Genomic DNA, 57,671 nt, shown 5'->3' with positions numbered 1-57,671 from the left:
AGCACCATGTCCGAGGCCTCGATGCCCTTCCAGCCCGCGATCGAGGAGCCGTCGAACATCTTGCCTTCCTTGAAGGCATCCTCGTCGATCATGCTCGTCGGCATGGAGACGTGCTGCTCCTTGCCGCGGGTATCGGTGAAGCGCAGATCCACGAAGGTCACTTCGTTGTCTTTCATCATCTTCATGACATCAGTGGTCATTCGAACGTCTCCAATGCTGAGTGCTGTGTTCTAGATACGGATAAGGCGTTGTCGGCCGAGCAATGCACAAGGCTTGCGCTGGCGTATCAGCGCTCGCACCATCCGGCGCAGCAGCCTAACAGGTCATCGATCGTGCCGCACGACCTGCCGTCCGGGCCGGCAGGCGATGCAGAATTCTGGCTGACCCGGTTGATGTCCCGGGCTCGGGTCCACGACAAGGACCTCCATCGCGACCGTTCCGCCGGACGACGGGATGATCCACGCCGTCCGATGCCAATCAGTCATGCAACGAGCAAGCCAGAATCTTGCGCACCCCGCTGACGCCAGCCCCGCGCCCCGATCGCAACGAACACGCGATGAGACGATGAGACGTACAAACAAGACCTTGGCGATGAGAGGGTTGTGAAATCACGCACCATGGTGACGACAGCACCGCCATGGATGGGCGGACAGCGGGGGGCCGGCGCACCCAATCGCGGCGCGACACCGGGCGCGGACTGCACTAAAAAAGAACATCGAGCGACTTTATGCACCAAAAAGGTGCAAATCAGTCGCCAAAGAAGATTCGCACCCCACGGAACACCGGGTCATCGGCGAGCGCCTCGGCCAGGCGCGTCCGCAATCGCTCGGCATCGGCTCCCTGGCGCAGACAGGCGGCGAACGGGAAGTACACCTCGATGTCGATGGCCCCGTCGAGATAGTGCAGCAACACCCGCTGGCGCTCGTTGGCCTCGGGGATCGCCGACCAGGCCGAGGCCAGGCGCGCCAGTGCCTCGGCACGCAGCGGCAGCAGGTAGCAGGCGGAGAGGTGCTCGTCGTCCTCGGGGTCGATGTGCACGGTGACATCGGCGATCTCGTCGATCTCGCGCTTGAGCCGGCGCTCGACCAGGACGCTGATCATGTGACCTTCGGAGACACTGACGTAGGGATCGACCAGCACATGCACGTCGACCGACGCCTGCCCTCCGAGACGGCGGGTGCGCAGCATATGGATATCGCGCACCCCGCCGACCGAGTGGATGGTCTGCTTGACCGCCTCGAGCCGCTCGCCCTGCAGACCGGTATCGACCAGCTCGCTGGCCGCCTCCCAACCGAGTTCCCAGGCGATCTTGGCGATCATCAGCGCCACCATCACCGCGGCGATGGCGTCGAGATAGGGCAGCCCGGCCATGGTGCCGGCGATCCCCACCAGCACCACCACCGAGGAGACCGAATCGGAGCGATGGTGCCAGGCGTTGGCACGCAGCAGGTCGGAGCGCACCCGCTTGGCATGGGCCAGGGTCCACCAGTAGAGCCATTCCTTCACCAGGATCGAGGCCAGGGTGGCGCCGAGCGCGATGAGGTCGGGGCGCAGCAGCTCCTCGGGGCTGAACAGCCGCTCGACCGCGTCCCAGCCGATGCCGATGGCCACCGCCAGCAGCAGGAAACCGAGCGCGAGGGTGGCAACCGTCTCGTAGCGCGCATGCCCATAGGGATGCTCCTGGTCCGGTCCCTGATGGGCCTGGCGCCCGGCGATCAGCACCAGGACGTCGGAGAGCAGGTCGGAGAGCGAGTGCAGCCCGTCGGCGACCAGCGCCTGCGAATGACCGAGCCAACCAGCGACGATCTTGATCGCCGCCAGCACCAGATTGAGCACGGCCCCGACCACGGCGGTCCGGGTCACGGCCTCGCGACGGGCATCGGCGCTGTGTTGATCGAGGGTCACGACTAGGGGCTTCCGCAGGTTGCGCCGACCGGGTCCGGGCCGACGGCGCTCCAGTATAAGCGACAGCGGCAGGTCGCATCAGCTTCCAGCGGCCAGCTGACAGCCGCCAGCGGGAAGGGATGGCGTTCATGACTCAAGGTTGGCCGATCAGATCAGCGTCCAACCCACGGCCTTCAGCAGGGAGGACAGGTTCGAGTCACCGGGGAGGCCACGCTCTTGCCCCTAGCAGCTAACGGCTAGCCACCGATGGCTGGCGGCTGGCGGCTGATGGCTGATGGCTGGTCGCTGCCCCCGACCAACCCCATTGGCGCGCCAGCGACCCGAACCGATATAATTGCGCGCTTACGTCAACCGCCCCGATCCAAGGAGCCCGCCTTGACTCTCCAATCCGAGGACCTCTCGACCTTCCAGGGCCTGATCTTCGCGCTCGAACGCTACTGGGCCGATCTCGGGTGCGTCGTCGTCCAACCCTATGACATGGAAGTGGGCGCGGGCACCTTCCACCCCTCCACCTTCCTCCGCTCGATCGGTCCCGAGCCGTGGCGCAGCGCCTATGTGCAGCCCTCGCGTCGCCCCACCGACGGGCGCTATGGCGAGAACCCCAACCGGCTGCAGCACTACTACCAGTTCCAGGTCGCGCTCAAGCCCTCGCCGGAGAACATCCAGGAACTCTATCTCGACTCGCTGCGCCGACTCGGCATCGACCCGCTGGAGCACGACATCCGCTTCGTCGAGGACAACTGGGAATCGCCCACGCTCGGCGCCTGGGGACTCGGCTGGGAGGTCTGGCTCAACGGCATGGAGGTGACCCAGTTCACCTACTTCCAACAGGTCGGCGGACTCGACTGCCGCCCGGTCACCGGCGAGATCACCTACGGGCTCGAGCGCATCGCCATGTACCTGCAGGGCGTCGAGAGCGTCTACGACCTGGTGTGGAGCCGCACCCCGGCGGGCATCGTCACCTATGGCGACGTCTTCCACCAGAACGAGGTCGAGCAGTCGACCTACAACTTCGAGATCGCCGACACCGACGCGCTGTTCGCGCAGTTCGACACCTGCGAGCGGGTCAGCACCCAACTCATCGAGCGCGGACTGCCGCTGCCGGCCTACGAGCAGATGCTCAAGGCCTCGCACACCTTCAACCTGCTCGACGCCCGCGGGGCGATCTCGGTGACCGAGCGCCAGCGCTTCATCCTGCGGGTGCGCACGCTGTCGCGGGCGGTCGCCAAGACCTATTACGAGAGCCGGGAGGCGCTTGGCTTCCCGATGCTGGCACAGTGAGGGAGAGAACATTGGACGCATCCACTGATCTGCTGATCGAGATCGGCACCGAGGAACTCCCCCCGCTGGCGCTGCCGCGCCTGTCGCAGGCCTTCGTCGAGGGCGTGGCGCGCGAGCTGCGCGAGCGCAGCATCGACTTCACCACCATCGAACCCTTCGCCGCACCGCGCCGCCTGGCGATGCTGGTGCGCGGCATCGCCACCCGCCAGCCCGACCAGCAGCAGGTGCGCCGCGGCCCGGCGCTCCGGGCCGCCTTCGACGACAGCGGCGCGCCGACCAAGGCCGCACAGGGCTTCGCCCGCTCCTGCGGCGTCGAGGTCGAGGCGCTGGAGCGCGAGGAGACGCCCAAGGGCACCTGGCTGGTCTATCACTCGACCCTCGCCGGTCGTGCCACCGCCGAGCTGATCCCCGAGATCGTCGAGGCCGCGCTCGCCACCCTGCCGATCCCGCGGCGGATGCGCTGGGGTGCGGGCGAGGCCGAGTTCGTGCGCCCGGTGCACTGGGTCTGCCTGCTGCTCGGTGAGCAGCCGGTCGCCGGCCGGGTGCTCGGCATCGAGGCCGGCACCAGCACCCGCGGTCACCGCTTCCATCACCCCGAGCCGATCGCCCTCGCGCGCGCCGACGACTATGCCGAGCAGCTGCGCACCACCGGCCGGGTCGAGCCCGACTTCGCCCAGCGCCGCGAGCAGGTGCGCGCCGGCGTCACCGCCCTGGCCGAGGCCGAGGGGTTGCGCGCGCGCATCGATCCCGAGCTGCTCGACGAGGTCTGCGCCCTGGTCGAGTGGCCGCAGCCGGTGCTCGGTCGTTTCGAGGAGCGCTTCCTGGAGATCCCCCCGGAGGTGCTGATCGAGACCATGCAGAGCAACCAGAAGTACTTCCCGGTGGAAGACGCCGAGGGTCGTCTGCAGGCCTGCTTCATCACCGTCGCCAACGTCGTCAGCCGCACCCCCGAGAAGGTGCGTGCCGGTAACGAGCGGGTGATCCGGCCGCGCTTCGCCGACGCCGCCTTTTTCTGGGAGCAGGACCTCAAGCAGCCGCTCGAGGCCTTCGCCGGCAAGCTCGAACGGGTGGTGTTCCAGGACAAGCTCGGCACCCTGGCCGAGAAGAGCGCGCGCGTGGCGCGGCTCGGGCGCTCCCTGGCCGCGCCGCTCGGCGGCGACCCGGCACTGATCGAGCGTGCCGCGCGGTTGGCCAAGTGCGACCTGGTCACCAGCATGGTCTACGAGTTCACCAGCCTGCAGGGCACCATGGGCCGCTACTATGCCGAGCGCGCCGGCGAGGACCCCTGCGTCAGCGCCGCCATCGAGCAGCAGTACCTGCCGCGCTTCGCCGGCGACGCCCTGCCCGAAGGGCTGTGCGGCCGCGCCCTGGCGCTCGCCGACCGGCTCGACACCCTGGTCGGCATCTTCGGCATCGGGCTGCGCCCGACCGGCACCAAGGACCCCTACGCGCTGCGACGGGCCTCGATCGCGGTGCTGCGCATCCTCATCGAGACCCCGCTCGACCTCGATCTGGAGGCGCTGCTGGAGCAGGCCGCCGCCGGCTACCCCGAGGGGCTGCTCGGCGCCGAGGTGGTCGGCGAGGTCCGCGACTACATGCTCGAGCGGCTGCGCGGCTACTACGAGGAGCAGGGCGTCGGCGCCGACATCGTCGAGGCGGTGCTCGGCGCCGGCGGCGCCAACCCCTGGGAGCTCGACCGCCGCATCGCCGCGGTCGCGGCCTTCCGCGAACTGCCCCAGGCCGCCTCGCTGGCCGCGGCCAACAAGCGCATCCACAACATCCTGGCGAAGAACGCCGCGGCCGTCGGCGCGGCCGGGGCGGTCGACACCGGGTTGCTCGAGGATGCGGCCGAGCAGCGTCTCGCCGAGCGTGTCGCCGCGCTCGGCGAGACGGTCGCGCCACTGGTCGCCAGCCGCGACTATGGTCGCGTGCTCGCCACCCTGGCCGAACTCGGCGGCGACGTCGATGCCTTCTTCGATCAGGTGATGGTGATGGCCGAGGACCCGGCGGTGCGCGCCAACCGCATCCGTCTGCTGCAGTCGCTCGGCGCGCTGTTCATGCAGGTCGCCGACATCTCGCGGCTGCAGCACTGAGCGCCCGACCCGGCATGACCGAACGGCTGGTCATCCTCGACCGCGACGGGGTCGTCAACCACGACTCCGACGCCTATATCAAGTCGGTCGAGGAGTGGCGGCCGATCCCCGGCAGCCTCGAGGCGATGGCCCGGCTCCACCATGCCGGCTGGCGGCTGGCCATCGCCACCAACCAGTCCGGCATCGCCCGCGGGCTGTTCGACCCGAGTACCCTCGACGCCATCCACCAACGGTTGCGCGAGCAACTCGCCGATCATGGCGCCCGTGTCGAGATGATCGCCTTCTGCCCCCACGGCCCGGACCACGGCTGCGACTGTCGCAAACCGCTGCCCGGACTGCTCGAGCAGATCGCCCGACGTCTCGGCGCCGATCTCCGCGGGGTGCCGGTGATCGGCGACTCGCTGCGCGATCTGGAGGCCGCGCGCGCCGTCGGCGCCGCGCCCTGGCTGGTGCGCACCGGCAAGGGCGAGCGCACCCTGGCGGCCTGCGCCGACCATCCGGGGCCCGACCCTCTGGCCGGCGTCCCGATCTTCCCCGACCTCAGCGCGGCGACCGACGCCCTGCTCGCATCCGACACACGCCCATGACCCTGATCCGCTCGCTCCTCTATCAATCCTTCATGTACATCACCATCGTGCTGTACGCCTCGCTGATCCTCGTCACCCCCAGGCAGGTCGGGGCCTGGCTGGCGCGGGGTTGGGCACGGCTCAACCTGCGCGCGCTCGGCTGGATCTGCGGACTGCGCTATCGCATCCAGGGGCTCGAGCACCTGCCCAAGGAGGCGACCATCGTGCTCGCCAAGCATCAATCGACCTGGGAGACCATCGCGCTGCGCGCCATCCTGCCGCTGGAACAGACCTGGGTGCTCAAGCGTGAGCTGATGCGTATCCCCTTCTTCGGCTGGGCGCTCAAGCGCTTCCAGCCGATCGCCATCGACCGCTCGGCCGGACGCCGCGCGGTCGCACAGCTGCTGCGCGAGGGGCTGGCGCTGCTCAAGGCCGGGCGCTGGGTGGTGGTCTTCCCCGAGGGCACCCGAGTGGCCGCCGGCGCACGTCAGCCCTATGCCATCGGCGGTGCGCTGCTGGCCGAGCGCAGCGGTCGACCGGTGATCCCGGTGGCGCACAACGCCGGCGAGTTCTGGGGGCGACGCAGCCTGCACAAGCGCGCCGGCACCATCGACCTGGTGATCGGCCCGCTGATGGAGACCCAGGGACGCAAGGCCGCCGAGATCAATGCCGCGGTCGAGCAGTGGATCGAGGAGACCGTCGAGGCGCTGCCGCGCCCGGTCTCGGGCAAGGCCGGCACGCTGCAACAAGGGTAGGGCGCCGCCACCCGCGGGAGCGGGGGCGGCGAGCACCGGGCCGGGCAGGCCCGGCCCGGAGGCGCTCAGTCGAAGCCCGCGGGCGCGGCCTGGTGCCAGTGGGTGAGGTGCTGGTAGCGATGCGCGACATTGAGCAGCCGCGCCTCGTCGAAGTAGTTGCCGATGAGCTGCAGCCCGACCGGCATGCCCGCGACCGGCTCGACCGGGATCGACATCCCCGGCAGCCCGGCGAGGTTGGTGGCGATGGTGTAGATGTCGTTGAGATACATCGCCACCGGATCGTCCATCTTGTCGCCGAGGGCGAAGGCGGTGCTCGGGGTGGTCGGCCCCATGATCACATCGACCTCCTCGAAGGCGCGCTTGAAGTCGTCGGCGATCAGGTGACGAATCTTCTGCGCCTTGAGGTAGTAGGCGTCGTAGTAACCGGCCGAGAGCACATAGGTGCCGATCATCACCCGACGCTGCACCTCGGCGCCGAAGCCCTCGGCACGGCTGCGGGTGTAGAGATCCTCGAGGTCGGCGGGAGCGGCGCAGCGGTGTCCGTAACGCACCCCGTCGAAACGGGCGAGGTTCGACGAGCACTCCGCGGGCGCCACCACGTAGTAGACCGGTACCGACAGCGGGCTGTTGGGCAGGCTGATCTCGCGGATCTCGGCGCCGAGCTTCTCATATTCGCGGATCGCCGCCTCGACCGCGGCGCCGACACGCGGGTCGAGCCCCTCGCCGAAGAACTCCTTGGGCAGACCGATACGTAGACCGCTGATGTCGTTGTCGAGGGCATCGACATAGTCCGGCACCGGCACGTCGGCGCTGGTCGAGTCGCGCTCGTCGAAGCCGGCCATCTCGTCGAGCAGGAAGGCGGCGTCGGCGGCCGAGCGCGCCATCACCCCGGCCTGGTCGAGCGAGGAGGCGAAGGCGATCATCCCCCAGCGCGAGCAGCGCCCGTAGGTCGGCTTGATGCCGGTGATGCCGCACAGCGCCGCCGGCTGACGGATCGAGCCGCCGGTATCGGTGCCGGTGGCCGCCGCGCACAGACGCGCGGCCACCGCCGCGGCCGAGCCGCCGGAGGAGCCGCCCGGCACCCGCGAGGTGTCCCAGGGGTTGGCGACGGGGCCGTAGTAGCTGGTCTCGTTGCTCGAGCCCATGGCGAACTCGTCCATGTTGGTCTTGCCGAGCATCACCGCGCCGGCGCCACCCAGACGCTCGACCACGGTCGCGTCATAGGGAGCGACGAAGTTGTCGAGCATGCGCGAGGCGCAGCTGGTGCGTACCCCCTTGGTGCAGAAGATGTCCTTGTGCGCGATCGGGATGCCGGTGAGCGGGCCGGCCTGGTCACGGGCGAGCGCCTCGTCGGCGCGCGCGGCGGCGGCGAGCGCGGCCTCGGCATCGACGGTGATGAAGCTGTTGAGCTGGGGATCGAGCCGCGCGATGCGATCGAGATAGTGACGGGTCAGCTCGGTGCTGGAGTATTTGCGCAGCCGCAGATCGGCGGCCAGCTCTGCGATCGACTTGTTCTGCATTATTCGATGACCTTCGGAACCAGATAGAGCCCGCCCTCGCTCAGCGGCGCGCCGGCTTGGTACTCGGCGCGGCGGTCCGGCTCGGTGGCCTGATCGGGCCGCAGCCGTTGGGCCATGTGCAGCGGGTGCGCCATCGGCTCGACGTCGTCGGTGTTCACCGAGTCCATCTGGGCCACGAGATCGAGAATATTGGAGAGTTCGGCGGCATAGCGCTCGGTCTGATCCGGGCTGATCGCCAGGCGCGCGAGGTGCGCGATCTTTTCGACGTCGGAACGATCCAGTGACATGTCCGTCCTGCTGGGCCTACAAAAATGGGGAGTCAAAATAGCATAGCGGCCATGGACGGTGGAACCGGCCGCCAGCGACCAGCGACCAGCGACCAGCGACCAGCGACCAGCGACCAGCGACCAGCGACCAGCGACCAGCGACCAGCGACCAGCGACCAGCGGATTGAACCGCAAAGCCGCGAAGCACGTGAAGTGCATGGTGTGTGATGTCGGCGTGAGACCACAGGCGGCGCGGATCCGCACCCACTGGCGGCTGATCGCTGGCGGCTGGCGGCTTATTCCCTGCACGCAAAGTGCATGGTGTGTGATGTCGGCGTGAGACCACAGGCGGCACAGGTCCGCACCCACTGGCGGCTGATCGCTGGCGGCTGGCGGCTTATTCCCTGCACGCAAAGTGCATGGTGTGTGATGTCGGCGTGAGGCCACAGGCGGCGCGGGTCCGCACCCACTGGCGGCTGATCGCTGGCGGCTGGCGGCTTATTCCCTGCACGCAAAGTGCATGGTGTGCGATGTCGGCGTGAGACCACAGGCGGCGCGGGTCCGCACCCACTGGCGGCTGATCGCTGGCGGCTGGCGGCTTATTCCCTTTCGTGCCTTCGCGGTTCAATCCCGTGGTCGCTGGCGCCGCTGCCTTGCCCATCCCTGATTGCATTGCTAGATTAGCCGTCCTGTTTTTCAAGGATTCCCTCAGCGGACATCGATACCGGACGCCTGCGGGACCCGGCGCTCCTCTCTTCCTCCAAGGTAAGTATCTGATGGTATTCAGACGCATTCGCGGGATATTCTCCAACGATCTGTCGATCGACCTGGGGACCGCCAACACCCTCATCTTTGCCCGCGGACAAGGCATCGTGCTCAACGAGCCCTCGGTGGTCGCGATCCGTCATGACCGCGCCACCGGCGGCAAGTCGGTCGCGGCAGTGGGCGAGGAGGCGAAGCTGATGCTCGGACGGACCCCACAGAGCATCACCGCGGTGCGGCCGATGAAAGACGGCGTGATCGCCGACTTCACCGTCACCGAGAAGATGCTGCAGTACTTCATCCACAAGGTGCACGAGTCGCGCCTGATCAGTCCCAGCCCGCGGGTGCTGATCTGCGTGCCCTGCGGCTCGACCCAGGTGGAGCGGCGCGCAATCCGCGAGTCGGCCGCCGGCGCCGGCGCGCGCGAGGTCTTCCTGATCGAGGAGCCGATGTCGGCGGCGATCGGCGCCGGGCTGCCGGTGCACGAGCCCCACGGCTGCATGGTCATCGACATCGGCGGCGGCACCTCGGAGGTGGCGGTGATCTCGCTCAACGGCATCGTCTACTCCGCCTCGGTGCGCATCGGCGGCGACACCTTCGACGACGCCATCGTCAACTATGTCCGGCGCAACTACGGCACCCTGATCGGCGAGACCACCGCCGAGCGCATCAAGCACAACATCGGCTCGGCCTACCCCGGCAACGAGATGCTGGAGCTGGAGGTCAAGGGCCGCAATCTCGCCGAGGGCGTGCCGCGCAGCTTCACCCTCAACAGCAACGAGATCCTCGAGGCGCTGCAGGAGCCGATCTCGGGCATCGTCGGTGCGGTCAAGATGGCCCTGGAGCAGACCCCGCCGGAACTCGGCGCCGATGTCGCCGAGCGCGGCATCGTGCTCACCGGCGGCGGCTCGATGCTGCGCGGCTTCGACCGGCTGATCGAGGAGGAGACCGGACTGCCGGTGGTGATGGCCGACGACCCGCTGACCTGCGTGGCGCGCGGCGGCGGCAAGGCACTGGAGCTGATCGACGAGCGCGCCACCGGACTGTTCTCGGTCGAGTGAGCCCCGCCGTTGCGGGAACGCCCCGACACGAGCGGACTGGTCGCGCTCGGCACAATATCGGAAAATGACCCGCTCACGCCGCCCCTGATGCAGCAGACGCGCTCTCCCCCAATCCAGTCATTGCCGAGGAGCCGACCATCAAACCCCTGTTCGTCCGCGGCCCATCCCCACTGCTCAGGATGATCGTGGCGGTGATTCTGTCCCTCGGGCTGATCATCGCCGACCACCACTACGATCATCTCGGTACGGTACGCTCGGCGCTCTCGCTGGTCGCCTATCCGCTGCACTATGTCGTCGACCTTCCGGCGCACATGATGCGTGACACCCAGGGGCGCCTCACCAACGCCGCCGAGCTGCGCGCGCGCAACGCCGCGCTGCATCGCGAGAACCTGACCCTCAAGGCCAGGCTGCAGCAGTTCGAGGCGCTGGAGGCTGAGAACATGCGGTTGCGCGACCTGCTCGGCTCCTCGTTCAGCGTCGGCGAACGGGTGTTGATCGCCGAGATCATGTCGCTCGACATCGCGCCCTACCGGCAACAGGTGATGATCAACAAGGGCTCGCGCTCGGGGCTGTTCGTCGGCCAGCCGGTGCTCGACGCCAACGCGGTGATGGGCCAGGTCATCCAGACCAACCCCTTCACCTCCACCGTGTTGCTGATCACCGACGCCGAGCACGCACTGCCGGTGGAGATCAATCGCAACGGTCTGCGCTCGGTGGCCGCCGGCACCGGCCTGAGCCAGGAGCTGCAGTTGCTGCACATCCCCAAGAACGCCGACGTGCGCGTCGGCGACCTGCTGGTGACCTCGGGGATGGGCGAGCGCTTCCCGCCGGGCTACCCGGTCGCCCGTATCAAGACCGTACGCCACGACCCGGACAACCCCTTCATCACCGTGCTCGCCGAGCCCACCGCCGCACTCGACCGCAGCCGTGAGGTGTTGCTGGTCTGGACCATGGACCCGGTGTTGCAACAGCAGGCACTCTCCGACACCCAGGGCGCGGAGGCCCCGCCCCGACCATGAGCGAGACCAGGCCACGCGGCGGCTGGCTGATCGGCCTCAGCCTGTTCGTCGCCTTCTCTCTCAGCATCCTGCCGATGCCGCTGCCGGCCGAGGCGCTGCGTCCGCAGTGGGTGGCGATGGTGGTGGTGTTCTGGTGTCTGCACACCCCCGAGCGGATCGGCGTCTTCTCGGCCTTCGCCAGCGGGGTGGCGCTCGACGTGATCTCCGGCACCCTGCTCGGTCAGCACGCACTCACCCTGTCGCTGCTCGCCTATCTGGTCGTCGAGCTGCACCAGCGCATCCGCATCTTCCCGATGTGGCAGCAGACCCTGTTCGTCTGGGTCCTGCTGCTCGCCGAACGGCTGCTCACCCTGTGGGTGCTCGGCGCCACCGGACAACCGATGCCGGCGCTGAGCTACTGGGCCCCGACCTTCCTCGGACTGATCTTCTGGCCCTGGCTGAGCGCGCTGCTCGGCGACCTCGGGCGACGCGCCGGAACCCTCTGAGACGATGCTCGAGTCAGGCTTCCAGGATCGCAAGCGCGAACAGCGGATCATCGCCACCCGCTCGGCGATCGCCGCACTGCTGGTGATGCTGGCCCTGGCGCTGCTGGTGGTGCGGCTGCTGCACCTGCAGGTCGAACGCCACGATCATTTCTCGGTGCTGTCGCAGGACAACCGAGTCAAGATCCAGCCGATCCCGCCGACCCGCGGACTGATCTACGACGCCAACGGCGTGCTGCTGGCCGAGAACCACCCCTCGTTCTCGCTCGAGATCACCATCGAGAAGGTGACCGATCTCGACGCCACCATCGAGGCGCTCTCCCGCATCATCCCGATCGACGACAAGGATCGCGCCCGCTTCGCCCGACTCAAGCGCCAGCGGATGCGCTTCCAGGGGGTACCGATCCGGCTCAACCTGACCCCGGCGGAGGTCGCCCGCTTCTCGGTCAACGGCCATCGCTTCCCCGGCGTCGACGTACGTGCCGAGCTGGTGCGCGCCTACCCGCTCGGACCCTATACCGCGCACGTGCTCGGCTATGTCGGGCGCATCAACGAGCGCGAGCTCAAGCGCATCGACGCGCGCAACTATGCCGGCACCCACTTCATCGGCAAGGGCGGGATCGAGAAGGCCCACGAGGACCTGCTCCACGGCGAGGTCGGTCACCAGCAGGTCGAGGTCAACGCCCGCGGCCGGGTGCTGCGCACCCTCGAGAGCCAGCCGCCGCTCCCCGGACGCGATCTCAGCCTTTATCTCGACATCAACCTGCAGCGCGCCACCACCGACATCCTCGGCGATCGCCGCGGGGCCATCGTCGCCATCGACCCGCGCAACGGTGGCGTACTGGCGCTGGTCAGCCAGCCGAGCTTCGATCCCAACCTGTTCGTCGAGGGGATCAGCCAGAAGGACTATCACGCGCTGCTCTACTCGCCGGACAAGCCGCTGTTCAACCGCGCCATCCGCGGCCAGTACCCGCCGGGCTCGACGGTCAAGCCGTTCGTCGGGCTCGCCGGGCTGATCGAGGGCACGGTGACCGCGCAGAGCAAGGCCTATTGCCCCGGCTATTTCACCCTCCCCGGACACTCGCACCGCTTCCGTTGCTGGCGCCGCGGCGGTCACGGCCATGTCGATCTGCGTGCGGCGATGGCCGAGTCCTGCGACGTCTATTTCTACGATCTCGCCCACAAACTCGGTATCGACCGGCTGCATGCGCGCCTCGCCGAATTCGGCTTCGGCGCCGTCACCGGGATCGATCTCGCCGGCGAACTCGGCGGACTGCTGCCCTCGCGCGAATGGAAGCAGCGGGTCCGCAACCAGCCCTGGTTCCCCGGCGAGACGGTGATCATGGGCATCGGTCAGGGGGCCTATCTGGCCACCCCGCTACAGCTGGCCGCCGCCACCGCCACCCTCGCCAACCACGGTCATTTCATCGCCCCCCGGGTGGTGCGCGCCAGTCGCGCCTCGGAGCCCTCGCGATCGACCCCAGAGGAACCCCTGCCGATCGTCGAGCACCAGATCCAGGTCGAGAACCCGGCGCACTGGGACACCGTGATCGACTCCATGGTGGCGGTGATCGAGGACCGCCACGGCACCGCGCGCAAGATCCGCTCCCCCGACTACCACATCGCCGGCAAGACCGGCACCGCGCAGGTCTTCACCATCGGTCAGAGCGAACGCTACGACGCCGAGACCGTGCCCGAGCGGCTCAAGGACCACGCGCTGTTCGTCGCCTTCGCCCCGGTCGAGGACCCGCGCATCGCCGTCGCCGTGGTGGTCGAGAACGGCGGCAGCGGCAGCGCCACCGCCGCGCCCATCGCGCGGCGGGTGATCGACGCCTATCTCGGCGGCGAGCCGCTGCCGCCGGAGGAAGAGGAGAAGCGCGCCGATGGCGACTAACACCCGCGCCGCCCAGCTCGACCGTGGGGTCGACGAACCGCTGCCCGGTCCGCTGCGACGACTGCACATCGACGCGCCGCTGCTGGTGGCGCTGCTCGGACTGTGCGGCTTCGGGCTGATGGTGCTCTACAGCGCCAGCGACCAGAGCCCGCTGGCGGTGGAGCGCCAGCTGATCCGACTCGGCATCGCCTTCGCGCTGATGCTGGCGGTGGCGCAGATCCCGCCGAACCGACTGCGCAACTGGTCGCCCTCGCTATTCGTCGCCGGCTGCATCATGCTGGTGGCGGTGCTGGTGGCCGGCGAGATCGGCAAGGGCGCGCAACGCTGGCTCGACCTCGGCTTCGTGCGCTTCCAGCCCTCGGAGCTGCTCAAGCTCGCGGTGCCCATGGCGGTCGCCTGGATCCTCGCCGCCCGGCCGCTGCCGCCCTCGCGCACCCGCATCCTGCTGGCGGCGTTCATCACCATGATCCCGGTGGTGCTGATCGCCAAACAGCCCGATCTCGGCACCTCGCTGCTGGTGGCCAGCGCCGGGGTGATGGTGCTGTTCATCGCCGGGCTGAGCTGGCGGATGATCGGCGCGCTCGCGCTCATCGCCGCCGCCGCCGCGCCACTGCTGTGGTTCGGCATGCACGACTACCAGCGCGAGCGCGTGCTCACCTTCCTCAACCCGCAGTCCGACCCGCTCGGTTCGGGCTATCACATCATCCAGTCGCAGATCGCCATCGGCTCCGGCGGGGTCTCGGGCAAGGGCTGGCTCAACGGCACCCAGTCGCACCTGGAGTTCCTGCCCGAGCGCAACACCGACTTCATCTTCGCGGTGATCGGCGAGGAGTTCGGCTTCGCCGGCATCCTCGCGCTGCTCGCGCTCTATCTGTTCATCATCCTGCGCGGGCTGGTGATCGCCAGCCGCGCCCAGGACAACTACGGTCGGCTGCTCGCCGGCGGCCTGATCATGGTGTTCTTCGTCTATGTCTTCGTGAACACCGGGATGGTCACCGGACTGCTGCCGGTGGTCGGCGTGCCGCTGCCGCTGATCAGCTACGGCGGCACCTCGATGGTCACCCTGATGATCGGCTTCGGGATGATCATGAGTATCGAGACACATCGAAAAAGGGTTCGGATTTAAGCGCTTTGCGCATATACTGGAGGTCGAGTGTCAAGGAAAGCGTGCAGCGCGACGGGCGTTTGTGCACGACACCATCACCTTCAGGATCGAGCTGCCGTCGATCCGCACCGAGACTCAGGACCGATCGAGCACCGATGCGAACCCTGATCACCCTGTTGAGCGCCCTGCTGCTGCTCGCCACCGCCGAGGCCGCGCCCGACAGTTATCGGGATGCCGCAGCCACCTTCGTCACCGAGATGGCCGCGCGCCATGACCTCGATGCCGAGCGGCTCGCCGCCCTGATCGCCGGGGCCGAGTATCGCCAGGAGATCATCGATGCCATGGAGCAGCCCTACGAGGGCAAGCCCTGGCACCGCTATCGCGCACTCTTTCTCACCCCCGAGCGCATCGCCGGCGGACGCGCCTTCCACGCCGCCCATGCCGAGCAGCTCGCGCGGGCCGAGGCGCGTTACGGCATCCCTGCACCGGTGATCGTCGCCATCATCGGCATCGAGACCCGCTACGGCGAGGTGCTCGGTCGTCATCGCGCGCTCGACGCGCTGACCACGCTCGGCTTCTCCTACCCCAGACGCGCCGCCTTCTTCCGTCGCGAGCTCGAGCAACTGATCCTGCTCGGCGCCGAGGAGGGGATCGATCTGAGCGTCGTACGCGGCTCCTACGCCGGCGCGCTCGGCATGCCCCAGTTCATCCCCTCGAGCTATCGCGCCTATGCCGTCGACTTCGACGGCGACGCGCGGCGCGACCTGTGGCGCAGCAGCGCCGATGTCATCGGTAGCGTCGCCAACTATCTCGCGCGTCACGGCTGGCGCGCAGGCGGCCCGGTGGCGATCCCCCTGGCGCAGCCGCCAGCGACCATGCCGGCAGTGGTGCGCAAGGCGCCGCGCGCACCCGCGACCACCCTCGGCGCGCTGCGCGCCGCCGGCATCGACCCGATGGCCGCAAACGGGCTCGCGCCGGAGACGCCGGCCAACCTGATGTGTCTGGATGGCGGCGCGGCAGGCGAGCGCTGCTGGATCAGCTTCGCCAACTTCTACGCCATCACCCGCTACAACCACAGCAACCTCTACGCCATGACCGTGCACCAGTTGAGCGAGGCGATCGGGGAGACGCCGCCATGAGCGCGTCCCGCATCGCGGTCGATCAACAGGCGCTGTCGCAGGGGAGGATCCGCATGTCCATACCGTCCGCTCGTCCATCGCACCGTCGGCTGCTGATCGCACTGGCGATCGGTGCAGCCGCGCTCGGCGGCTGTGCCAGCCAGCCGGGTCAACACCAGCTCGACGCCTTCGACGACGTCCCGCCGGAGATCGCCGACATCCCCGACGCCGTCCCCAAGGTCGAACCCAGATCCAGATACGGCAACCCCAAGTCCTACGAGGTCTTCGGCAAGCGCTACTACACCAAGGCAAGCAGCCGCGGACACGTCGAGCGGGGCCTGGCCTCCTGGTACGGCAAGGACTTCCACGGTCGCCGCACCAGCTCGGGCGAGCCCTATGACATGCACGCCATGACCGCAGCCCATAAGACCCTGCCGCTGCCGACCTATGCCCGGGTGACCAATCTCGAGAACGGCCGCAGCGTGGTGGTGCGGATCAACGATCGCGGTCCCTTCCACGGCTCGCGCGTCATCGACCTGTCCTATACCGCCGCAACCAAGCTCGGCATGGCGCGCAAGGGCACCGCCATGGTCGAGGTCCGCGCCATCGACCCACGACGACCGGATGCCGATCCCGGCCCGCTGGTGGCGGGCGGCGAGCACGCGCCGCAGCGTGCTCGCGACACCACTCCCCCGGCGTCCGAGCCCGCCAGGGCGACGACCAAGCCGGTCACGACCGCCGCGCGTACCACGGATGGCGGCAGCGGTGGCCTCTATGTCCAGGTCGGCGCCTTCGGCGATCCGCGCAACGCCGAGCGGCTGCGCTCCCGGCTGCGTCCGGAACTCGGCGACCCGATCCTGGTCGAGAACACCCGTAGCGCCGACAATGCGCTCTATCGGGTCCGCATCGGCCCGCTGGCCTCGCGCACCGAAGCCAGCGCCCTCACCGAACGCCTGGCAGGGCTCGGCATCGCCGAGACCCGCCTGGTGCAGAACTGACCCTCGGGTCCGCCCAACCGGCGGCGCCGTCACGCCGCCGGTGCCCGACCACCCCATCCTCATCGATCCCAGCAACCGGGGTCACGGTCGGGCGATCCCCAAGACAGCGACAGCAAGGTTAGAATACCCCGTGATGACACGCCCCCACGCCGAACCCGGACACCCCATGAAGTCACGTATCCAGCCCCTCGTCCTGATCGTCCTGCTGTGCCTGTACCCCGTGCTGGCGAGCGCCGCACCGCAGATCCCGGCACCGCCGCAGCTCGACGCCAAGGGCTATCTGTTGATCGACTTCAACACCGGCCAGGTGCTCGCCGACATCAATGCCGACGAGCGTCTGGAACCGGCCAGCCTGACCAAGATCATGACCGGCTACGTGGTCTTTCGCGAACTCGCCGAGGGCAACATCCGTCTCGACGATCAGGTGCTGGTCAGCGAGAAGGCGTGGCGCACCGGCGGCTCGCGGATGTTCATCGAGGTCGGCACCCAGGTCAGCGTCGAGGACCTGCTCAAGGGCATGATCATCCAGTCGGGCAACGATGCCAGCGTCGCCCTCGCCGAGCACGTCGCCGGCAGCGTCGAGGCCTTCGCCAACCTGATGAACGCCCATGCCCGTCGGCTGGGGATGACCAACAGTCACTTCACCAACCCCAACGGCCTGCCCGATCCCGATCTCTACACCACCGCGCGCGACATCGCCCGCGTCACCATGGCGATCATCCGCGAGTTCCCGCAGTACTACGCCTGGTACAGCAGCCGCGACTTCACCTACAACGACATCACCCAGCCCAACCGCAACCCGTTGCTGCGTCGCGACCCCTCGGCCGATGGCGTCAAGACCGGTTACACCCGCGCCGCCGGTTACTGTCTGGTCGGTTCGGCCAAGCGTGACGACCAGCGACTGGTCTCGGTGCTGATGGGCGCGCCCAGCCCCAATGCCCGCGCCACCTCCAGCCTGGCGCTGCTCAACTACGGCTTCCGCTTCTACGAGAGCCACCGTCTCTATCCGGCCGGTCAGCCGGTCGAGCACCTGCGGGTGTGGTACGGGGAGCAGGAGGTGCTGTCGGTGGGCCCGGCGACGGATGTGTTTGCGACCATCCCGCGCGGCGACTATGGTCAACTCAGCGCCCGTATCGAGCGCACCGCCGAGCTCACCGCCCCGATCGCCGTCGGCGCCCGCATCGGCGATCTGGTGGTCGACAACGCCGGGCGCGAACTGACGCGGGTCCCCCTGGTCGCGCTCGAGGCGGTGCCCGAGGGGGGCTTGGTGCGCAAGGCGAAGGACCATCTGCTGCGCATGTTCTGATGCCGGTCCGAGCCGGCGGAGCGAGCGCATGAACGAGCTCTATCTCAACGGTCGTTTCCTGCCGCCCGAGGCGGCGCAGGTCTCCGTGCTCGATCGCGGCTTCCTGTTCGGCGACGGCGTCTACGAGGTCGTGCCCAGCTACGGCGGTCACTTCCTCCGTCTCGACCAGCACCTGGCGCGGCTCGGGCGCAGTCTTGCGGCGATCGGGCTCGATGACCCGCTCGGACCCGAGGGTTGGCAACGGGTGGCGCGCCGACTGGTCGGCGAGCCACCGGCCCCGGATCAGAGCCTTTATCTGCAGATCACCCGCGGGGCGGCGCCGACCCGCGATCACCGCTTCCCGACGGGGGTCAGGCCGACGGTCTTGGCGATGAGCACGCCGCTCGCCCCACGCGACCCGGCGATCGCCCGCGACGGCATCCGCTGCATCACCCGGCCCGACATCCGCTGGCAGCGCTGCGACATCAAGTCGACCTCGCTGCTCGGGGCGGTGCTGATGCGCCAGGAGGCGAGCGCGGCCGGTGCCGACGAGACCATCATGCTGCGCGACGGACGGGTCACCGAGGCCGCCGCGGCCAACGTCTTCGTGGTCCAGGGTCAGCGGCTGCTGACCCCGCCCTGCGATCACCGTCTGCTCGCCGGGATCACCCGCGAGCTGGCGCTGCGACTCGCCGAGAGCGGTGAGATCGCCTTCTCCGAACAACCGATCGAGGACGCCCGGCTGCGCACCGCCGACGAGATCTGGCTCGGCAGCTCGACGCGCGAGCTGGTGCCGGTCACCCGGCTCGACGACCAGCCGGTCGGCGACGGCCGACCGGGACCACTCTGGCGACGCATGGACGCCCTCTATCAGGACTACAAGTCACAGGTACGCAACGGTCATGTCCGATTCTGAAGAAACCCTGCTCGAATTCCCCTGCCGTTTCCCGATCAAGGCGATGGGCCGCGCCAGCGACGACTTCCAGACGCTGGTCGTCGACATCGTCGAACGTCATGCCCCCGGCGTCGAGGCCACGGCGATCAGCGCCCGCCCCAGCAACGGCGGCAAGTGGCTGGCGGTGACGGTCACCATCGAGGCGCACAGCAAGGCGCAGCTCGACGCCATCTATGCCGAGCTGACCGCGCACGAGCGCGTGGTCTGGGCACTGTGAGCGAGGCGGGGGAGGGAGCGCGACAGCAGACGCTGCTGATCCGCCGTCTGCCGGGGCTGCAGGACTATGCCGCGACCCTGGAGGCGATGCGTCGCTTCACCGACGCCCGCGACGAGGACTCGCTCGACGAGCTGTGGCTGCTCGAGCACCCGCCGGTGTTCACCCTCGGTCAGGCCGGACGCCGCGAGCACCTGCTCGCCACCGGCGACATTCCGGTGCTACAGGTCGATCGCGGCGGTCAGGTCACCTATCACGGCCCCGGCCAGCTGGTCGCCTATCTGCTGTTCGATCTGAGACGCGCCGGGATCGGCGTCAAGCGGCTGGTCAACATGCTCGAGCAGACGGTGATCGAGCTGTTGCGCGACTACGGCGTGGATGCCGAACGCCGCGACAACGCCCCCGGGGTCTATGTCGCGGGCGCCAAGATCGCCTCGCTCGGGCTGAGGGTGCGCAATGCACGTAGCTATCACGGGCTGGCGCTCAACGTCGCCATGGAGCTCGAACCCTTCGACCGGATCAATCCCTGCGGCTACACCGGGCTGGCGATGACCCAGCTCTCGGAGTTCGTCGCCGGGATCGGGGTGACCGATGTCGCCGGCCGGCTGGTCGACACCCTCGCCCGGGTGTTCGACCTGGAGCCGCGCTGGGCGCGCTGAACCGCCTCAGCAGCACTCGAGCTCGATACACTCGAGCAGGTGCAACCCGGCATCGTCGTGATGATGCTCGAACAGTTCGCGCAACACGTTGACCTGACTGCCGATCAGGTACAACCCATCCTGACCGCGCGCCTCGGTCTCGGCGAGCTTGGTCGCGACATAGTCGTGCAGCGGTGATGGGTTGGTGTTGTGCTCGATACAGGCGCGGATGCGCTCGATGCAGCCGTCGACCCGCGACTCACAGTCGATATCGACGAAACTCACATATCTGTCGTTGGTGTGCGTCGTCTCGCTCAAGGCCCTCTACCTCTGGTGATCGTTCAACCCGGGCCACGACCGCTCCCGCCGCCATGATCGCGCCGCAATCATGGACAGTGGCCCGCCGCGACGCAGGCGGACGGGAGCGGCCAGCCGCCTGATCACTCATAAGGCAAAAATCGCGCCTTAACCCTCAACGCACCCCGCTCACCGGTCGCATCTCGCGATCGCAGGCCCCGCCGACCCGAGCGATGACGCCGTCTCCGTCGCGATCACAGTCACTCCCTCGGTCGATCACCCGACAGCGGATCTCGAGCGGCTCGCCGGCATCGGCCCAGTGCGGAATCTTGCGATAGCGCCCGATGCTGTCGTCAAGCCGACAACCGGCGGGGATGCCATAGGGGCGACAGTCGCTCGGGGCACGCAGGCTGACCTTGCGCCCGTCGACGACGAAGCCGGGATAGCGGTCCTCGACCCAGGTGCGATCGCGCGTCTCCAACTCGTCGAAACGAAACTGCTTGAAGCGATAACCGGTGCCGACCGTCTCGCCGACCTCGATGCGGGTGTTGGCGATCAGCGCGAAATCCTCCCCGCTGCGGGCGATCGCGCCGGACATGTACTCGACACGTGGGTGCTCGGGAAAGCACTTGCCCATCGCCGGGGCGTGATAGTAGTGACGCACCCGCTTGAGCTTGGCCAGATCGGTGCCGGGGAAGACCGCGCGCAGGTCGTCGTCGTCACCATAGAGGATGCGTTCGACGTCGCCGACGCTCTGCGCGTACATCGCCTGCAGCTTGGCGAAGCGCGGCTCGTCGGCCAGGTCCGGGCGCAGATAGCAGGCGGTCAGGCCGGAGATCTGGGTGAGGAACTCGTCCCAGATGTTGTACTGCGAGACCTTGGAGGCGACCCCCTGGAAATCGCCGGGGAAGGTACAACCGATGTGTCGCGGGCACTGGCCGACGGCGCGATTACGGATGGTCAGCGCGACGATGTTGCGCTCACAGGCGCCATAGGCGTTGCAGCCGCGCGCATGATGGCCCTCGAACAGCGCGGTGCGCAGGGTGTAGTCGAGGTGCTTGGCGCGCGCCAGGGTGGTCAGCGGCAGCTCGCCGCGACGCCTGGCCAGATAATCCTCCCAGGCCCGCTCCAGGGCGCCGCGCCGTCCGCTCAGCCGGGCATTGGCGCGGGCGCACTCGGACGAGGCATGGAAGTCGCGGACGATGCGATCGAGCTGACTCGACGCGGCCGGGGACACCGCACCCGGTCGACCATCGGGCGGCGGGGTGAAGAAGGGCGCCTTCTCCATGGCATAGAGCTGACGGACATCGATCACCCCGCGCACCCCGGCCTCACAGTGGTGGTTCTCCACCTCCAGCCCCTTGCGTCGCTCGATCGCCGCGAGGAAGCGCGCGCGCGCCTCGGGACCGGCACGACGGGGATCGACCACCACCTCGAACCCGACATAGGGCGTGCCCGAGGCATCGGTGAGCGGTGCCCCGTCGCGGATCACCAGACAGGGGATCAGCGAGGTGCCCTGGGCGAGGGTGCCGATCGGCGCCCCGGGGTCGCCCGGGCGAAAGCGCTCGGCGCTGTAATAGGGCACCTCGACAGGGCCATTGAAGGCATAGAGGGTCATCACCGGGGTGGCGGGGATCCCGGCCCGCACCTGGACCGAGACGACGAGCAACGCGAGCGCGCCGAGCAGTTTACGCATGGGGTCGATTCCTGACAGAGGGTTCACCGGCCAAGCCTCACGGCCGATCCGGAATTACAGCATACCGGCCCGCTTGATGGCCAAATAGCGGTCGGCGAGCGCCGCCGGCAGCTGCCCCGGGAGCAGGTCGAGCACCAGGACCCCGCGCCGACGCAGCCGCGCGCAGCGCACCCGCCGCCGCTCGCGCCAGTCGCGCAGGGCATGGAAGCGCAGTGCATCCGACAGGTCGCGCAACGGCAGGTTCAACGCCCCGTCCAGCGAGCGCTCGCGCAGATCGGCGAGCAGCAACAGATGGTCGCGACCGAGCAGTCGTGCCGCCTGCTCCAGTCCCTCTTGATCCTCGTCGCGCCCGCAGGTGATCAACACCACCAGGGCACGGCGACGCAGCCGTTGTTGCAGCGTGGCGGCGGCGAGCAGTGGGTCGGCGGCCTCCAGCGTCGGCTGCAGGTCGTAGCAGTCATCGAGCAAGCGGCGCAGCGCCGGCTGCCCCTGGCGCGGGGGACACCAGCGACTCGTCCCGCCATAGCTCATCAGCCCCACCGCATCGCCCTGGCGCACCGCCAGCCCCGACACCAGCAACAGCGCGGCGAGCGCCGCATCGAGATGACCGAGCCCGTCCCCGAGATGGCGCATGTGCCGACCGCAATCGAGCAGGAACACCAGTTGCTGATCGCGCGACTCACGGTACTCGCGCGAGATCGGGCGCTGCGCGCGAGCGCTCGCCTTCCAGTCGATCTGGCGCAGCAGATCGCCGGCACGATAGTCGCGCAGCTGATGGAAGTCGCCGTCGCTGCCGCGTCGCTGGTGCGGGTGCACCCCGGCGCCGAGTCGCGCGTCCTGCGCCGCCAAGGCGATCCCGCGACGCAGCGCGGCGAGTGCCGGCACCACCCGCACCCGCTCCGACAAGACGAGCCGGCGACGACGGCGCCACAGCGCGAGCGACGAGTAGAGCGCCAGATCGACCCCGGTGAAGACGAAATCGCCCCGCCTCCCGGGTCGCAGCCGATAGTCCAGACGCGCCTCACCCAACGGCGACAGCAGCAGACTGGCGGGCAGCCCGGCGACCTCGAAGGCGGCCGGGTGCTGGTCATGCACCAGCAGCCGTAACCGCCGCCGCGCCGGCGAGCGCACCAGCAGCGCCACCGTGCACCACTCGCCCTGCGACAGGGTCCCCGGCAGCGTCCGCTCGACCTGCGGCACCGGCGTCCGCCACAGCGCCAGCACATCGCCCAGCACGATCACCGCGAGCAGCCCGCCATACCCCCACCACAGGGGGCCGGCACCCGGCCACCAGAGCGCCACCAGAGCGATCAGCGTCCAGCCGACGAACAACCAGGACAGGACAGGGGTCGGACGCATCCGTGACTCCGCAGGAAAACCATGGGCGACACGATAACCCAGAGTCGCGCGATTGAAACTCGGCCGCTTCGAGGTTCAGGCGGCCAGGCACCAGCTATCAGCCATCAGCCATCAGCGGCCAGTGGGTGTGCGTCCTCGACGACGGCGGCGCCTTCCGCCCTCCGCCTGCTGGCGACTGGCGGCTGGCGGCTGGCGGCTGGCGGCTGGCGACTGGCGACTGGCGACTGGCGACTGGCGACTGGCGACTGGCGACTGAACCCTACTTGCCGATACAGAAGCTGGAGAAGATGCGCCCGAGCAGGTCTTCAGAGGTGAAGCGGCCGGTGATCTCGCCGAGCGCGCGCTGGGCGAGGTGGAGTTCCTCGGCGACCAGCTCGGCGCCGACGCCCGCGGCCTGGGCGCGGGCCGCCGACTCCAGTGCGGCAAGGCCCTGGCGCAAGGCGTCGAGATGGCGACGACGGGCGGTGAAGGCCCCCTCGGGACGGGCACCGACCCCGGCGACCGCCTTGAGATGTTCGCGCAGCAACTCGAGCCCGCGCCCCTCGCGCAGCGACAGCGCGATCTCGGTGGCGCCCTCACCCTCGTCGATGCCCGGCTCAACGCCGGTCAGGTCGATCTTGTTGCGCAACCGGGTGACGCGCACCCCCTCGGGAAGGCTTGCGGCGGTCTCGGTGTCGGGTCCCTGGGTGGCGTCGTAGACCCACAGCACCAAATCGGCGCGCCCGAGCTGCTCGCGGGCACGGCGCACCCCCTCGCGCTCGACCGGGTCGTCGCTGTTGCGGATGCCGGCGGTGTCGATGATGCGCAGCGGCAGACCGTCGATCTGGATGTCGCTGTGCAACAGGTCGCGGGTGGTGCCGGGGATGTCGGTGACGATGGCGGTATCGGCCCCGGAGAGGGCGTTGAGCAGGCTCGACTTGCCGGCGTTGGGGGCGCCGGCGATGACCACCGAGAGCCCCTCGCGGATGCGACAGCCCTGGTGCGCCTCGGCAAGCACCGCGCGGGTCATGGCGATCAGCTCGGCGAGATCGGCGGCGATCCGCGACGCGTCGCCGGGATCGATCTCCTCCTCGCTGAAGTCGAGCGTGGCCTCGAGATAGGTACGCAGCCGCACCAGCCGCTCGACTAGTGCCTCGATCCGCCGCGAGAAGGCACCCTGCAGGCTGTTGCCGGCGAGCCGGGCGGCGAGCGCGGAGGCGCTCTCGATGAGATCGGCGACGGCCTCGGCTTGGGCGAGATCGAGCTTGCCGTTGAGGAAGGCGCGTTCGGTGAACTCGCCGGGACGCGCGGGGCGGGCGCCGAGTTCGAGACAGCGCTGCAGCAGCAGATCCATCACCACCGGACCGCCGTGCCCCTGGAGTTCGAGCACGTCCTCGCCGGTGAAGGAGGCCGGGGCGACGAAGCGCAGCGCGATGCCGGCGTCGATGAAGCCGCCCGCGGCGTCGCGGAAGACGCCGAAATGGGCCTGACGGGGGGCGGGCAGGGCGCCGAGCAGGGCGCGGGCGATCGTGGCGACGCCCGCGCCGCTGACCCGGACGATGCCGACACCCCCGACGCCGGGCGGGGTGGCGACGGCGGCGATGGTGTCGGCACTCATCGGGCTAGCGCTTCTGCTTGGCCGTGCCAGCACCCTGCTCGATCTGACGGGTGATGTGCCACTGCTGGGCGATCGAGATGATGTTGTTGACCGTCCAGTAGAGCACCAGACCCGCCGGGAAGAAGGCGAAGAACACGGTGAAGACGAACGGCAGCGCCATCATGATCTTGGCCTGCATCGGGTCCGGCGGCGGCGGGTTGAGCTTCTGCTGCACGAACATCGACACGCCCATGATCAACGGCAGGACGTAGTAGGGATCGGGCGCCGAGAGGTTGTCGAGCCAGAGGATGAAGGGTGCGTGACGCATCTCGACGCTCTCGAGCAGCACCCAGTAGAGCGAGATGAACACCGGGATCTGCACCAGGATCGGCAGACAGCCGCCGAGCGGGTTGATCTTCTCGGTCTTGTAGAGCTCCATCATCGCCTGGTTGAGGCGCTGCTTGTCGTCGCCGTAGCGATCCTTGATGGCCTGCAGGCGCGGGGTGAGCTTGCGCATGTTGGCCATCGAGCGATAGCTGGTCTCGGAGAGCTTGAAGAAGGCCAGCTTGATCAGGATGGTGAGCACGATGATCGCCCAGCCCCAGTTGCCGACCAGCGCGTGGATCTTCTCCAGCACCCAGAAGATCGGCTGCGCGATCACCGTCAGCCAGCCGTAGTCGACTGCCAGCTCGAGCCCGGGGGCGATGGCGGCGAGGTCGTCCTGCAGCTTGGGACCGACGAACAGTCGGTTGTCGAAGCTGTGGGTGGCCCCCGCGGGGATGGTCACCGCCGGCGAGTACTTGCCGATGATGTAGCGCGAGTCACCGACGACCTTGGTATAGAAGGTCTCCTGGACCTGACGCGGCGGGATCCACGCGGCCATGAAGTAGTGCTGGATCATCGCGATCCAGCCATCGGTCACGCTGCGATCGAGCTTGTCGTCGCGCATGTCGTCGAAGGACACCTTCTTGTACTTCTCTTCGGGGCTGTAATAGACGCCGCCGGTGAAGGTGTGGACGAAGCTCGGCTCGTTGGGATCGTAGAAGTCGGTACGCTGGAGCTGGTTGTACTCACGCGCCACCAGCGCCGCATCGGTGGTGTTGGTCACCCGCTGCGCGGTGTCGATGACATAGCTGCCACGCTCGAAGGTGTAGACACGCTCGACGGCGACGCCGTTCTCGCCCTGCCAGCGCAGCACCACCTGGAGCTGGTCCTGGCCGTCCTCGAGACGGTACTCGGACTGCTCGGCGGTGAATTGCGCCTCGTGGGTCGGCAGCGTGCCGGCCTGCTGGCCGAGCAGCCCCGACTGGGCGATGAACATGTTCGGCGGCACCGGCTTCATCAGCCGGAACTTGTCCTCGGGGCGCTCGGGCACCACCGCATAGTCAAGCAACCAGGCGCTGGAGATGGATCCGCCCTGGGGCGAGATCTCGAGACGCAGCACGTCGGTCTCGACGACCACGGGCGCGGCGCCGGCGGCGCGCATCTCGGCGCCCATGACTCCGGGGGTGGCGGCATCCGGGGTGACGGCGACACTGGGCACGTCCGCCGGCGCCGAACCGGCCTCTCCGGGGAGCGCGCCTGCCGACTCGGTCATTGCGACCTGCGGCGACTGTGGCCGCCCGTAGTCTTGCATCCAGGCCTCGTAGATCAGGAACGAGACCGCGGCGAGGGCGAGAAACAGGATCAGGCGCACATTATCCATGAGTCGATGTCTGCCTTGCTGGGGGAACGGGATCGACGCCGCCGGGGTGCCAGGGGTGACAACGCAGCACACGGCGTACGGCGAGATAGCTGCCGTAGACCGGGCCGTGGCACTCGATGGCCTCGATGGCGTAATGGGAACAGGTCGGATAGAAGCGACAACGCGGTCCGAGAAGGGGACTCAGGACGTACTGGTACACGCGAATCAGACCGGTCAGGATTCGGCGCATGGTTGTTTCTTCCTGATGGTTGCCCAGGCACGCTCGAGATGGTCGAACAGTCGCCGATTGGGCAGCGTCGGTGCACCACGCGCGCACATGACCACGACATCCACCCCGGGGAGGGTGCGATGGTGGTTCCGGAAGCTTTCGCGGACGAGACGCTTGAGCCGGTTGCGGTCAACCGCGCGTCGCGCGCACTTCTTAGAGATTGCCAGCCCGAGTCGCGCACGCCCGCTCCCGTTGGGACGGAACAGGACGACGAAGCCCTGCTGTCCAGCGCGGACGGGATCGCTGAAGACGTGTCGATACTGCGTGGCGCACGTCAGCCTTCGCTCGCGCGGAAAGGCTTGCTCGGCGCGACCGGCGGAGCGCTCGGGGTTCAGAGCGCGAGACGCGCGCGGCCCTTGGCGCGACGGGCAGCAAGGACCTTGCGGCCGTTACGGGTGGCGCTACGCGCACGAAAGCCGTGGGTACGAGCGCGCTTCAGGCGGCTCGGTTGAAAAGTGCGCTTCATGGTCGGTACTCCAGGGAGTTTGGAATTGGCAGCACGGGGCGCATGGCACCCCTTTATAAAAGGCGCGAAAATTTAATCAATCTAGCGTGAAAAGTCAATCCCGTTTTCGTCTTAACCTGTGGATAAGTCGCGCCGAGAGCGCTAGACTCCGAGCGCACCGGAGTGGTTCGAGGTGCGCCTCGTCAACCAACTCCGCGACGAGGGTACCGCCCGAGAGCGGTACGGGTGCGGGCAACGAGACGAGGATCGGGATCAACTGTGGGTGTGTGGGAAAAATGCGTCAAGCAGCTGAAGGGAGAATTGACCTCGGCCGAGTACAACACCTGGATCCTGCCGCTCCAGGCGCGCATCGACGCCGATGTGCTGCGTTTATTCGCGCCCAACCGTTTCGTGCTCGACTGGACCCGTCAGCACTATGAGCCGCGACTGCTCGAACTGTGTGCGCTGCACAGCGAGGGGCAGGTCTCGCGGATCACCTTCAGCGTCGGCGGCATCGACCAGAGCGTCGCCACGCCCGACCCCACGCCGGCACCGAACCGCCCCCGCGCCAGCGCCCCGGCGGTAGCGACGGCGAGCGGTGACGACCGTGACCGCCAGCTCAGCGCCAACCTCAACCCCGACTTCACCTTCGACAGCTTCGTCGAGGGCAAGTCCAACCAGCTCGCCCGCGCCGCCTCCTTCCAGGTCGGCCAGAATCCGGGGGCAGCCTACAATCCGCTGTTCATCTATGGAGGAGTAGGGCTGGGCAAGACCCACCTGATGCACGCGGTGGGCAACATGGTGCTCGCCTCCAACCCCAGTGCCCGGGTCGCCTATCTGCACTCGGAGCGCTTCGTCGCCGAGATGATCAAGGCGCTGCAACACAACCGCATCGACGAGTTCAAGCGCACCTATCGCTCGGTCAACGCGCTGCTGATCGACGACGTCCAGTTCTTCGCCGGCAAGGAACGCTCGCAGGAGGAGTTCTTCCACACCTTCAACGCGCTGTTCGAATCTCGTCAACAGATCGTGTTATCTAGCGATCGTTTCCCCAAGGAAGTGGTCGGACTCGAGGAGCGGCTGCGTTCACGTTTCGGTTGGGGGCTGACGGTTTCGATCGAGCCACCGGACCTCGAGACCAGCGTCGCCATCCTCCACAGCAAGGCCAGTCTGCTCGGCATCGACCTGCCCGAGGACGTCGCCTTCTTCGTCGGCCGCCGGATCCGCTCGAACATCCGCGAGCTCGAGGGCGCGCTGCGCCGGCTGGTGGCCAACGCCCAGTTCACCGGCAAGCCGATCACCCTCGACTTCGCCAAGCACGCGCTGCGCGACATGCTCGCGGCGCAGGACAAGCAGGTCAGCATCGAGAACATCCAGAAGACCGTGGCCGAGTACTTCAAGCTACGGGCCTCGGACATGCTCTCGGCCAAGCGCAGTCGCTCGATCGCCCGACCGCGCCAGATCGCCATGGCCCTGGCCAAGGACCTGACCAAGCATAGCCTCCCCGAGATCGGCAACGCCTTCGGCGGGCGCGATCACACCACCGTGCTGCACGCCACGCGCAAGATCAAGAGCCTGCGCGAGAGCGACGCCGGGGTCGAGGAGGACTACAGGAATCTGCTGCGAATCCTGACCTCCTGAGTCGCGCACAGGTCCAGGGTCGCGCCGTTCGGTGGTCGTATCCATCACATACGACACCGCAACCGCCCATTCACGATTTTTAGGAGACATTCATGGAATTCGTCGTTAACCGCGAGATCTTGTTGCCGGCGCTGGGGAAGGTGATCGGTGTCGTCGAACGCCGTCAGACGCTGCCGATCCTCGGCAACTTCCGCCTGGCGGCGCGCGAGGGCGAGCTCACCATCCTCGGCACCGACCTCGAGGTCGAGGTCCAGACCCGCTGCGAGGCGGCGGTCCAGGAGGTCGGCGAGACCACGGTCCCGGCACGCAAGCTGGTCGACATCTGTCGCAACCTCGGCGAGGGCACCGACATCCGCTTCCGTATCAGCGACGAGCGCTGCGTGGTCACCGCCGGGCGCGGACGCTTCTCGCTCGGCGTGCTGCCGGCGGTCGACTTCCCGGTGATGGAACAGGAACAGGGCGGGGTCGAGTTCGGACTCGACGAGGCCGGTTTCAAGCGGGTGCTGGAGAAGACCGCCTTCGCCATGGCCCAGCAGGACGTGCGCTATTATCTCAACGGTCTGTTGATCGAGTTCGACGCCAATGGGCTGACCGCGGTGGCCACCGACGGTCATCGACTGGCCAAGTTCAACACCGATCTCGGGGTCGCGGCGGTCGATGGTCGCCAGGTCATCCTGCCGAGCAAGACGGTGCTCGAACTGCGCCGCCAGCTCGGCAACTCCAACGACCCGGTCTCGGTGAGCCTGGGCGAGAAGAGCATCCGTCTGGTGATCGGCGACATGATGATGACCTCGAAGCTCGTCGACGGTCGCTACCCCGACTACGAGCGGGTCATCCCCCAGCAGCTCGCCAAGTCGGCGGTGATCGACAAGGAGCCGCTCAAGCGCGCGCTCTCGCGCACCGCCATCCTCTCCAACGAGAAGTATCGCGGCGTGCGTCTGGGCTTCGACAACGGGCTGCTCAAGCTCCAGGCCCACAACCCGGAGCAGGAGGAGGCCGAGGAGGAGGTCGAGATCGAGTACCAGGGCGAGTTCACCGCGATCGGCTTCAACGTCTCCTATCTCACCGACCTGCTCGGCGTGCTCGATGGCAACGAGGTCGAGGTCAGCTTCCAGGACGGCAACAGCAGTTCGGTGTGGCGGGGCAGGGGCGCGGAGGCCGAGACCTACGTGGTGATGCCGATGCGCCTCTAGTCGCACCCCGGAGAGATGTCCGCGCCCACCCCCGTCTGCCCGCTGCGCACGCTGCGGGTGGTCCATCTGCGTCGCTGTCGTGAGGTCGCGCTGGAGACCGCCGCCCCCGTGGTGGTGATCACCGGCGGCAACGGCGCGGGCAAGACCACGCTGCTCGAGGCGGTCTATCTGCTCGCCCGCGGGCGCAGCTTCCGCGGCCGCAAGGCCGGTCCGATGACCACCCGCGGCGAGCGCGGCACCCTGGTCGAAGGGCGTTGCGAGGCCGATGCACCGGACGGACGTCTACTGCGTTATCGGCGCGATCATCATGGTCGCGAGCACAGCCTCGACGGTCTGCCCTGGCCGCCAGCGGGTGACCAACGTCCGCTGCGCATCAAGCTGATCGGTGAGAACGCCCAGTCGCTGCTCGAAGGCGACCCGGCACTGCGCCGAACCTTTCTCGACTGGAACCTGTTCCACGTGGAACCTCGACTCGGCGCGCTCAGACGAGAACTCTCCCGGGTCCAGCAACAACGCAACGCCGTGCTGCGACGCGGTGGTGGGCGAGAACTCGCGGTCTGGGATCGGGCGCTGAGCGAGCTGGGCGAGCGTATCGACCATCAGCGTCAGAGGTTCTTCACACGCTGGCGGACACGCTTCCACGAACTCGCCGCGACCTTCCCCTTCCTCGATGCCTCGGATCTGGTGTTCGCTCGGGGCTGGTCGGCGCAACAGTCGCTGGCCGAGGCCATCGTCACCGCGCGGCGCGCAGAACTCAGCCGAGGGCATACCCTGATCGGTCCCGGACGAGCCGAATTCCAGCTGGAGCGCGACGGCGCCCGGCTCGCGCTCTCGCGCGGCCAGGCCAAGGTCGTGGTCTGTCTGTTGCAGCTCGCCGCCGAGCAGGTCCATCGCGATCAGGGGCTGGCGCCGGCACTCTGGCTGCTCGACGACATCGAGGCCGAACTCGACGCCCATACCCTGGAGCGACTCTGGGGGCTGATCGGCCAGCGCGACGGTCAGTGCATCCTCACCCGGGTCGCGACCGCCCCGGATCCAGGCCCTTGCACCCGCCCCAACGCGACCCGGGTGTTTCACGTGGAACACGGGGCTGTAGGCTCGAGCGCCGAGCATTGATCTGATGCGCCTGTTCCACGTGGAACCGGGGTTCGCCGAACGGTTCCCGACTCGGACCTCGGGCACCGCTTGTTGCACGTGAAACCATCGGCGCACAAGACAGAAGGCTGAACAGGGTGTTCCACGTGAAACCCAATCCAGGCCACAGGCCCGACGATCGTTGTACGACGCCCAAGCAGGGCGGCATCCCGTATAATCAGGGGATGAGACGACCGCCCTGGACCCTCGCAGCGCGCGTAGTGTGTCGGCATCGGCCGCTCACCGTCGACGCGGGGCACGCCCCCCGTCCCGTGCAGGCCCTCGCCCACCGGGGCCGCGCCAGGTCATGACGCCCGGAGGCCTGCACGGAGGACGCCCTGTGCGTTTCAGCACGACGCCCCAGAACACGACGCTCGGCTCGAACACCGAACCGCGTATCCCTCGATCCTTTGCCCTTTGCCCCCCGGGCATCGAACGACAGGATCTCACTCATCGCCCGAAGCAGATCACATGACGTACGATTCCTCCAACATCAAGGTACTCCGCGGATTGGACGCTGTCCGCAAGCGTCCGGGTATGTACATCGGCGACACCGACGACGGCACCGGTCTTCACCACATGGTGTTCGAGGTGGTCGACAACTCCATCGACGAGGCACTCGCCGGTCATTGCTCGAGCATCAGCGTAACCCTGCATGCCGACGGCTCGGTCTCGGTATTCGATGACGGACGCGGCATCCCCGTCGACATCCACGAGGAAGAGCAGCGCTCGGCCGCCGAGGTCATCCTCACCGTGCTCCACGCCGGCGGCAAGTTCGACGACAACTCCTACAAGGTTTCCGGCGGCCTGCACGGGGTCGGCGTCTCGGTGGTCAACGCGCTCTCCGAGTGGCTCAAGCTGCGTATCCAGCGCGGCGGGCACATCTATGAGCAGGAGTACCGCATGGGCGAGCCCGTGTATCCGCTCAAGCGCGTCGGCGACACCGAGCAGACCGGCACCGAAATCCGCTTTCAGCCCTCGCCCGAGATCTTCACCAGCCTCGATTTCCACTACGACATCATGGCTCGTCGGCTGCGCGAACTCTCCTTCCTCAACTCGGGAGTGCGCATCACCCTCAGCGAGGAGGCGACGGGGCGCAGCGACCACTTCGAGTACCAGGGTGGCATCCGCGCCTTCGTCGAGCACCTCAACAGCAACAAGGAGCCGATCCACCCGACGGTGATGCACTTCAGCGCCGAGCGCCAGGACATCTCCGTCGAACTGGCGATCCAGTGGAACAGTGGGTATCAGGAGACCATCTTCTGCTACACCAACACCATCCCGCAGCGCGACGGCGGCACCCACCTCGCGGGGCTGCGCGCCGCGCTCACCCGCACCCTCAACAGCTATATCGAGCAAGAGGCGCTGGACCGCAGCCAGAAGGTGCGCGCCATCGGCGACGACGCTCGCGAGGGTCTCACCGCGGTGCTTTCGGTCAAGGTACCGGACCCCAAGTTCTCCTCGCAGACCAAGGACAAGCTGGTCTCCTCGGAGGTCAAGTCGGTGGTCGAGTCGCTGGTTGCCGAGCAGCTCAGCATCTTCCTCGAGGAGACCCCGAACGAGGCCAAGTCGATCGCCAACAAGATGCTCGAGGCGGCGCGCGCACGTGACGCCGCGCGCAAGGCGCGCGAGATGACCCGACGCAAGGGCGTGCTCGACATCGCCGGGCTTCCCGGCAAGCTCGCCGACTGTCAGGAGAAGGACCCGGCACTCTCCGAGCTCTATCTGGTCGAGGGCGACTCGGCCGGCGGCTCGGCCAAGCAGGGGCGCGATCGCAGCTTCCAGGCGATCCTCCCGCTCAAGGGCAAGATCCTCAATGTCGAGAAGGCGCGCTTCGACAAGATGCTCTCCTCGGCCGAGGTCGGCACCCTGATCACCGCGCTCGGCTGCGGCATCGGACGCGAGGAGTACAACCCCGACAACCTGCGCTATCACCGCATCATCATCATGACCGACGCCGACGTCGACGGCGCCCACATCCGCACCCTGTTGCTCACCTTCTTCTACCGGCAGATGCCCGAGCTGGTCGAGCGCGGCCACATCTATATCGCCCAGCCGCCACTGTTCAAGATCAAGAAGGGCAAGCAGGAGGAGTATCTGCTCGACGAGCCGGCGCTCAACAATGCCATGCTGCAGACCGCGCTCGACGGCGCCGAGCTGCACGTCTCGCCCGACGCCATGGCACTGGCGAACACCGCGCTGGAGGCCCTGGCGCGTGACTATCAGGTCTTCGTCGGCATCGTCAAACGGCTCGCCGCACGCTATGACGCGGCCTTCCTCGAGGAGCTCACCCGGCTGCCCGCGCTCGAGACCGCGACCTTCACAGACCCCGAGGCCTTCGCGCAGTGGCACCAGCGTCTCGAGTCCGGGCTCAACCGTGAGCAGTCGCCCTCGCTGCACTACCGCGTCAACCATGTCGCCGCCACCGAGGAGCGCGCCGCGGGGCTGGAGGTGGTGAGACTGATCCACGGCATTCCCGACACCCGCTTCGTGCCGCTGGAGTTCTTCCAAACCGCCGACTACAAGCGCCTGGTCGACTACGGCGCCAAGGTCGACGGCCTGCTCGAGCCGGGCGCCTACATGGCCCGTGGCGAGCGCCGCCGCGAGATCAGCTCGCTCGGCGAAGGCGTTCGCTGGCTGCTCGCCGAGGCCCAGCGCGGCTACAGCATCCAGCGCTACAAGGGACTCGGGGAGATGAACCCGGAGCAGCTGTGGGAGACCACCATGAACCCGGAGGGTCGGCGTCTGCTCCAGGTCTCGATCGAGGATGCGGTCGCCGCCGATCGCATCTTCACCACCCTGATGGGCGATCAGGTCGAGCCGCGCCGTCAGTTCATCGAGCACAATGCGCTCAACGTCGAGAACCTCGACGTCTAGAACCCGGTTGCCGAAGGCGTCGCCCTGAAGCGGCGTCCTCGGCGCCGGGATCGCTCAACACCCAGGCACCCAGGGTGCCTGGTGACGCATCGACAAGAGAATCAGGCAGGCCCAACCATGCAATGGGAAACCGTCATCGGTCTCGAGATCCACACCCAGCTCGCGACCCAATCCAAGATCTTTTCCGCGGCACCGACGGCCTTCGGCGCCGAACCCAACACCCAGGCATGCGCCATCGATCTCGGACTGCCCGGGGTGCTGCCCGTGCTCAACGCCGAGGTCGTGCGCCTGGCGGTCCGTTTCGGCACCGCGATCGGCGCCGAGATCGCCCCGCGTTCGGTGTTCGCGCGCAAGAACTACTTCTACCCGGACCTGCCCAAAGGCTATCAGATCAGCCAGTACGAGCTGCCGATCGTCGGGCGCGGCCAGGTCGAGATCGTGCTCGATGACGGCAGCGTGAAGACCATCGGCGTGACCCGCGCGCACCTCGAGGAGGACGCCGGCAAATCGCTCCACGACGACAGCCTGCTCGGTGGCGGCTACACCGGTGTCGACCTCAACCGCGCCGGCACCCCGCTGCTGGAGATCGTCTCCGAGCCCGACATGCGCTCGCCGGAGGAGGCGGTCGCCTACGCGCGCAAGATTCACCAGCTGGTGCGTTACATCGGCATCAGCGACGGCAACATGCAGGAGGGCTCGTTCCGCGTCGACGCCAACGTCTCGGTACGCCCGCTCGGCAGCGACACCTTCGGCACCCGCACCGAGATCAAGAACGTCAACTCCTTCCGCTTCCTCGAACGCGCCATCGCCTTCGAGGTCGAGCGCCAGATCGACCTGCTCGAGGATGGCGGCAGCGTGATCCAGGAGACCCGGCTCTACGACGCGGCCAACGACGAGACCCGCTCAATGCGCACCAAGGAGGAGGCCAACGACTACCGTTACTTCCCCGACCCCGACCTGTTGCCGGTCGAGATCGACGCCACCTTCATCGAGCGCGTCGCTGCCGATCTGCCCGAACTCCCGGACGCCAAGCGTGCCCGTTTCCGTGACGACTTCGGGCTCTCCGAGTACGACGCCAACCTGCTCGCGGGCAGCCGCGCGCTGGCCGACTACTTCGAGGCCGCGGCACGCGCCAGCGGCGAGCCCAAGCTCGCCGCCAACTGGGTCAGCGGCGAGCTGATGGCCGCGCTCAACAAGGCGGGACTGGAGATCGAGGCATCACCGGTGAGCGCCGAGGGACTCGCCGGGCTGATCGCCCGGATCAAGGACGGCACCATCTCGGGCAAGATCGCCAAGCAGGTGTTCGAGGCGATGTGGCAGGGCGAGGGCGATGCCGATCAGGTGATCGAACAGAAGGGGCTCAAGCAGATCACCGACACGGGGGCGATCGAGTCGATGATCGACGGGATCATCGCCGCCAACCCCGCACAGGTCGAGCAGTACCGGGCCGGCAAGGACAAGGTGTTCGGCTTCTTCGTCGGTCAGGTGATGAAGGCCAGCGCCGGCAAGGCCAACCCCCAGCAGGTCAACGCCATCCTCAAGGACAAGCTGAAACCTTGACCTGACCGGTCGCGGCATCACGCCTGCCACCCTGTGGCGGGCGTGATGTCGGCGAACCTCAGGGCGTGAACTTGTAGCGCGCCTCGCTCACCCGCCCCTGGGCATAGACCTGACGCCCCTGGGGCAACACCCAGGCCATCTCGTACTGCGCCGGGATCAGCATCCCGCCATGCTCGCGATACTCCCAGAAACGCATCTCCCAGGGGGTCTCGATCCGGGTGCCACCGACCCGTCGCTCACGCGCCGGCGCTCGCACCGAGCGCACCATCCCGCCATCATCGAAGGTGAACACCACCTCGACGCCGACGCCGTCGTCCTCCAGGGTCGCACGGGCATGCCGGTCGTCGATTGCCTCCCAGGTCACCCCCTGACTCGGCAGCAACCGGGTCGGATACCACACCGCCTCGGCAAAAAAACGGGTAAGTTCGCTCCTCGCGCCGGCCTCATCCTCGCGCGAGCGTACCAACGGGATCAGGCCGAACAGCTTGTAGCGGGCCACTCCGACCCCGGCGAGCAGGCCCTGATGGGCGAACAGCCCGAGCCCGGGCAGCCAGCGCAGCCGCGCATCCCACAACCAACCGGGACGGGCGACGAAGACCCGCTGACGGGCACGGAAGGGGACCCAGCGGGTGCGGGCGCGCCCGAGATCGATCTTGCCCTCCTGGGCGATCTCGGCGGCGGCCACCAGCGGCTGTCGCGCACTCAACACGGCATGGAAATAGGCCTGCACCGGCTCCGGCAGCCCCTGCAGCTCATCGCGCTCGAAGGTGCGCGGCGTCACCGCACGCCTGGCCGCCTCGAGCCGCTCGACCAGCGCCACGGTCACGCTCTGCCAACGCGTGACCCCGAGCAGAATGATCACCGCCGGCACCATGATCAGCGCGAACAGCACGAAAAATAGCGTATTCAACAACATGTCCGTTCCTGGTTGCAGATAAGAGGAACGTCACACGCCAGTGCCCGCAGGCTTCCCCGGGACCAAGATCCGGCGCGCGACTCACGAACCGACCCTCCAGGTCGCGATACATGATCGCGCACCTCAGCTACCAGTCGCCAGCTGCCAGTCGCCAGCCAGGGGCGCCATGCCGTCCCCACTGGAAGCTGGCGACTGGCCGCTGGTAGCTAATGGCCAGCGGCTGATGGCCGCTCAATATCGATACGCCGACTCGATACGCCCGCGGGTGAGGACGCCGTAGACGTGGTCGATCCCCGGGGCCAGGGGACGCTGGACATAGAGCGCCTCGACCCCGCGGGCATTGAGCTGTTCGATCGCCTCCTGGAGGGTCGCTTGGAGATGGATGGGGGCCAGCTCGAAACGCTCGGCGGGGATCTCCAGCAGATCGATCTCGACCGTCTCCGGGGTACGCGCAAGCTCGCTGGCAACCGCCAGTCCGGGCATCAACACGCTGGGAGCACCGTCCTGGTCGACGATGATCCAATCCGGCGCATCGGCGACCAGACGTTCGGCCTTGGCGCGATCGAGCAGCCGTTGCTGGCGCACGAAGCCGGTGTTCATCACGCTCGCCACGCCGCTCCTGCGCAATATCGCGATCACCGGGTTGGCGCGATAATCGAGCCCCTTGGCGCGCAGCAGGGTCAGGAACATCGAGTCCTTGCCGAACAGCTGGCGACAGGTCAGCGCCGCGATCACGATCGCCAGCATCCCCGGCATCATCACCCCGGGGTTGTGGCTGAGTTCGACGATGGCGGTGAGCGCGGCCAACGGCGCCTGCAGGCTCGCCCCCATCATCGCCCCCATGCCGAGCAGGGTGTAGAAGGTGACATGGGCGGGATCGAGCGGGACGAAGAACCCACTGATCACCGCGGTGAGATTGCCGACGATCGCCCCCATGAACAGCGCCGGACCGATGTTGCCCCCGGGGATCCCGAGCCCGACGCTGAGCGCGGTGGCGGCGAGCTTGGCGACGAGCAGCACCACCAGAAAGCCCCAGGCGGCCTGACCGGTGAGCAGCGTCTGCTGGGTGTCATAACCGAGCCCCATCACCTCAGGGACCAGGACACCGATGAGCCCGGCGGCAAGGCCCGCAACCAGGTAGCGACGCAACCCACCGAGACGCCCGGCAAGCCGCGCCGCGCCCTGCAACGACTGGATATAGGCCGCCGCGACCGCGCCGGCAAGCACCCCCAGCAACAGCACCGGCAGCAGATCGGCGAGCGAGCCGAGCACGAAGGGCGGGAGCAGTAACACCGGGGCGCTGCCGAAGACGGCCACGGCGACGGCATTGGCGCTCACCGCCGCCAGGGTGACCGGGATGAAACCGCCGATGCTGTAGGGCAGCGCCAGCACCTCCAGGGCGAAGATCACCCCGGCCAGCGGGGTGTTGAAGGAGGCGGCGATCCCGGCAGCGGTCCCGCAGGCGGCCATGGTGCGAATGCTGTTGTTGGGCAGGGAGAAGAGTTGGCCGAGCAGACTGCCGCTTGCCGCGCCGAGATGGACGTGTGGCCCCTCGCGCCCCACCGAGTGGCCGCTGACGATGGCGATGGCCGCACCGACGAACTGCAGCACGAAGCCGCGCAGGGTCAGGTAGCCCTGGTGATACTCCATGCGCTCCATCACCCGGGCCACGCCGAGCACCTGGATACCCTGGGCGAAACGCAGGAAGATCACCCCGATGACCAGCGCCCCGGCGAGCGGCAGCAGCAGCCGCACCCAGATGGCGAGCGCCTCGTAGTTCTCGCCGTGCTCGGGCAGCCAGGCCGCCTGGGCACCCTCGACCGCGAGCCGGAAGCCGACGATCACCGCACCGGCCAAGAGCCCGGTCAACAACCCGATGGCGGCGTGCCACACCAGCGCCTCCGGGCGCGACAGACGCAGCCGGAGCCACTCCAGCGAGGGATGGAACCAAGTCGGCAACGGGCTAGGACGACGCATGCGCCGCATTCTTGCCGCCACCGCCGGGCATGGCAAGGTATCAATCGCCAGCGACCAGCGACCAGCCGCCAGCCGCCAGCCGCCAGCCGCCAGCCGCCAGCCGCCAGCCGCCAGCCGCCAGCCGCCAGCCGCCAGCCGCCAGGAAGTTTGAACCGCAAAGCCGCAAAGGGTGCGAAGGGATTCAAGCTGCCAGCGATCAGCGGTCAGCCGCCAGTGGAGGGACGCCCTCGACGATAGCGCGCTCCATTCACTGTCGGCCACCGGTTGGCGTGCATTTCCAACCAACACTCGAAGACAGACAGCCACTGGCAGCTGGAGGCTGATCGCTGGAAGCTCTTTCCTTCTTCGCGCCCTTTGCGGCTTTGCGGTTCAATCCCCTGGTCGCTGGTCGCTGGTCGCTGACGGCTGATCGCTGGAAGTGTTTGGCAATCCCCCGAGGAGCGGGTATCTTGCCGCTGTCATGGAGACCCTCGTGCGTGCAACCGCCCTGAGCCGCCGCTTCGGACGCCATCAGGCGCTCTCCGAGGTGGAGCTGACGCTCGATACCGGTCAGGTGCTCGGTCTGCTCGGCCCCAATGGGGCCGGCAAGAGCACCTGCCTGCGGCTGCTCGCCGGCGTGCTCGCACCAAGCAGCGGCCGGATCGAGATCCTCGGCACCGATCTCGCCCGTCAGCCACGCCTGGCCAAGCGCCGGATCGGCTACCTCCCCGAACGCCCGCCGCTCCACCCCGAGCTGCGGGTGGACGAATATCTACGCTTCTGCGCACGACTGCGTGGCATCCCGCGCGAGCGCATCAACGCGAGCCTGGACGCGGCCAAGCATCGCTGCGGACTCGACCGGGCAGGTCGCCAGCTCGTCGGCACCCTGTCCAAGGGGTATCAGCAGCGCCTGGGGATCGCCCAGGCGATCATCCACCGCCCCCGGGTCCTTATCCTCGACGAGCCGACCGAGGGACTCGACCCTTACCAGATCCGCGCGCTGCGCGCCCTGATCCGCGATCTCGCGCACGAGTGCGGCATCATCCTCTCGAGCCACATCCTCCCCGAGGTCCAAGCGGTGTGCGACCGGGTGATGATCCTGCACCAGGGCCGGGTTCGCTATGACGGCTATCCCGCCGCCGACCACAATCCGCATCTGTGGCGGATCCGGCTCGGCGACCCGGAGCAGGGTGAGCGGTTGCAGGCGCTCGACTCGCTCGATCAGGTGAGTCCACTCGACGAGGCCCGCTACCGGGTCGTGCTCAAGGATGGCGCGAGCGCCGCCGACCTGGCCCGCGAGCTGGTCGCCGCCGGGGTCGATCTGCACGAACTCCATCCCGAGCGCAGCGATCTCGAACGCGTCTTCTTCGACCTCACCGGCGCGGAGGAGTCGACATGATCCGTACCCTGTTCACCCGTGAGCTGCTCGGCGGCGCCGTCACCCCCTTGCCCTGGGTACTGCTCGGCGGCGCCCAGATCGTGCTCGCCTGGATCTTCCTCCAGGTGCTCGAGGAGGTCGCCGGACTCGACGCGGCGACCCGCCAGCACAGTCTCACCCTGGAGCTGACCCTAAACCTGTTCGGCTTCACCGCGGTGATCCTGATGTTCGCCGCGCCGCTGATGGGTGCGCGGATGCTCAGCGCAGAGCTGCGCGACGGGCGCTTCGCGCTGCTCGCCAGCGCGCCGATCGGCAGTGGCGAGATCGTGCTCGGCAAGTATCTCGGGCTGTGGGCACTGCTCAGCCCGCTGTGTCTGCTGCCGGCACTCAACCTGCTGCTCCTCGTCGGTGCCGCGCCGCTCGACGCGGGACAGATCGCCGCCGCCACCCTGGGGCTGTGGCTCGTCGCCGGGCTGTTCGCGGCGGTGGCCATCCACGCCTCGACGCTGAGCACCCAGCCGACGAGCGCGACCCTGGCCGCCTTCGCCGTGCTGCTGCTGCTCTCGGTCATCGGTCGCGCCGAGCAGTTCGTCGACGGCTCACTGTCACTGTTCGGTTGGCTGACCTGGAACGAGCACCTCTTCTGGTTCCTGCTCGGTGCCGTCCGACTCAGCGATCTCGCCTATTTCGCCCTGTTCAGCGCGGTCTTCCTCGCGCTCGCCCAGCGCCGCCTCGACAACCGACGGCTCGCCTGATGTCGCCACTGCATCGTATCCACGCCCTGCTCAAACGACTCGATCGCCCGCTCGCCGATGGCGTCTTCCTCGCGCTGCTGCTCGCCGTGGCGATCGCCGCCGGCTGGCTGAGCGCACGTCACGATCGCTACTGGGACTGGACCTCGAGTGGCGACAACAGCCTCTCGGTCGAGACTCTGCAGCTGCTCGCCGAACTCGATCAGCCGCCGCGCATCACCGTATTCGCCGACCCCGACGGACTGCTCGGCAAGTCGATCAGACGTTTTCTCACCCGCTATCAACAGGCGCTCCCCGGCATGCGGGTCGAGTTCGTCGACCCGCGCCGCTTCCCCGAGCGCGCGCGTAACGCCCAGGTCCGGGTCGATGGCCAGTTGCTGGTCGAGTATCGCGGCCGACGCGAGACCCTGGAGCGGCTCGACGAGCATGATCTCAGCGCCGCCATCGCCCGACTGCTGGAGGATCGGCGGCCCTGGGTCGCGGTGATCGAGGGGCACGGCGAGCGCGACATCGATGGCGAGGCCGCCACCGATCTCGGTCGGCTCGGGCGCGAACTCGAGGCCCAGGGCTTTCTCGCCCGTCCACTGGACCTGGCGCTGGTCAGCGACGTGCCGGTCAACACCCACCTGGTGGTCCTCAGCCAGCCCGAGATCGCGCTCTTCCCCGGCGAGGTCGAGCGACTGATCGACTATCTCGATCGTGGCGGCAACCTGCTGTGGCTGCTCGACCCCGGCCCGCTCAACGGCCTCGAGCCACTGCTCGAACGGCTCGGACTGCACCCGCTGCCCGGGGTGGTGCTCGACCCCGAGAGCCTGGAGCAGGGCGCCGACACCCCGACCCTCGCACAGGGAACCGCCACCCCCCACCCGCTGACCGCCCAGCTGTCGCAGTCGGTGCTGCTCCCCGGGGCACGCGTCTTCGCCCCCGAGAGCGCCGCGGGCTGGACACTCGCACAGCCACTGCTCAGCGGCCCGCGCAGCTGGAACGAGGTCGGACGCATCGAGCCCGGGAGCTACCGCGACGAGGTCGTCGGCGAGTTGGCCGGTCCTCAGGCGCTCCTGCTCGCGTTGACCCGCGCGAGCACCGAGGGCGACCGCCACCAGCGCATTGCGGTGGTCGGTGACGGTGACTTCATGAGCAACGCCTGGATCAACCGCGAGGGCAACCGGGCGCTCGCCTTCGCCTTGATCGACTGGCTCAGTGGCGCGCGCATGCACCCGTTGCCATCACCGGCGCCCGGACATCCGCCACTCGAACTCGACGACGAGCGTCGCCTGCTGCTCGGCCTGGGCAGCCTGGGGGTGATCCCCGGACTGCTGCTCGCCATCTGGCTGCTGATCCAGTGGCGACGCGGGAGGGTACGATGAATCGACGCTGGCGGATCAATCTGGTCCTGGCGATACTCCTGCTCGGACTCGCACTGGCGATCCGTGATGAGCTGCACCAGCACCATGCGCGCCCGCTGCTGGCGACGATCGAACCGACACAGATCCAGCGCATCGGTCTCGAGCGCGATGGCGAGCCGCCGCTCGAGTTCATGCGCGCCGGCGCGGGCTGGGAGCTGCGCGCGCCCTTCCGCGCACCGGCTGACGTCGAGCGCATCGAACGCCTGCTCGGGGTGCTCGCGACACCGGTGCAACAGAGCTTCCCGGTCAGTGGGCTCGAACTCGCTCCCCTGGGGCTGTCGCCCCCTCGGGTGCAGCTGCGGGTCGATGCCCGAGCGTTCGCCTTCGGCGCCACCGATCCGCTCCAGCAGCATCGCTATGTCGCCGCCGGTGACCTGGTACACCTGATCGACGATCGCGCCTACCACCTGCTGATCGCGCCGCTGCGCGACTATGTCTCGACGCGCCCGCTGCCGGCCGACTTCGTCCCGGTGCAGGGCACGCTCGAGGGTATCGGGCTGACCCCGGAGTCGCTCGCCGCGCTGCCCGCACTCAGCGCCGAGCGGGTCGAGCACGACCCCGAGCCACCACACGGCACCGCCCTCAGTCTGCGCGCCGAGGACGGTCGGATGCTGCGCTTCCGTCTCTCCGAGGATCAGCGCAGCTGGCGACGACTCGATCAGCCGTTGCGCTATCTGCTGGCCACGGCGCCCAGGCTCGCGACCGATCCGGCGCTGGCGACCTTGCCCGAACCGATGGCGCCACCAGAACCCATCGGCGCCGATCCCTTCGCCCCGGAGAGCGGCGCGATGGACGAGCCGGTGCTGCCGAGCGATGCCCTGCTCGGACCGCCACCGGAGGTCCGCCTCGGCCCCGAACGCCCCAGCCCCGAGGCCGGCTTCGGCGCCGAGCCCTACAAGCGTCCGCCCCAGGGCTTCGGCCAGGACCCCTTCGCCCCGGACCCGCCCTGACGATGACGACTGTCACGGCCGATCGTCCCCGTTCGAGAGTATGCCCCGAAGATGCCTGAACTCCCCGAGGTCGAGACCACCCTGCGCGGCATCCGCCCCCATCTCGAGGGACGGCGGATCGAGCGCCTGCTGGTACGCGAGCCGCGGCTGCGCCAGCCCGTCGCCGCCGACACCGCCGAGCGGATCGCCGGTACCCATATCGTCGGACTCGAGCGACGCAGTAAGTATCTGTTACTCGGACTCGAGCAGGGCAGCCTGCTGATCCATCTGGGGATGTCCGGCAGTCTGCGCATCCTCGACCCGGCAACGCCGCCGCGTCGTCACGACCACATTGATCTTGTCTGCGCCGGCGGCCCCTGCCTGCGAATGCACGACCCCCGACGCTTCGGGCTCTTTCTGTGGACCCCGCAGACGCCGCTCGAGGCCCGCGCCACACACCCGCTGCTGCGTCATCTCGGCCCGGAGCCGCTCACCCCCGAGTTCGACGGCGATCATCTCCACCGCATCGGCCGCACCCGGCGCATCGCGGTCAAGTCGCTGATCATGGACGCCAGCGTGGTGGTCGGGGTGGGGAACATCTATGCCAACGAGTCGCTGTTCCTTGCCGGGATCCACCCGACGCGCCCAAGCAACCGGATCTCGCTGGCCCGCTATCGACGGCTCGCCGAGACCATCCGCGCGGTGCTGGAGGCAGCAATCGACCAGGGTGGCACCACCCTGCGCGACTTTCTCCGCGATGACGGCCAGCCCGGCTACTTCGCCCAGTCGCTCAGAGTTTACGGGCGCGGCGGCCAGCCCTGTCGCGACTGCGCCACCCCGCTGCGCGAGCTGCGCATCGCCCAGCGCTCGACCGTCTACTGTCCGCGCTGTCAGCGCTGAGCAGTCGCGCCCAGGGCGGCGAAATCGACCCTGGCACCGATCCCGCCGCCGAGCGCATGACCACCATAGAGGCGCTGACAGGCGGCCACCCCGGCGGCGCCGGTGCAGTGGGTCGGCAGCACCCATTCGACCCCGAGGTCGCGCAGCGCGGTCACCGTCGCCGCGATCTCCACCGACTCGGCACGCATCAGGTGCAGCCCGCCGATCACCCAGCGCACCGGGGCATCGGCGAGCGCGCGGGCACGTGCCACCAGCGTCTCGATCCCGGGGTGGGCGCAGCCACTGACCAGGGCGATCCCGGCGCCGGTGTCGATCACCAACGCCTGCTCGTCGGGCGGCCCTTCGAGCCGGCCGGTGGAAGAGACGCCGGGAGCGAGTTCACGCGGCTCGGCCCCGACCACGATCAGCTCGCCACAGAGCCCGTCGATGTCCTCGACCAGATGCGCCGAGAAGCCGTCGTGGAGCACGCAGGACACACCCGGATTGGCGTCCAGCACCGCATCCAGACCGCCGATGTGATCCCAGTGCTGGTGCGAGAGGAAGACCTGATCGAGGGTCGCCGGATCGACCCCCTGGGCGCGCATCCCGCGCAACAGCGCCGGGCCGTTGCTGCCGGTGTCGAACAGCAACCGCTGACCGTTCACCCGCACCAGTGCGGCAAACCCCCAGAGCGTACGCGGACCGCCGGCGGGATCATGGTTGTCGAACAGGATGGTCAGGTCGGAAGGCTTCACCGGCGTCTCTCCTCGTGCTGCGAAGGACACGAGTCTCGACGCCGAGGACATCGGCGGGCGATGAAAAAGCGCAAGACGGGGCGACTAATCCCTCATCCGTCGCCTGTACCCTGGCTCCAGCTCCCCCGCATCGCCTCCTCGGAGAGCGCGTTCAGGGTCTCATCGTTGAACTCGAGCTCCTGACGGGCGTCGTCGAGATAACCGAGCATCTCGGGGGCATCCTGGTTGCCCTGCGGCAGGGCCCGCAGATAGTAGGCGAGCTTGGCGATCGCAATCAGCGTGCGCACCCGCGCATCGGCGAGCTTGACCGCCTGGGGATCGTGATGGTGATAGATCGCCAGGGTGGTGTAACCGGGGAGCTGCCAGGTCCCGGCGAGCAGGAAACCGACCGTGGTGTGATCGACCCCGAGCGCCTTGCGCTCGTGCTCGATCAGGGCATTCGGCGAGGCGGCGTGGAGGATCCAAACGGTGGCATAGTCCTTGAGCTGCTCGGCGAAGATGAGACTGCCGACATCGTGCATCAGGCCGAACAGATAGGCCTCCTCGGGATCGATGCAGCCGATCTGTCTGGCGATCGCGACCGCGGCATGGGCCTGTTCCATGATCGACTCCCAGACCACCCGCGCCGCGCCCCCCTGGCTGTGGCGCAGCGCGCGCTCGATGGCATCGGCCGAGGCCAGCGCGGCGACCCGCCGGACCCCCATCATGGTTACCGCCTGATGGACGCTGGAGATCTTGGCCCGCGCGCCGAACAGGGGCGAGTTGACCGTCTTGAGCACCTGACCGGAGAGCGCCAGATCCTGAGCGATCAGATCGGCGGCGACCTTGAGATCCGGCTCCGGGCGATTCAGCTCCTTGCGCAGCGCCAGGATCACATCGGGGATCTGCGGCACCACCGCCTTGCGCACCGCCTTGAAGGCGAGTTCGAGCGCCTCCTTGGAGGGATAGATCCCGTCGGGCGCGCTTGATCCGGTGGAGCTGGAGGGGGGAGGTGTCGGGCTGGACATGATCTGGACTCTCCGTAGACACGCGCGGACTCAGGGCGCGCTCAACACTCGATGAGACGGGACCTGATGCGCCCACAACCGTCTCGGCACCATGGAACATGAACTGGGCACGGAGTGAACGAACACCAGCGATATCCGCCAGCTGATCGACCAGGGCAGCAACGGGCGACGCCCACTGGGCCGGAGTGGAGCGGAGATCGGCGAGGTTCGGCCAATCACCGTCGAGCGGATTATGCGGCATCTCGCCCCGCTCGTCCCTCACTCGGTCGCACCAGCCGCTGCAGCAGGGCGCCGACGCGCCCCGCTGCAACCTCGGGATCAGCCCTCGACCTGCTGGATCCCGGCGATGTACCAGTCACCCGCAGGGCTGGCCCAGGCGTGCTGGATGTGCCAGACCTCACGGAAGGGCTCGGCCGGTGCCTGAGCCTGCTCACGGATCAGCCCGGAGAAGAGGATGCTCACGACCACCTGATCGCCATCGCGCTGCACCCCGACCAGCTCGGTCTTGAGCTGCACCACCTCGGTGCTCTGGGGACCGCTGAGCTTGGCGCGCTCGCGCTCGAGTTCGGCGAACAGCTCGGGCGTGGTGTACTCGGCGATGTCGTTCATGTCAGCCTGGTCCCAGGCCGACTGCAGACGCACGTAATGCGCCTTGGCGTCCTCGAGGAAGCCGGCGGCATTGAACCAGGACGGCTGCTGCTGGGTCCCGCCAGCGCGACGCATGCCGGCCGCACCCGGGTGAGCCTGACGCTGCTGGCCCGGCATCACCCGACCATGGGCGCCGGCGGCCGCGGGCACGGGCCCCGCCGCCTGCCGCCGCCGCAGCGCCCGGAACAGCATCACCGCGCCGAACACCAGCAGCGCGATCAGCAGGAAGTCCATGAACTGGAAACCCTCGAAGCCGTCGCCGAAGAACAGCGAGGCGAGCAGACCACCGGCGGCCAGACCGGCGAGCGGACCGAGCCAGCGACTCGCGCCGCTCTTCGGCTGCTGGGCGTTGGCCGCGGTCGAGCTGCGTGGCTGCGCCGCCTGCTGCTGACGCTGCGCCGGGCGCGAGGAGAGGCTGCTCGACTGCTTGCCGAGGCTGGATCCACCCCCGAATCGCTTGGCCTCGACGTCCGTGGACACGGACATGAAGCCGACCACGACCAGCGCCAGCGCGGTCGTGAACAGGGTCTTGACGGTCATTAGCGAGGATCTCCTTCAGGTTGTCGAAATCGATGCAAATCAAGGCGCGACAAACGAGGCGCCGCCGCCGGCCTCGAGACCGGACGTGCCGTCTTCCGGGGCCGGTGGAAGATCGCGGATCGGCAGGGAGGAGGGGCGCGCGACGGCATCAGTGACCGATGCACGACCCCAGGCAACCGCCATGCATCCCATGCGGTGTCTTCGGCGAGCGGAGCACGTCACGGGCGGGACGAAGGGGTTCGATCGTCGCCCGCGCACGCGCCGACATGACGCGACACCGCCGGGACGAGGCCGACAGCCACAGCAGCGGACGTCCGGAAAAGACCGGCCTGTCGCGCACTGCCGTGGCGGACCGCGGTCAGTTACCGCCGGCGATGCGCTCGAACTTGGCCCGCAGCGCGTCCTCGGACTCCTCGTGATTGGGGTCCTTGATGATGCAGTCAACCGGGCAGACCTCGACGCACTGCGCGGTTTCGTAATGACCGACGCACTCGGTGCAGAGGTTGGGATCGATCTCGTAGGTCTCGTCACCCTGCGAGATCGCGCCGTTCGGGCACTCGGGCTCGCAGACGTCACAGTTGATGCATTCGTCGGTGATCAACAGCGCCATGGAAGAACTCCTTGAGCTATAGCTTCAGTGGATGGAGAAAAAGCGCGCGGATCTTATCCAAAGCGCGCCTTCAGTGCAGCCTCGACCGTCGGGACGACGAAGGCCGACACGTCGCCCTTGAGGCGGGCGATCTCCCGCACCAGGGACGACGAGATGTAGGCATATTTCTCGGCTGGCGTGAGAAACAGGGTCTCGATGTCCGGCGCCATGCGCCGGTTCATGCCCGCGAGCTGGAACTCGTACTCGAAGTCGGACACCGCGCGTAACCCACGCATGATCACATCGACCCCGAGCTCGCGCGTGAAATCCACTAACAACCCTTGGAAATCAACGGTTTCGACCTTGGGGATATCGGACACGGCCTCGCGCACCAGGGCAACCCGCTCCTCGGTGGTGAACAGGGTCTGCTTGCCGGTGTCGGCGGCAACGGCGACCACGACCCGATCGAACAGACGCGCCGCGCGCAGGATCAGGTCGACATGACCGTTGGTGATGGGATCGAAGGTCCCGGGATAGACCACGCTGCGCAAATCTTCAAGCCTCTGGAATGGACACCCCGAGTTCGGTGTTCTCCGGGGGCTGGATCGAATCCTCCGGCGCCCGCGAACCCAGCGGCCGAGCAACCGGCATGAACGGCGGCCATCCCCGGGAGATTCGGGGGCGCAACCCGCTCGGGTCGTCTACCGCCGGCGCGAACCATAGCACAGCACTGGGCGAAACGCTGACCGACATCCCCGTTCGACGACGACCGAGCACCCGCGCAGCGCCTGCCGCCGGTCTCAGATTAGCGCCTCGAGCGCCGGGGCAGAAACAAATAAACCATTGAACAAAAAAGCCTTCATCAACCGGCCCGAAGATCGGCTCAGGCCAGGCCACGACGCAGCAGCGCCTCGAAATACTCCACCGTTCGCCGCAACCCGTCGACGAGCTGGACCCGAGGCTCCCAAGCGAGCAGCTCGCGCGCCAGACGGATGTCCGGGCGGCGCTGGCGCGGGTCGTCGACGGGCAGCGGTCGCTCGATCAAGGGCGCATTCGAGCCGGTCAGCTCACGCACGCATTCGGCCAGTTCACGCATGCTGAACTCGACCGGATTGCCGAGATTGATCGGCCCGGTGACCGCCTCCGGACTCTCCATCAGTCTCACGATCCCCTCGATCATGTCATCGACATAACAGAAGGCGCGCGACTGACTGCCATCGCCATAGAGGGTGATGGGCTCATTGCGCAATGCCTGAATGATGAAGTTGGAGACCACCCGTCCGTCGTCAGGGTGCATCCGCGGGCCATAGGTATTGAAGATCCGCGCCACCTTGACCCGCAGTCCGTGCTGACGGTGATAATCGAAGAACAGGGTCTCGGCGCATCGCTTGCCCTCGTCATAGCAGGCGCGCGGACCGATTGGGTTGACCCGTCCCCAATAGCCCTCGTCCTGGGGGTGCACCTCGGGATCACCATAGACCTCACTGGTCGAGGCCTGAAAGATCCGCGCCCCGGTCCGCTTGGCAAGACCCAGCATGTTGATTGCGCCATGGACGCTGGTCTTGGTGGTCTGTACCGGGTCTGATTGATAATGGATCGGCGAGGCCGGACAGGCGAGGTTATAGATCTCATCGACCTCGACATAGAGCGGAAAGGTGACATCATGACGCATCAACTCGAAGTGCGGATGACCAAGCAGATGGCGGATGTTGTCCTTGGTCGCGGTATAGAAATTATCGACACAGAGGACATCGCAACCCTGCTCGAGCAGACGCTCACAGAGATGACTCCCCAGAAAACCGGCGCCGCCGGTGACCAGCACGCGTTTGTTGAGTGTCTTCATTCTGCCTCCAGAGTCGGCCACCGGCGACAAAGCTATGCCGCCTCCAGTTTGGCATAGGCGAGCACCAGCCACTTGGTACCGGCACTGCCCTGGAACTTGACCTGGATACGCGCCTGGGCACCCCGTCCCTCGCCATCGAGTACCACGCCCTCGCCGAACTTGGCGTGGCGGACCCGCTGTCCGACCTGAAAACCGCCGGTCTCGCGCGCCGCGGCAGGACGGGCAACGGGTGGCGGCGAGGGCCTGAACGCAGGCGACGGTCTGGGGGGCGCGGCGCGAGCGCGCACGTCCTCGATCAGCCGCTCCGGGATCTCGCGCAGAAAGCGCGATGGCGGCGGCAGATCCTGACGCCCATAGAGCCGCCGACTCTCGGCATGGGTCAGATAAAGCTCGGCCATCGCCCGGGTCATGCCGACGTAGCAGAGCCTGCGCTCTTCCTCGAGCCGGTCCGGATCGTCGGCGGACATGGCGTGCGGGAACAAGCCCTCCTCGAGTCCGACCAGGAAGACCACCGGAAACTCCAGCCCCTTGGCGCTGTGCAGCGTCATCAGCTGTACCGCATCGGTCTCGGCATCGGCCTGGGTCTCGCCGGCCTCGAGCGCGGCATGGGCGAGGAAGGCGCCGAGTACCTCGCCATCCGGCGCCTCGAGTTCATGGGCGAAGCGCGCAGCGGTCTCGACCAATTGCTGGAGGTTCTCGATGCGATCGCGCCCCTTGCCGTCCTTCTGCTTCTCGTAGTGCGCCGGCAGCCCCGCCTCGTCGATCAGCGCGGCGGTCAGATCGGGCAGCAGTTGGGTGGCGCTGCGGGCACGCTGCTGCTCGATGAAGGCCATGAAGGCGCCCAGCGCATTCGCCGCCCGACCACCCAGCCCCTGCTCGGCGATCAGCTGTGCGCCGGCGCGCCACAGCGACAACCCGTGCCCCCGGGCATGATCGCGCAATTGATCGAGGGTACGCAGTCCGATCCCCCTCGAGGGCGTATTGACCACCCGCTCGAAGGCCGCGTCATCGTCCTGGTTGGCGATCATGCGCAGATAGGCGAGGGCGTCACGGATCTCTGCGCGCTCGAAGAAACGCTGCCCGCCATAGACCCGATAGGGGACGGCGGCACGCATCAGGGCCTCCTCGAAGAGCCGCGACTGCGCGGTAGTACGATAGAGGATGGCGCATTGATCGTGACGCCCACCCGGCGTCTCGGCATGACGGCGAATACGCTCGACGACGAAGCGGGCCTCATCGACCTCGTTGAATGCACCATAGCGCCGGATCGGTGCGCCGGACTCACCCTCGGTCCACAGCTGCTTGCCCAGTCGCGAGGGGTTGTTGGCGATCAGCGCATTGGCGCCGGCGAGAATGGTGGCGGTGGAGCGATAGTTCTGCTCCAGACGAATGACACGGGTCTCCGGATAGTCGCGCTGAAAGGAACGGATGTTCTCCACCCGAGCACCACGCCAGCCATAGATCGACTGATCATCGTCACCGACCGCGAACAACTTGTCCTCGCCACCGGCGAGCAGACGCAGCCAGGCGTATTGGATGGCATTGGTGTCCTGGAACTCGTCGACCAGGATATGACGGAAACGGCGCTGATAATGCTCGAGCAGGTCGGCACGATCACGCAACAGCTCATGGGCGCACAGCAGCAGATCGGCGAAATCGAGCAGACCACCACGTTGACGCAATTGCTCGTATTCACGATAGACGGTGAGCATCCGCTCGCCGAAGAAGTCACCAGAGAAGTCGAGGTGCGTCGGTCTCAACCCCTCGTCCTTGTGCTTGTTGATGAAGGACTGGATCTGGCGCGGTGCCCAGCGGGTCTCGTCGAGACCGAGGTCCTTGACGATGCGCTTGATCATGCGCAGCTGATCGTCGGCGTCGAGGATCTGGAAGTGCTGCGGCAGCCCCGCCTCCTGCCAGTGCGCGCGCAGGAGACGATGGGCCAGGCCGTGGAAGGTCCCGACCCACATCCCGCCGACCGGCTGCGCGAACATGGTCTCGATGCGTCCACGCATCTCGCGAGCGGCCTTGTTGGTGAAGGTGACGGCAAGGATCCCCCAGGGCGGGACCTGTTCGACCTGGAGCAGCCAGGCGATGCGGTGGACCAGCACGCGGGTCTTGCCCGAGCCGGCGCCAGCAAGGATCAGGAGATTGCCCGGAGGGGCCGAGACGGCCTCGCGCTGGGCGGGGTTGAGCGAGTCGAGGAGGGCTGAAGCATTCATCGGGGAATTCTACCCCAGTGCGGGGGCGACGGAAGACGAGGATCTCACTGACATTTTCGGTCCGCGGATGGCCGGATCTGGGGTATGCTGGATCCGCTCGGCCCCGCCGTTTCGCGAAAATCTAATCAAAATAAAATATAGATATTTAAAGTCTGTAGTTATTATTGATTCCTGTGGATATCCGGATAACTCCGTTTTCTTCTTGTTGATCAGCAGCTTGCAAGGCGCCTGCGAGTGGATGAAGCTGGAGATATCCTGTGGATAACTTGTGTCTGAATCAGGGTCTGATTTTATCCACCTCTTTGTCCACCGACTTATCCACAGGGTTGCGCACAGCTTATTAAGGTTTCCTTTGTTTTCAGTGTCTTGGCGATCTCGCTGGAGATCCGGGGCGAGCGGGAGAGGGCTGTGCAGGGTCGCTGCGGGATACGTTCGTTCTCGTCGGGCGTTCGGTCGTCAACCCGTAGTAGAATAGCCCTGCAAAACCTGCGTTCTTAACACATCAAACTGCCCGGGCACTGCTTCATGACCCAACTGAAGAATGACACCTTCCTGCGCGCCCTGATGCGCGAACCCGTTGATTACACGCCGGTTTGGATGATGCGCCAGGCCGGGCGCTATCTCCCCGAGTACCGTGCCACCCGCGCCAAGGCGGGCAGTTTCATGGATCTGTGCAGGAGCCCGGAGCTCGCCTGCGAGGTCACGCTCCAGCCGCTCGATCGCTTCCCGCTGGACGCGGCGATCCTGTTCTCCGACATCCTCACCGTGCCCGATGCGATGGGCCTGGGGCTCTACTTCGCCGAGGGCGAGGGTCCGAACTTCGAGCGTCCGGTGCGCACCGAGGCCGACATCGATCGTCTGCCGATCCCCGATCCCGAGGGTGAGCTCAAGTACGTCATGGACGCGGTGTCGGTGATCCGCCGCGAGCTCGACGGTCGCGTGCCGCTGATCGGCTTCTCCGGCAGCCCCTGGACCCTGGCCACCTACATGGTCGAGGGCGGCAGCGCCAAGAACTTCTCCCACACCAAGGCGATGATGTTCGACCGTCCCGACCTGCTGCACCGCCTGCTGACCAAGGTCGCCGACTCGGTGACCTCCTACCTCAACGCCCAGATCGCTCGTGGCGCCCAGGCGGCGATGATCTTCGACACCTGGGGCGGTGCCCTGGCCCCGGCCCACTACCGCGAGTTCTCGCTGGCCTACATGAAGCGGGTGATGGACGGCCTGACCCGCGAGGCCGAGGGCCGCCGCGTCCCGGTGATCCTGTTCACCAAGAACGGCGGTCAGTGGCTCGCCGACATGGCCGACACCGGCTGCGATGCCCTCGGTGTCGATTGGACCACCGATCTGGCCGATGCGCGGCGCATGGTCGGCGATCGCGTCGCCCTCCAGGGCAACCTCGACCCCTGCACCCTCTACGCCTCGCCCGAGCGGATCCGCGAGGAGGTCGCGCGGGTGTTGGAGAGCTATGGCAAGGGCCCCGGCCACGTCTTCAACCTCGGCCACGGCATCACCCCGGACGTCAATCCGGAGAATGCCGGCGCGATGATCGAGGCGGTGCACGAGCTGAGCCGTCCCTACCACGCCTGAGTCGCTGTCACGCCGTCTTCGGACGGCGTCATCCGGCCGACATGAACGGGCCCGACCGCGCCTCAGCGTGGTCGGGCCCGTTTTTCCGCGCTCGGTTGCGGGATCAGACCGCCGTGGCCAGCGCCTCGGTGTTCCGGTCCTCGTGGTCGCGGGTGTCCTCGTGCCCCATCAGCAGCTCCTGCTCGAAGGCGCGCTCGTCGATACGGGCGCCGAGATACTCGGCGATGGCACGCATGTCGCCCTCGCCGGCGCCGAGACAGCTGGTGCCGCCGGGCGAGGGGGTCATGTTGAAGATGATGCCGCCGCCGTCGCTGATCTTGGCCTCGCCCATGCGCAGCTTGCGTGCGCGCTTGTCGATGAGCTGTGGGCGGATCCCGCCGAAGCCCTCGGCATAGCTGATCTCCGAGGCCTGGAGCGCGGGGACGATCTTGCGGATCTCGCGCACGAACAGCTGGCGGTTGAGCCAGGGCACCTCGTAGAGGAAGTTGCGCAGCACATAGTTGCGGATGTCGGGCACCCGCATCAGGTCCCAGACCACCGCTGCGACGTCGCGGTCGAAGCGCTGCACCTTGAAGAACTCACGGATGCTCGCGCGGTTGTAGCGCTCGAGCATCGGCAGCATCAGCGCGGTGGGGCCGAAGCGGGTCTTGCCGCGCTCCTTGACGTCGTGGTCGCCGTGCACCGCGGCGAAGGGCAGATTGGGGTTCTGGACGGTGTAGACCTTGCCGTTGAGCGCCTCGGGGGCGAAGTAGAAGGAGCCGGCCACCGGCAGACAGGAATACTCCAGCCCCAGCCCCATCTCCTGGGCCATCAGCAGCGAGTGCCCCCCGGCGCAGACCACCACCGCGCGCGCCTGTAGCAGGCCGCGGTTGGTGCGCAGCACGTAGTCCCCGCCCTCCTTGCGGATCGACTCGACCTTGGTCGAGAACAGCTGGGTGATCTGCTTGCCCGTGGTGCGGTCCAGGTGTGCGCAGGCGTCCGAGAAGGACTGGGCCAGCGCCTGGAAATCGACCGCGCAGTACTCGTCGGCGGTCCCCGTGGCGACGATCTCCTCGTCGCGCCAGCGCCCGTCGACTCGTGCCACATTGGGTTCGAGCTCGGCGATCGCCTCGCGCTCGAGCAGTTCCATGCGCGGGAAGAGGTCCTTGAACCGGGTATGGCGCTCGCGGATGTAGCGACACTCCTCGGCGCCGACACCGAGCACCATCTTGGGCATGCGCTGGATGATGCGGTCGCGTTCCTCGGGCGGCAGCTTGGTGGCGTAGTTGATCACCATGTAGGCGGTACGCTTGACCGAACGCGCCTTTTCCAGGGTGTAGTTGGTCTCGATGTCGCCGCAGTGGATGGTCTGGCTGTTGCTGTGGGCGTGTGAGTTGACCGTGGCGACGTCGTCGTACTTCTCCACCAGACACAGCCGGCCGAGATCGGTGAACCTGGCCAGTTCGTAGAGCAGGGCGGTGCCGGTGACACCGGCGCCGACGATGAGTACGTCGTAGTGGGTTGATGGGTTCATGCGCATGCTCCTCCGCAACGGCGTTGCCGGCTCTTGGCGCAAGGCCCCTGGGTTCGGCCTTGTGCGTGGCGCAGGGATGCACCGGTCGCTGTGACGACACGGGTGGTGGTCACTGGGTCCGGGAGCGGGGCCTCGAGGGTGGTTCGGCCCCGAGCCGATGGCGATCCTGCGCGGGTTGCCGTCTGTGATCCCTGTCGGGAAGGCGCGTCAGGCCAGACCCGACGCGGTATGGATTCACACTAGCGGATGCGGGGCCGGGAAAGAACGCAGCGGGACGGATTTATAGTATTGATATTTACAATCAACTTATTGCTTGCATTGATTTAAGTAAATACCAATCGCGTCGCTCGGATAACTGCCCGCTTTCTATGTAAAGTCTTTCAGATCAGTGTCTTGCGCGACCTGAAGGGGGCGCTCGCTGAGCGCCGTGCAGGATCATTGGGGGAGGATCAATCCATCGCCGAGGCGGGTTCGGCGGTGGGTAAAAGCACGATTTGTGCGCCGGTTCCTCCCTCAGCCCCCTCTCGGTCGTGCCTTCAGCCGATCCAGACGCAGTCGCTGGCGGTCGTCGAACAGCCGTCGCGAACCCGCCCAGACCGCGAAGATCGACCCCAGTCCGGTGCCGCCGGCGATCAGGAACATGATCAGGATCTGATACCTGGCCGCCTCCAGCGGCGGGCTGCCGGCCAGTACCTGACCGGTCATCATCCCCGGCAGGCTGACCAGCCCGGCGCTGGCCATGGAGTTGATGATCGGGATCAGCCCGGAGCGGATCGCCTCGCGTCGCACCTCGCCGATCGCCTCGCCCCAGTCGGCGCCGGCGAGCAGCCGCGCCTCGATGCGCGCGCGCGCCTCCCAGGCGTGGCGGGTGAGGTTGTCGAGGGCGATGGCGATGCCGTTCATGGTGTTGCCGAGCAGCATGCCGAGCAGCGGGATCAGGTACTGCGGCTGGTACCAGGGATCGACCCCGATCACCAGGGTGAGGGCGAGGAAGGTCACCCCGAACGAGGACAGGAACATCGACACCGCGCCGATGCCGTAGCCCCAGGGACCGCGATAGCGACGGCGCTGACGCTGCATCACCTCCCAGCCGGCCACCGCGAGCATCACCAGCGCCACCGGGGCGATCAGCGACAGGCTCGACTGGGCGAACAGCACCTTGAGCACCAGCCCGATCAGGCTGAGCTGGATGGCGCTGCGCAGCGCGGCGACGAGTACGCGCCGTTCCACCCCCAGACGCAGCCGCCAGGAGACCCCGGCGAGCAGCAGGATCAGCACCGCGGCGAGCGAGAGATCGAGTGGCGTGAGCGAGATCAGCGTCATGACGGGTCGATGTCCTCGGGTTCGAGCCGGCCGTCGCGGATGCGCAGCCGGCGATCGCCGAGTCGGCGCCGCTGGGCCGGGTCGTGACTGACCCAGAGCAGCGGTGTGCGGTGGGCGATGCGGTAGTCCTCGATCAGCCCCTCGACCCGGGCGCAGTTCTGCGGGTCGAGGTTGGCGGTGGCCTCGTCGAGCAGTAGCGCCCGTGGCGACTGGGCGAGCAGGCGCAGCAGCGCGAGGCGCTGACGCTCGCCGGTGGAGAGCCGGGCGACCGACCAGTCGAGTACCTCGGGGCCGAAGCCGAGCGCGCTCAGCCAGTCATCGAGCGGCGGGTGTGCGGCGGGCAGGTGCTCACCCACCGACTCGCCCCACCAGGCCGACTCGGCCGGCAGCAGCCCGACGCGGCGACGCCACAGCGGGGCGGGCAGGCGCGAGCGCGGCGCGTCGTCGAGCCAGACCTCGCCCTGATGCGGGTCGAGGTCGGCGATGGCGCGCAGCAGCAGGCTCTTGCCGCAGCCCGAGGGGCCCGACAGGAACACCCGCTCGCCGGCGCCGACGGCCAGGTCGATGGGCCCGAACAGGGCGTTGCCGAGCCCCTGGACCCTGAGCCCGTCCATCAGCCGCGGCGGAAGACGAGATCGTGGACCACGTGACCGAGGCGCTCGCCGCGCTGCTCGAACTTGGTCAGCGGACGGCTCTCGGGGCGCGGGGTGTAGTGACCGGCGCCGGCGGTGTTGGCGAAGCCCGTGGCCGCCTCCAGGGTCTCGAGCATCTGCTCGGCATAGGGCTCCCAGTCGGTGGCGGCGTGGAAGTGACCGCCGGGACGGATGGCGCGCTCGAGCAGCGCGATCATCCCGGGGTTGAGGATGCGGCGCTTGTGATGGCGCTTCTTCGGCCAGGGGTCGGGGAAGAACAGCTGCACCCGGTCGAGCGCGCCGGGGGCGATGCCGTGGGTGAGCAGTTCGACGGCGTCCTGACGCATCACCCGCAGGTTGTCGATACCGAGCCGCTCGATCTCGAGCAGCAGGTGCCCGACCCCGGGGCGATGGACCTCGACCCCGAGCCAGTTGCGCCCCGGGTCGTCGGCGGCCATCCGCGCCAGCGACTCACCGTTGCCGAAGCCGATCTCGAGGGTCACCGGCTGGTCGTTGCCGAACAGCGCGCCGAGGTCGAGCGGCGCCGGTGCCTGCCAGTCGACGCCGAAGCGGGGCCAGAGCTCGGCGAAGGCGCGCTCCTGACCGGGGGTGAGTCGGCCCTCGCGCAGCACGAAGCTGCGCACCTGACGATGACGGGGATCTGTTGGTTGCACGGATGGATTCTCGACGCTTGATGACTGATGACCGGATGGATCGTGGCGGGGCGATCCCTGGGCGGGTGTTGCGTCCTGGCGGTTCGAGGCGATGGCGCCGCAGCTCCGCTGCACGATCGGGATGCGCAGGATACCAAGAGCCGGGCGGTCGGTGGGGCAGCGCGCCCGGTCGGGCGCGCTGGCGACGGGCCTCGGCCCGTCGGCGGGGATCAGAAGAACAGCCCCTCGATCGGCGAGGAGGCCGAGGCGAAGCGCTTGGCCGGCATGCGCCCGGCGAGATAGGCCTCGCGACCGGCCTCGATGCCCTTGCGCATGGCTCCGGCCATCAGCACCGGATCCTTGGCCGCGGCGATGGCGGTGTTCATCAGCACGCCGTCGCAGCCGAGTTCCATCGCCTCGGCGGCGTCGGAGGCGGTGCCCACGCCGGCGTCGACCAGCACCGGCACCTTGGCGT

General features: G+C 67.8%; 52 protein-coding genes (2 of these 52 only partly in view). 26 read left to right on the top strand and 26 right to left on the bottom strand.

Features of this window, described 5'->3' with window-relative positions:
- A protein-coding gene (glnA, locus tag EDC29_RS01570; RefSeq protein ID WP_062272656.1) for a glutamate--ammonia ligase crosses the window boundary here: on the bottom strand, positions 1–200 show its start. The gene continues 1,207 nt to the left of window position 1, outside the view; the window shows 200 of its 1,407 coding nt (coding positions 1–200); the start codon lies at positions 198–200; its stop codon lies off the left edge, out of view.
- Between the two features lie 547 nt (positions 201–747).
- Positions 748–1,905, bottom strand: a complete 1,158-nt coding sequence (locus EDC29_RS01565) for a cation diffusion facilitator family transporter (protein ID WP_123139074.1) — start codon at positions 1,903–1,905, stop codon at positions 748–750.
- A gap of 375 nt (positions 1,906–2,280) precedes the next feature.
- Between EDC29_RS01565 and glyQ the strand changes: the two genes are divergently transcribed.
- Genes glyQ through EDC29_RS01545 form a run of 4 tightly spaced genes read left to right on the top strand, consistent with a single transcriptional unit; the run spans position 2,281 to position 6,600 of the window.
- On the top strand, positions 2,281–3,186 hold the full coding sequence (glyQ, locus tag EDC29_RS01560) for a glycine--tRNA ligase subunit alpha (RefSeq protein WP_123139075.1): 906 nt from the start codon (positions 2,281–2,283) through the stop codon (positions 3,184–3,186).
- An 11-nt stretch (positions 3,187–3,197) separates the two neighbouring features.
- Positions 3,198–5,279, top strand: coding sequence for a glycine--tRNA ligase subunit beta (gene glyS, locus EDC29_RS01555; protein WP_123139076.1), 2,082 nt, complete (start codon positions 3,198–3,200; stop codon positions 5,277–5,279).
- 14 nt (positions 5,280–5,293) lie between these two features.
- Positions 5,294–5,866 carry a D-glycero-beta-D-manno-heptose 1,7-bisphosphate 7-phosphatase gene (gene gmhB, locus EDC29_RS01550; protein WP_123139077.1) on the top strand — a complete coding sequence of 191 codons (573 nt, stop codon included), beginning with the start codon at positions 5,294–5,296 and terminating at the stop codon, positions 5,864–5,866.
- The gene (locus tag EDC29_RS01545) at positions 5,863–6,600 is read left to right on the top strand and encodes a lysophospholipid acyltransferase family protein (RefSeq protein WP_123142198.1); all 738 of its coding nucleotides are present in this window, start codon (positions 5,863–5,865) and stop codon (positions 6,598–6,600) included. The genes gmhB and EDC29_RS01545 overlap by 4 nt, the downstream gene beginning before the upstream one ends.
- 65 nt (positions 6,601–6,665) lie before the next feature.
- Here EDC29_RS01545 and gatA read toward each other — a convergent pair whose 3' ends face one another.
- Both gatA and gatC read right to left on the bottom strand, forming a co-directional pair.
- Positions 6,666–8,120 carry an Asp-tRNA(Asn)/Glu-tRNA(Gln) amidotransferase subunit GatA gene (gene gatA, locus EDC29_RS01540; protein ID WP_132228277.1) on the bottom strand — a complete coding sequence of 485 codons (1,455 nt, stop codon included), beginning with the start codon at positions 8,118–8,120 and terminating at the stop codon, positions 6,666–6,668.
- On the bottom strand, positions 8,120–8,407 hold the full coding sequence (gene gatC / locus EDC29_RS01535) for an Asp-tRNA(Asn)/Glu-tRNA(Gln) amidotransferase subunit GatC (protein ID WP_005222284.1): 288 nt from the start codon (positions 8,405–8,407) through the stop codon (positions 8,120–8,122). The genes gatA and gatC overlap by 1 nt, the downstream gene beginning before the upstream one ends.
- A gap of 755 nt (positions 8,408–9,162) precedes the next feature.
- Here gatC and EDC29_RS01525 point away from each other — a divergent pair.
- The 11 genes from EDC29_RS01525 (at position 9,163) to lipB (ending at position 19,938) form a co-directional block, all read left to right on the top strand.
- Positions 9,163–10,209 (top strand): rod shape-determining protein, encoded by a 1,047-nt coding sequence (locus EDC29_RS01525; RefSeq protein ID WP_123139080.1) that lies wholly within the window; start codon positions 9,163–9,165, stop codon positions 10,207–10,209.
- Positions 10,210–10,400: 191 nt separating this feature from the next.
- Positions 10,401–11,228 carry a rod shape-determining protein MreC gene (gene mreC / locus EDC29_RS01520; protein WP_243695628.1) on the top strand — a complete coding sequence of 276 codons (828 nt, stop codon included), beginning with the start codon at positions 10,401–10,403 and terminating at the stop codon, positions 11,226–11,228.
- Entirely contained in the window at positions 11,225–11,713 is a 489-nt protein-coding gene (gene mreD, locus EDC29_RS01515) for a rod shape-determining protein MreD (protein ID WP_123139082.1), read from the top strand. Before mreC ends, mreD begins: the two co-directional genes overlap by 4 nt.
- Before the next feature lie 4 nt (positions 11,714–11,717).
- Complete coding sequence (mrdA, locus tag EDC29_RS01510) at positions 11,718–13,604, top strand: penicillin-binding protein 2 (protein WP_123142196.1); 1,887 nt, start codon at positions 11,718–11,720, stop codon at positions 13,602–13,604.
- On the top strand, positions 13,594–14,730 hold the full coding sequence (rodA, locus tag EDC29_RS01505) for a rod shape-determining protein RodA (protein ID WP_123139084.1): 1,137 nt from the start codon (positions 13,594–13,596) through the stop codon (positions 14,728–14,730). The genes mrdA and rodA overlap by 11 nt, the downstream gene beginning before the upstream one ends.
- A 134-nt stretch (positions 14,731–14,864) precedes the next feature.
- On the top strand, positions 14,865–15,848 hold the full coding sequence (gene mltB, locus EDC29_RS01500; RefSeq protein WP_132228273.1) for a lytic murein transglycosylase B: 984 nt from the start codon (positions 14,865–14,867) through the stop codon (positions 15,846–15,848).
- Positions 15,849–15,901: 53 nt separating this feature from the next.
- The gene (locus EDC29_RS01495; protein WP_223806050.1) at positions 15,902–16,825 is read left to right on the top strand and encodes a septal ring lytic transglycosylase RlpA family protein; all 924 of its coding nucleotides are present in this window, start codon (positions 15,902–15,904) and stop codon (positions 16,823–16,825) included.
- Between the two features lie 166 nt (positions 16,826–16,991).
- Entirely contained in the window at positions 16,992–18,131 is a 1,140-nt protein-coding gene (locus tag EDC29_RS01490) for a D-alanyl-D-alanine carboxypeptidase family protein (RefSeq protein WP_123142193.1), read from the top strand.
- Between the two features lie 28 nt (positions 18,132–18,159).
- Positions 18,160–19,026: a D-amino acid aminotransferase gene (locus EDC29_RS01485; RefSeq protein ID WP_123142192.1), complete on the top strand. Its 867-nt coding sequence runs from the start codon at positions 18,160–18,162 to the stop codon at positions 19,024–19,026.
- A complete protein-coding gene (locus EDC29_RS01480; protein ID WP_123139089.1) occupies positions 19,013–19,282 on the top strand; it encodes a YbeD family protein in 270 nt (89 codons plus the stop codon). The genes EDC29_RS01485 and EDC29_RS01480 overlap by 14 nt, the downstream gene beginning before the upstream one ends.
- Positions 19,279–19,938 (top strand): lipoyl(octanoyl) transferase LipB, encoded by a 660-nt coding sequence (gene lipB / locus EDC29_RS01475; RefSeq protein ID WP_123139090.1) that lies wholly within the window; start codon positions 19,279–19,281, stop codon positions 19,936–19,938. Before EDC29_RS01480 ends, lipB begins: the two co-directional genes overlap by 4 nt.
- 6 nt (positions 19,939–19,944) lie before the next feature.
- Here the strand turns inward: lipB and cowN are convergent, their stop codons facing one another.
- The 8 genes from cowN to rpmH all read right to left on the bottom strand — a co-directional run bounded on the left by cowN (position 19,945) and on the right by rpmH (position 27,284).
- Complete coding sequence (cowN, locus tag EDC29_RS01470; protein WP_123139091.1) at positions 19,945–20,235, bottom strand: N(2)-fixation sustaining protein CowN; 291 nt, start codon at positions 20,233–20,235, stop codon at positions 19,945–19,947.
- Positions 20,236–20,389: 154 nt separating this feature from the next.
- Positions 20,390–21,910, bottom strand: a complete 1,521-nt coding sequence (locus tag EDC29_RS01465; RefSeq protein WP_123142191.1) for a hypothetical protein — start codon at positions 21,908–21,910, stop codon at positions 20,390–20,392.
- A 54-nt stretch (positions 21,911–21,964) separates the two neighbouring features.
- Positions 21,965–23,269 (bottom strand): DUF58 domain-containing protein, encoded by a 1,305-nt coding sequence (locus EDC29_RS01460; RefSeq protein ID WP_123139093.1) that lies wholly within the window; start codon positions 23,267–23,269, stop codon positions 21,965–21,967.
- A gap of 259 nt (positions 23,270–23,528) precedes the next feature.
- Positions 23,529–24,866: a tRNA uridine-5-carboxymethylaminomethyl(34) synthesis GTPase MnmE gene (mnmE, locus tag EDC29_RS01450; protein WP_132228269.1), complete on the bottom strand. Its 1,338-nt coding sequence runs from the start codon at positions 24,864–24,866 to the stop codon at positions 23,529–23,531.
- 4 nt (positions 24,867–24,870) lie between these two features.
- A complete protein-coding gene (yidC, locus tag EDC29_RS01445; RefSeq protein ID WP_123139095.1) occupies positions 24,871–26,550 on the bottom strand; it encodes a membrane protein insertase YidC in 1,680 nt (559 codons plus the stop codon).
- Positions 26,543–26,779 carry a membrane protein insertion efficiency factor YidD gene (yidD, locus tag EDC29_RS01440; RefSeq protein ID WP_005222249.1) on the bottom strand — a complete coding sequence of 79 codons (237 nt, stop codon included), beginning with the start codon at positions 26,777–26,779 and terminating at the stop codon, positions 26,543–26,545. The genes yidC and yidD overlap by 8 nt, the downstream gene beginning before the upstream one ends.
- The gene (rnpA, locus tag EDC29_RS01435) at positions 26,764–27,153 is read right to left on the bottom strand and encodes a ribonuclease P protein component (RefSeq protein ID WP_123139096.1); all 390 of its coding nucleotides are present in this window, start codon (positions 27,151–27,153) and stop codon (positions 26,764–26,766) included. The genes yidD and rnpA overlap by 16 nt, the downstream gene beginning before the upstream one ends.
- Positions 27,150–27,284, bottom strand: coding sequence for a 50S ribosomal protein L34 (gene rpmH / locus EDC29_RS01430; protein ID WP_005222248.1), 135 nt, complete (start codon positions 27,282–27,284; stop codon positions 27,150–27,152). The genes rnpA and rpmH overlap by 4 nt, the downstream gene beginning before the upstream one ends.
- 258 nt (positions 27,285–27,542) lie before the next feature.
- Here rpmH and dnaA point away from each other — a divergent pair, with 258 nt between their 5' ends.
- From dnaA to gatB, 5 genes are all read left to right on the top strand, one after another.
- Positions 27,543–28,904, top strand: coding sequence for a chromosomal replication initiator protein DnaA (gene dnaA, locus EDC29_RS01425; RefSeq protein ID WP_123139097.1), 1,362 nt, complete (start codon positions 27,543–27,545; stop codon positions 28,902–28,904).
- 92 nt (positions 28,905–28,996) lie between these two features.
- The gene (dnaN, locus tag EDC29_RS01420) at positions 28,997–30,097 is read left to right on the top strand and encodes a DNA polymerase III subunit beta (protein WP_123142188.1); all 1,101 of its coding nucleotides are present in this window, start codon (positions 28,997–28,999) and stop codon (positions 30,095–30,097) included.
- A 15-nt stretch (positions 30,098–30,112) separates the two neighbouring features.
- Positions 30,113–31,213, top strand: a complete 1,101-nt coding sequence (gene recF, locus EDC29_RS01415) for a DNA replication/repair protein RecF (RefSeq protein WP_132228267.1) — start codon at positions 30,113–30,115, stop codon at positions 31,211–31,213.
- A 489-nt stretch (positions 31,214–31,702) separates the two neighbouring features.
- Positions 31,703–34,108: a DNA topoisomerase (ATP-hydrolyzing) subunit B gene (gene gyrB, locus EDC29_RS01410; protein ID WP_123139100.1), complete on the top strand. Its 2,406-nt coding sequence runs from the start codon at positions 31,703–31,705 to the stop codon at positions 34,106–34,108.
- A 117-nt stretch (positions 34,109–34,225) separates the two neighbouring features.
- On the top strand, positions 34,226–35,668 hold the full coding sequence (gene gatB, locus EDC29_RS01405) for an Asp-tRNA(Asn)/Glu-tRNA(Gln) amidotransferase subunit GatB (RefSeq protein WP_123139101.1): 1,443 nt from the start codon (positions 34,226–34,228) through the stop codon (positions 35,666–35,668).
- Between the two features lie 58 nt (positions 35,669–35,726).
- Here gatB and EDC29_RS01400 read toward each other — a convergent pair whose 3' ends face one another.
- A complete protein-coding gene (locus EDC29_RS01400) occupies positions 35,727–36,578 on the bottom strand; it encodes a DUF6544 family protein (RefSeq protein ID WP_132228265.1) in 852 nt (283 codons plus the stop codon).
- Between the two features lie 237 nt (positions 36,579–36,815).
- Complete coding sequence (locus EDC29_RS01395) at positions 36,816–38,561, bottom strand: chloride channel protein (protein WP_242465897.1); 1,746 nt, start codon at positions 38,559–38,561, stop codon at positions 36,816–36,818.
- Between the two features lie 472 nt (positions 38,562–39,033).
- Here EDC29_RS01395 and EDC29_RS01390 point away from each other — a divergent pair, with 472 nt between their 5' ends.
- The 5 genes from EDC29_RS01390 to mutM are packed head-to-tail and all read left to right on the top strand — an operon-like array spanning position 39,034 to position 43,905.
- Positions 39,034–39,939 (top strand): ABC transporter ATP-binding protein, encoded by a 906-nt coding sequence (locus EDC29_RS01390; RefSeq protein ID WP_132228261.1) that lies wholly within the window; start codon positions 39,034–39,036, stop codon positions 39,937–39,939.
- Complete coding sequence (locus EDC29_RS01385; RefSeq protein WP_123139104.1) at positions 39,936–40,673, top strand: ABC transporter permease; 738 nt, start codon at positions 39,936–39,938, stop codon at positions 40,671–40,673. The genes EDC29_RS01390 and EDC29_RS01385 overlap by 4 nt, the downstream gene beginning before the upstream one ends.
- Complete coding sequence (locus EDC29_RS01380) at positions 40,673–42,037, top strand: GldG family protein (RefSeq protein WP_132228259.1); 1,365 nt, start codon at positions 40,673–40,675, stop codon at positions 42,035–42,037. Before EDC29_RS01385 ends, EDC29_RS01380 begins: the two co-directional genes overlap by 1 nt.
- Positions 42,034–43,026, top strand: coding sequence for a hypothetical protein (locus EDC29_RS01375; RefSeq protein WP_132228257.1), 993 nt, complete (start codon positions 42,034–42,036; stop codon positions 43,024–43,026). The genes EDC29_RS01380 and EDC29_RS01375 overlap by 4 nt, the downstream gene beginning before the upstream one ends.
- 51 nt (positions 43,027–43,077) lie before the next feature.
- The gene (mutM, locus tag EDC29_RS01370) at positions 43,078–43,905 is read left to right on the top strand and encodes a bifunctional DNA-formamidopyrimidine glycosylase/DNA-(apurinic or apyrimidinic site) lyase (RefSeq protein ID WP_132228255.1); all 828 of its coding nucleotides are present in this window, start codon (positions 43,078–43,080) and stop codon (positions 43,903–43,905) included.
- On the opposite strand, the gene EDC29_RS01365 is transcribed toward mutM, so the two are convergent.
- From EDC29_RS01365 to uvrD, 7 genes are all read right to left on the bottom strand, one after another.
- Entirely contained in the window at positions 43,896–44,639 is a 744-nt protein-coding gene (locus EDC29_RS01365; protein WP_123142181.1) for an MBL fold metallo-hydrolase, read from the bottom strand. The two genes, mutM and EDC29_RS01365, sit on opposite strands and share 10 nt — an antisense overlap.
- A 92-nt stretch (positions 44,640–44,731) precedes the next feature.
- Positions 44,732–45,646 (bottom strand): HDOD domain-containing protein, encoded by a 915-nt coding sequence (locus EDC29_RS01360; protein WP_132228253.1) that lies wholly within the window; start codon positions 45,644–45,646, stop codon positions 44,732–44,734.
- A gap of 318 nt (positions 45,647–45,964) precedes the next feature.
- On the bottom strand, positions 45,965–46,834 hold the full coding sequence (locus EDC29_RS01355; RefSeq protein ID WP_062274876.1) for a Tim44 domain-containing protein: 870 nt from the start codon (positions 46,832–46,834) through the stop codon (positions 45,965–45,967).
- Between the two features lie 358 nt (positions 46,835–47,192).
- Positions 47,193–47,444 (bottom strand): YfhL family 4Fe-4S dicluster ferredoxin, encoded by a 252-nt coding sequence (locus EDC29_RS01350; protein WP_062274879.1) that lies wholly within the window; start codon positions 47,442–47,444, stop codon positions 47,193–47,195.
- 53 nt (positions 47,445–47,497) lie between these two features.
- Complete coding sequence (gene coaD / locus EDC29_RS01345) at positions 47,498–47,974, bottom strand: pantetheine-phosphate adenylyltransferase (protein ID WP_062274882.1); 477 nt, start codon at positions 47,972–47,974, stop codon at positions 47,498–47,500.
- Positions 47,975–48,306: 332 nt separating this feature from the next.
- The gene (locus EDC29_RS01340; RefSeq protein WP_123142180.1) at positions 48,307–49,266 is read right to left on the bottom strand and encodes a UDP-glucuronic acid decarboxylase family protein; all 960 of its coding nucleotides are present in this window, start codon (positions 49,264–49,266) and stop codon (positions 48,307–48,309) included.
- Positions 49,267–49,298: 32 nt separating this feature from the next.
- Positions 49,299–51,485, bottom strand: a complete 2,187-nt coding sequence (gene uvrD, locus EDC29_RS01335) for a DNA helicase II (RefSeq protein ID WP_132228251.1) — start codon at positions 51,483–51,485, stop codon at positions 49,299–49,301.
- A 525-nt stretch (positions 51,486–52,010) separates the two neighbouring features.
- Between uvrD and hemE the strand changes: the two genes are divergently transcribed.
- Positions 52,011–53,075, top strand: a complete 1,065-nt coding sequence (gene hemE, locus EDC29_RS01330; RefSeq protein WP_005222211.1) for a uroporphyrinogen decarboxylase — start codon at positions 52,011–52,013, stop codon at positions 53,073–53,075.
- Between the two features lie 103 nt (positions 53,076–53,178).
- On the opposite strand, the gene EDC29_RS01325 is transcribed toward hemE, so the two are convergent.
- The 5 genes from EDC29_RS01325 to EDC29_RS01305 all read right to left on the bottom strand — a co-directional run.
- The gene (locus EDC29_RS01325; RefSeq protein ID WP_123139113.1) at positions 53,179–54,588 is read right to left on the bottom strand and encodes an FAD-dependent oxidoreductase; all 1,410 of its coding nucleotides are present in this window, start codon (positions 54,586–54,588) and stop codon (positions 53,179–53,181) included.
- Between the two features lie 513 nt (positions 54,589–55,101).
- A complete protein-coding gene (locus EDC29_RS01320; RefSeq protein WP_123139114.1) occupies positions 55,102–55,911 on the bottom strand; it encodes an ABC transporter permease in 810 nt (269 codons plus the stop codon).
- A complete protein-coding gene (locus EDC29_RS01315; protein ID WP_132228249.1) occupies positions 55,908–56,525 on the bottom strand; it encodes an ABC transporter ATP-binding protein in 618 nt (205 codons plus the stop codon). The genes EDC29_RS01320 and EDC29_RS01315 overlap by 4 nt, the downstream gene beginning before the upstream one ends.
- Entirely contained in the window at positions 56,525–57,217 is a 693-nt protein-coding gene (gene trmB, locus EDC29_RS01310) for a tRNA (guanosine(46)-N7)-methyltransferase TrmB (protein WP_132228247.1), read from the bottom strand. Before trmB ends, EDC29_RS01315 begins: the two co-directional genes overlap by 1 nt.
- A gap of 209 nt (positions 57,218–57,426) precedes the next feature.
- Positions 57,427–57,671 carry the final stretch of a thiazole synthase gene (locus EDC29_RS01305; RefSeq protein ID WP_123139117.1) on the bottom strand. 553 nt of this gene lie beyond the right edge of the window, so the window shows 245 of its 798 coding nt (coding positions 554–798); its start codon lies off the right edge, out of view; it ends in the stop codon at positions 57,427–57,429.

The organism is Marichromatium gracile, from assembly GCF_004343155.1.
Taxonomy (GTDB): Bacteria; Pseudomonadota; Gammaproteobacteria; order Chromatiales; family Chromatiaceae; genus Marichromatium; species Marichromatium gracile.
This window is presented reverse-complemented; position numbering and strand designations above follow the sequence as displayed.

What these genes read in the sequence shown, in the direction of transcription:
- gmhB (WP_123139077.1), top strand. Translation starts at nt 5,294, where the DNA reads ATGACCGAACGGCTGGTCATCCTCGACCGCGACGGGGTCGTCAACCAC.
- EDC29_RS01545 (WP_123142198.1), top strand. Translation starts at nt 5,863, where the DNA reads ATGACCCTGATCCGCTCGCTCCTCTATCAATCCTTCATGTACATCACC.
- gatA (WP_132228277.1), bottom strand. Translation starts at nt 8,120, where the DNA reads ATGCAGAACAAGTCGATCGCAGAGCTGGCCGCCGATCTGCGGCTGCGC.
- gatC (WP_005222284.1), bottom strand. Translation starts at nt 8,407, where the DNA reads ATGTCACTGGATCGTTCCGACGTCGAAAAGATCGCGCACCTCGCGCGC.
- EDC29_RS01525 (WP_123139080.1), top strand. Translation starts at nt 9,163, where the DNA reads ATGGTATTCAGACGCATTCGCGGGATATTCTCCAACGATCTGTCGATC.
- mreD (WP_123139082.1), top strand. Translation starts at nt 11,225, where the DNA reads ATGAGCGAGACCAGGCCACGCGGCGGCTGGCTGATCGGCCTCAGCCTG.
- mrdA (WP_123142196.1), top strand. Translation starts at nt 11,718, where the DNA reads ATGCTCGAGTCAGGCTTCCAGGATCGCAAGCGCGAACAGCGGATCATC.
- rodA (WP_123139084.1), top strand. Translation starts at nt 13,594, where the DNA reads ATGGCGACTAACACCCGCGCCGCCCAGCTCGACCGTGGGGTCGACGAA.
- mltB (WP_132228273.1), top strand. Translation starts at nt 14,865, where the DNA reads ATGCGAACCCTGATCACCCTGTTGAGCGCCCTGCTGCTGCTCGCCACC.
- EDC29_RS01495 (WP_223806050.1), top strand. Translation starts at nt 15,902, where the DNA reads ATGTCCATACCGTCCGCTCGTCCATCGCACCGTCGGCTGCTGATCGCA.
- EDC29_RS01490 (WP_123142193.1), top strand. Translation starts at nt 16,992, where the DNA reads ATGAAGTCACGTATCCAGCCCCTCGTCCTGATCGTCCTGCTGTGCCTG.
- EDC29_RS01485 (WP_123142192.1), top strand. Translation starts at nt 18,160, where the DNA reads ATGAACGAGCTCTATCTCAACGGTCGTTTCCTGCCGCCCGAGGCGGCG.
- EDC29_RS01480 (WP_123139089.1), top strand. Translation starts at nt 19,013, where the DNA reads ATGTCCGATTCTGAAGAAACCCTGCTCGAATTCCCCTGCCGTTTCCCG.
- EDC29_RS01465 (WP_123142191.1), bottom strand. Translation starts at nt 21,910, where the DNA reads ATGCGTAAACTGCTCGGCGCGCTCGCGTTGCTCGTCGTCTCGGTCCAG.
- EDC29_RS01460 (WP_123139093.1), bottom strand. Translation starts at nt 23,269, where the DNA reads ATGCGTCCGACCCCTGTCCTGTCCTGGTTGTTCGTCGGCTGGACGCTG.
- mnmE (WP_132228269.1), bottom strand. Translation starts at nt 24,866, where the DNA reads ATGAGTGCCGACACCATCGCCGCCGTCGCCACCCCGCCCGGCGTCGGG.
- yidC (WP_123139095.1), bottom strand. Translation starts at nt 26,550, where the DNA reads ATGGATAATGTGCGCCTGATCCTGTTTCTCGCCCTCGCCGCGGTCTCG.
- yidD (WP_005222249.1), bottom strand. Translation starts at nt 26,779, where the DNA reads ATGCGCCGAATCCTGACCGGTCTGATTCGCGTGTACCAGTACGTCCTG.
- rpmH (WP_005222248.1), bottom strand. Translation starts at nt 27,284, where the DNA reads ATGAAGCGCACTTTTCAACCGAGCCGCCTGAAGCGCGCTCGTACCCAC.
- dnaN (WP_123142188.1), top strand. Translation starts at nt 28,997, where the DNA reads ATGGAATTCGTCGTTAACCGCGAGATCTTGTTGCCGGCGCTGGGGAAG.
- recF (WP_132228267.1), top strand. Translation starts at nt 30,113, where the DNA reads ATGTCCGCGCCCACCCCCGTCTGCCCGCTGCGCACGCTGCGGGTGGTC.
- gyrB (WP_123139100.1), top strand. Translation starts at nt 31,703, where the DNA reads ATGACGTACGATTCCTCCAACATCAAGGTACTCCGCGGATTGGACGCT.
- gatB (WP_123139101.1), top strand. Translation starts at nt 34,226, where the DNA reads ATGCAATGGGAAACCGTCATCGGTCTCGAGATCCACACCCAGCTCGCG.
- EDC29_RS01395 (WP_242465897.1), bottom strand. Translation starts at nt 38,561, where the DNA reads ATGCGTCGTCCTAGCCCGTTGCCGACTTGGTTCCATCCCTCGCTGGAG.
- EDC29_RS01385 (WP_123139104.1), top strand. Translation starts at nt 39,936, where the DNA reads ATGATCCGTACCCTGTTCACCCGTGAGCTGCTCGGCGGCGCCGTCACC.
- EDC29_RS01380 (WP_132228259.1), top strand. Translation starts at nt 40,673, where the DNA reads ATGTCGCCACTGCATCGTATCCACGCCCTGCTCAAACGACTCGATCGC.
- EDC29_RS01375 (WP_132228257.1), top strand. Translation starts at nt 42,034, where the DNA reads ATGAATCGACGCTGGCGGATCAATCTGGTCCTGGCGATACTCCTGCTC.
- mutM (WP_132228255.1), top strand. Translation starts at nt 43,078, where the DNA reads ATGCCTGAACTCCCCGAGGTCGAGACCACCCTGCGCGGCATCCGCCCC.
- EDC29_RS01360 (WP_132228253.1), bottom strand. Translation starts at nt 45,646, where the DNA reads ATGTCCAGCCCGACACCTCCCCCCTCCAGCTCCACCGGATCAAGCGCG.
- EDC29_RS01355 (WP_062274876.1), bottom strand. Translation starts at nt 46,834, where the DNA reads ATGACCGTCAAGACCCTGTTCACGACCGCGCTGGCGCTGGTCGTGGTC.
- EDC29_RS01350 (WP_062274879.1), bottom strand. Translation starts at nt 47,444, where the DNA reads ATGGCGCTGTTGATCACCGACGAATGCATCAACTGTGACGTCTGCGAG.
- EDC29_RS01340 (WP_123142180.1), bottom strand. Translation starts at nt 49,266, where the DNA reads ATGAAGACACTCAACAAACGCGTGCTGGTCACCGGCGGCGCCGGTTTT.
- uvrD (WP_132228251.1), bottom strand. Translation starts at nt 51,485, where the DNA reads ATGAATGCTTCAGCCCTCCTCGACTCGCTCAACCCCGCCCAGCGCGAG.
- hemE (WP_005222211.1), top strand. Translation starts at nt 52,011, where the DNA reads ATGACCCAACTGAAGAATGACACCTTCCTGCGCGCCCTGATGCGCGAA.
- EDC29_RS01325 (WP_123139113.1), bottom strand. Translation starts at nt 54,588, where the DNA reads ATGAACCCATCAACCCACTACGACGTACTCATCGTCGGCGCCGGTGTC.
- EDC29_RS01320 (WP_123139114.1), bottom strand. Translation starts at nt 55,911, where the DNA reads ATGACGCTGATCTCGCTCACGCCACTCGATCTCTCGCTCGCCGCGGTG.
- EDC29_RS01315 (WP_132228249.1), bottom strand. Translation starts at nt 56,525, where the DNA reads ATGGACGGGCTCAGGGTCCAGGGGCTCGGCAACGCCCTGTTCGGGCCC.